The 56871-nt window shown below is 44.6% G+C and carries 58 protein-coding genes, 1 pseudogene and 1 riboswitch (1 of these 60 cut by a window edge); of the genes and pseudogenes, 35 read left to right on the top strand and 24 right to left on the bottom strand.

The genetic code is table 11. The features are described from left to right. The first annotated feature begins 117 nt into the window (after positions 1-117). Both C5Z25_RS04320 and C5Z25_RS04315 read left to right on the top strand, forming a co-directional pair. The gene (locus tag C5Z25_RS04320) at positions 118-723 is read left to right on the top strand and encodes a WxL domain-containing protein (protein ID WP_105451502.1); all 606 of its coding nucleotides are present in this window, start codon (positions 118-120) and stop codon (positions 721-723) included. A 106-nt stretch (positions 724-829) separates the two neighbouring features. After that, positions 830-2173, top strand: a complete 1344-nt coding sequence (locus C5Z25_RS04315; protein ID WP_158682896.1) for a hypothetical protein — start codon at positions 830-832, stop codon at positions 2171-2173. 75 nt (positions 2174-2248) lie between these two features. Here the strand turns inward: C5Z25_RS04315 and C5Z25_RS04310 are convergent, their stop codons facing one another. Both C5Z25_RS04310 and C5Z25_RS04305 read right to left on the bottom strand, forming a co-directional pair. After that, positions 2249-2983: a glycosyltransferase family 2 protein gene (locus C5Z25_RS04310; protein ID WP_105451500.1), complete on the bottom strand. Its 735-nt coding sequence runs from the start codon at positions 2981-2983 to the stop codon at positions 2249-2251. A gap of 93 nt (positions 2984-3076) precedes the next feature. Further along, the gene (locus tag C5Z25_RS04305) at positions 3077-3784 is read right to left on the bottom strand and encodes a GntR family transcriptional regulator (protein WP_105451499.1); all 708 of its coding nucleotides are present in this window, start codon (positions 3782-3784) and stop codon (positions 3077-3079) included. Between the two features lie 193 nt (positions 3785-3977). Here C5Z25_RS04305 and C5Z25_RS04300 point away from each other — a divergent pair, with 193 nt between their 5' ends. The 4 genes from C5Z25_RS04300 to C5Z25_RS04285 all read left to right on the top strand — a co-directional run bounded on the left by C5Z25_RS04300 (position 3978) and on the right by C5Z25_RS04285 (position 7744). Next, on the top strand, positions 3978-4292 hold the full coding sequence (locus C5Z25_RS04300; protein ID WP_105449012.1) for a PTS sugar transporter subunit IIB: 315 nt from the start codon (positions 3978-3980) through the stop codon (positions 4290-4292). A 98-nt stretch (positions 4293-4390) separates the two neighbouring features. Continuing rightward, positions 4391-4741, top strand: a complete 351-nt coding sequence (locus C5Z25_RS04295; protein ID WP_105451498.1) for a PTS lactose/cellobiose transporter subunit IIA — start codon at positions 4391-4393, stop codon at positions 4739-4741. Between the two features lie 99 nt (positions 4742-4840). Further along, positions 4841-6280: a 6-phospho-beta-glucosidase gene (locus C5Z25_RS04290; protein WP_105451497.1), complete on the top strand. Its 1440-nt coding sequence runs from the start codon at positions 4841-4843 to the stop codon at positions 6278-6280. A gap of 18 nt (positions 6281-6298) precedes the next feature. Beyond that, positions 6299-7744, top strand: coding sequence for a 6-phospho-beta-glucosidase (locus C5Z25_RS04285; RefSeq protein WP_105451496.1), 1446 nt, complete (start codon positions 6299-6301; stop codon positions 7742-7744). A gap of 79 nt (positions 7745-7823) precedes the next feature. Here C5Z25_RS04285 and C5Z25_RS04280 read toward each other — a convergent pair whose 3' ends face one another. Next, entirely contained in the window at positions 7824-9008 is a 1185-nt protein-coding gene (locus tag C5Z25_RS04280; protein WP_105451495.1) for a GNAT family N-acetyltransferase, read from the bottom strand. 12 nt (positions 9009-9020) lie between these two features. Beyond that, positions 9021-10112 carry a DUF871 domain-containing protein gene (locus C5Z25_RS04275; RefSeq protein ID WP_105451494.1) on the bottom strand — a complete coding sequence of 364 codons (1092 nt, stop codon included), beginning with the start codon at positions 10110-10112 and terminating at the stop codon, positions 9021-9023. A 167-nt stretch (positions 10113-10279) separates the two neighbouring features. Here C5Z25_RS04275 and C5Z25_RS04270 point away from each other — a divergent pair, with 167 nt between their 5' ends. Genes C5Z25_RS04270 through C5Z25_RS04260 form a run of 3 tightly spaced genes read left to right on the top strand, consistent with a single transcriptional unit; the run spans position 10280 to position 11820 of the window. After that, positions 10280-10501 carry a DUF2829 domain-containing protein gene (locus C5Z25_RS04270; protein WP_105451493.1) on the top strand — a complete coding sequence of 74 codons (222 nt, stop codon included), beginning with the start codon at positions 10280-10282 and terminating at the stop codon, positions 10499-10501. Next, the gene (locus tag C5Z25_RS04265; protein ID WP_105451492.1) at positions 10501-11247 is read left to right on the top strand and encodes a 3-oxoacyl-ACP reductase; all 747 of its coding nucleotides are present in this window, start codon (positions 10501-10503) and stop codon (positions 11245-11247) included. The genes C5Z25_RS04270 and C5Z25_RS04265 overlap by 1 nt, the downstream gene beginning before the upstream one ends. Before the next feature lie 15 nt (positions 11248-11262). Continuing rightward, on the top strand, positions 11263-11820 hold the full coding sequence (locus tag C5Z25_RS04260) for an NUDIX hydrolase (RefSeq protein WP_105451491.1): 558 nt from the start codon (positions 11263-11265) through the stop codon (positions 11818-11820). Between the two features lie 73 nt (positions 11821-11893). Here C5Z25_RS04260 and C5Z25_RS04255 read toward each other — a convergent pair whose 3' ends face one another. Both C5Z25_RS04255 and thrC read right to left on the bottom strand, forming a co-directional pair. After that, positions 11894-12691 (bottom strand): Cof-type HAD-IIB family hydrolase, encoded by a 798-nt coding sequence (locus C5Z25_RS04255; RefSeq protein ID WP_105451490.1) that lies wholly within the window; start codon positions 12689-12691, stop codon positions 11894-11896. A gap of 19 nt (positions 12692-12710) precedes the next feature. Next, positions 12711-14204, bottom strand: coding sequence for a threonine synthase (gene thrC, locus C5Z25_RS04250; protein ID WP_105451489.1), 1494 nt, complete (start codon positions 14202-14204; stop codon positions 12711-12713). 152 nt (positions 14205-14356) lie between these two features. Between thrC and C5Z25_RS04245 the strand changes: the two genes are divergently transcribed. Continuing rightward, a complete protein-coding gene (locus C5Z25_RS04245) occupies positions 14357-16087 on the top strand; it encodes a glycoside hydrolase family 13 protein (protein WP_105451488.1) in 1731 nt (576 codons plus the stop codon). A 99-nt stretch (positions 16088-16186) separates the two neighbouring features. Here the strand turns inward: C5Z25_RS04245 and C5Z25_RS04240 are convergent, their stop codons facing one another. Then, a complete protein-coding gene (locus tag C5Z25_RS04240; protein WP_105449000.1) occupies positions 16187-16501 on the bottom strand; it encodes a hypothetical protein in 315 nt (104 codons plus the stop codon). Between the two features lie 198 nt (positions 16502-16699). Here C5Z25_RS04240 and C5Z25_RS04235 point away from each other — a divergent pair, with 198 nt between their 5' ends. The 3 genes from C5Z25_RS04235 to C5Z25_RS04225 all read left to right on the top strand — a co-directional run bounded on the left by C5Z25_RS04235 (position 16700) and on the right by C5Z25_RS04225 (position 19448). Continuing rightward, positions 16700-17338, top strand: a complete 639-nt coding sequence (locus C5Z25_RS04235; RefSeq protein ID WP_105451487.1) for an LVIS_2131 family protein — start codon at positions 16700-16702, stop codon at positions 17336-17338. A gap of 255 nt (positions 17339-17593) precedes the next feature. Then, complete coding sequence (locus C5Z25_RS04230; protein ID WP_105451486.1) at positions 17594-18100, top strand: NUDIX hydrolase; 507 nt, start codon at positions 17594-17596, stop codon at positions 18098-18100. Between the two features lie 151 nt (positions 18101-18251). Beyond that, positions 18252-19448, top strand: coding sequence for a MalY/PatB family protein (locus C5Z25_RS04225; protein WP_105451485.1), 1197 nt, complete (start codon positions 18252-18254; stop codon positions 19446-19448). 67 nt (positions 19449-19515) lie between these two features. On the opposite strand, the gene C5Z25_RS04220 is transcribed toward C5Z25_RS04225, so the two are convergent. The 4 genes from C5Z25_RS04220 to C5Z25_RS04205 all read right to left on the bottom strand — a co-directional run bounded on the left by C5Z25_RS04220 (position 19516) and on the right by C5Z25_RS04205 (position 20972). Beyond that, positions 19516-19698: a hypothetical protein gene (locus C5Z25_RS04220; protein ID WP_105451484.1), complete on the bottom strand. Its 183-nt coding sequence runs from the start codon at positions 19696-19698 to the stop codon at positions 19516-19518. Positions 19699-19820: 122 nt separating this feature from the next. After that, the gene (locus C5Z25_RS04215; RefSeq protein ID WP_105451483.1) at positions 19821-20144 is read right to left on the bottom strand and encodes a hypothetical protein; all 324 of its coding nucleotides are present in this window, start codon (positions 20142-20144) and stop codon (positions 19821-19823) included. Positions 20145-20237: 93 nt separating this feature from the next. Next, entirely contained in the window at positions 20238-20645 is a 408-nt protein-coding gene (locus tag C5Z25_RS04210; RefSeq protein ID WP_105450141.1) for a GtrA family protein, read from the bottom strand. Positions 20646-20732: 87 nt separating this feature from the next. Further along, complete coding sequence (locus tag C5Z25_RS04205; RefSeq protein WP_105451482.1) at positions 20733-20972, bottom strand: hypothetical protein; 240 nt, start codon at positions 20970-20972, stop codon at positions 20733-20735. Positions 20973-21140: 168 nt separating this feature from the next. Between C5Z25_RS04205 and C5Z25_RS04200 the strand changes: the two genes are divergently transcribed. Beyond that, positions 21141-21611 carry a universal stress protein gene (locus C5Z25_RS04200; protein WP_105448991.1) on the top strand — a complete coding sequence of 157 codons (471 nt, stop codon included), beginning with the start codon at positions 21141-21143 and terminating at the stop codon, positions 21609-21611. Between the two features lie 72 nt (positions 21612-21683). Here C5Z25_RS04200 and C5Z25_RS04195 read toward each other — a convergent pair whose 3' ends face one another. Beyond that, positions 21684-22250 carry a TetR/AcrR family transcriptional regulator gene (locus C5Z25_RS04195; protein ID WP_105451481.1) on the bottom strand — a complete coding sequence of 189 codons (567 nt, stop codon included), beginning with the start codon at positions 22248-22250 and terminating at the stop codon, positions 21684-21686. Positions 22251-22388: 138 nt separating this feature from the next. On the opposite strand from C5Z25_RS04195, the gene C5Z25_RS04190 reads away from it, so the two are divergent. Next, on the top strand, positions 22389-23792 hold the full coding sequence (locus tag C5Z25_RS04190; RefSeq protein WP_105451480.1) for an MDR family MFS transporter: 1404 nt from the start codon (positions 22389-22391) through the stop codon (positions 23790-23792). Between the two features lie 46 nt (positions 23793-23838). On the opposite strand, the gene C5Z25_RS04185 is transcribed toward C5Z25_RS04190, so the two are convergent. Genes C5Z25_RS04185 through C5Z25_RS04160 form a run of 6 tightly spaced genes read right to left on the bottom strand, consistent with a single transcriptional unit; the run spans position 23839 to position 28761 of the window. Continuing rightward, a complete protein-coding gene (locus C5Z25_RS04185) occupies positions 23839-24639 on the bottom strand; it encodes an ABC transporter permease (RefSeq protein ID WP_105451479.1) in 801 nt (266 codons plus the stop codon). Next, the gene (locus C5Z25_RS04180) at positions 24629-25501 is read right to left on the bottom strand and encodes an ATP-binding cassette domain-containing protein (protein ID WP_105451478.1); all 873 of its coding nucleotides are present in this window, start codon (positions 25499-25501) and stop codon (positions 24629-24631) included. Before C5Z25_RS04180 ends, C5Z25_RS04185 begins: the two co-directional genes overlap by 11 nt. Next, a complete protein-coding gene (locus C5Z25_RS04175; RefSeq protein WP_105451477.1) occupies positions 25501-25869 on the bottom strand; it encodes a GntR family transcriptional regulator in 369 nt (122 codons plus the stop codon). Before C5Z25_RS04175 ends, C5Z25_RS04180 begins: the two co-directional genes overlap by 1 nt. A 30-nt stretch (positions 25870-25899) precedes the next feature. Further along, complete coding sequence (locus C5Z25_RS04170) at positions 25900-26175, bottom strand: hypothetical protein (protein ID WP_105451476.1); 276 nt, start codon at positions 26173-26175, stop codon at positions 25900-25902. Positions 26176-26198: 23 nt separating this feature from the next. Beyond that, on the bottom strand, positions 26199-27989 hold the full coding sequence (locus C5Z25_RS04165; RefSeq protein ID WP_105451475.1) for an ABC transporter permease: 1791 nt from the start codon (positions 27987-27989) through the stop codon (positions 26199-26201). Positions 27990-28002: 13 nt separating this feature from the next. After that, positions 28003-28761 (bottom strand): ABC transporter ATP-binding protein, encoded by a 759-nt coding sequence (locus C5Z25_RS04160; protein WP_105451474.1) that lies wholly within the window; start codon positions 28759-28761, stop codon positions 28003-28005. A gap of 238 nt (positions 28762-28999) precedes the next feature. Here C5Z25_RS04160 and C5Z25_RS04155 point away from each other — a divergent pair, with 238 nt between their 5' ends. Further along, positions 29000-29974, top strand: a complete 975-nt coding sequence (locus C5Z25_RS04155) for an asparaginase (protein WP_105451473.1) — start codon at positions 29000-29002, stop codon at positions 29972-29974. Positions 29975-30130: 156 nt separating this feature from the next. Here the strand turns inward: C5Z25_RS04155 and C5Z25_RS04150 are convergent, their stop codons facing one another. Together C5Z25_RS04150 and C5Z25_RS04145 are read right to left on the bottom strand one after the other, a co-directional pair. After that, the gene (locus C5Z25_RS04150; protein WP_105451472.1) at positions 30131-30940 is read right to left on the bottom strand and encodes an alpha/beta hydrolase; all 810 of its coding nucleotides are present in this window, start codon (positions 30938-30940) and stop codon (positions 30131-30133) included. A gap of 17 nt (positions 30941-30957) precedes the next feature. Next, positions 30958-31590: a carbonic anhydrase family protein gene (locus C5Z25_RS04145; RefSeq protein ID WP_105451471.1), complete on the bottom strand. Its 633-nt coding sequence runs from the start codon at positions 31588-31590 to the stop codon at positions 30958-30960. Between the two features lie 146 nt (positions 31591-31736). On the opposite strand from C5Z25_RS04145, the gene C5Z25_RS04140 reads away from it, so the two are divergent. The 15 genes from C5Z25_RS04140 to C5Z25_RS04070 all read left to right on the top strand — a co-directional run bounded on the left by C5Z25_RS04140 (position 31737) and on the right by C5Z25_RS04070 (position 47792). Continuing rightward, positions 31737-32528, top strand: coding sequence for a tyrosine-protein phosphatase (locus tag C5Z25_RS04140; protein WP_105451470.1), 792 nt, complete (start codon positions 31737-31739; stop codon positions 32526-32528). Between the two features lie 219 nt (positions 32529-32747). Continuing rightward, positions 32748-33356 carry an NADPH-dependent FMN reductase gene (locus tag C5Z25_RS04135; RefSeq protein WP_105451469.1) on the top strand — a complete coding sequence of 203 codons (609 nt, stop codon included), beginning with the start codon at positions 32748-32750 and terminating at the stop codon, positions 33354-33356. Between the two features lie 15 nt (positions 33357-33371). Further along, entirely contained in the window at positions 33372-34643 is a 1272-nt protein-coding gene (locus C5Z25_RS04130) for an NADPH-dependent oxidoreductase (protein WP_105451468.1), read from the top strand. A 317-nt stretch (positions 34644-34960) separates the two neighbouring features. After that, positions 34961-35443 carry a 5-(carboxyamino)imidazole ribonucleotide mutase gene (purE, locus tag C5Z25_RS04125; protein ID WP_105451467.1) on the top strand — a complete coding sequence of 161 codons (483 nt, stop codon included), beginning with the start codon at positions 34961-34963 and terminating at the stop codon, positions 35441-35443. Continuing rightward, positions 35427-36557, top strand: coding sequence for a 5-(carboxyamino)imidazole ribonucleotide synthase (gene purK / locus C5Z25_RS04120; protein ID WP_105451466.1), 1131 nt, complete (start codon positions 35427-35429; stop codon positions 36555-36557). The genes purE and purK overlap by 17 nt, the downstream gene beginning before the upstream one ends. A 3-nt stretch (positions 36558-36560) precedes the next feature. Further along, positions 36561-37295: a phosphoribosylaminoimidazolesuccinocarboxamide synthase gene (gene purC / locus C5Z25_RS04115; protein WP_370447214.1), complete on the top strand. Its 735-nt coding sequence runs from the start codon at positions 36561-36563 to the stop codon at positions 37293-37295. Beyond that, positions 37295-37549 carry a phosphoribosylformylglycinamidine synthase subunit PurS gene (gene purS, locus C5Z25_RS04110; RefSeq protein ID WP_105448973.1) on the top strand — a complete coding sequence of 85 codons (255 nt, stop codon included), beginning with the start codon at positions 37295-37297 and terminating at the stop codon, positions 37547-37549. The genes purC and purS overlap by 1 nt, the downstream gene beginning before the upstream one ends. A 2-nt stretch (positions 37550-37551) precedes the next feature. Then, positions 37552-38226: a phosphoribosylformylglycinamidine synthase subunit PurQ gene (gene purQ / locus C5Z25_RS04105; RefSeq protein ID WP_105451464.1), complete on the top strand. Its 675-nt coding sequence runs from the start codon at positions 37552-37554 to the stop codon at positions 38224-38226. Next, on the top strand, positions 38219-40438 hold the full coding sequence (gene purL, locus C5Z25_RS04100) for a phosphoribosylformylglycinamidine synthase subunit PurL (RefSeq protein WP_105451463.1): 2220 nt from the start codon (positions 38219-38221) through the stop codon (positions 40436-40438). Before purQ ends, purL begins: the two co-directional genes overlap by 8 nt. Then, positions 40423-41874 (top strand): amidophosphoribosyltransferase, encoded by a 1452-nt coding sequence (purF, locus tag C5Z25_RS04095; protein WP_105451462.1) that lies wholly within the window; start codon positions 40423-40425, stop codon positions 41872-41874. Before purL ends, purF begins: the two co-directional genes overlap by 16 nt. After that, positions 41875-42900 carry a phosphoribosylformylglycinamidine cyclo-ligase gene (gene purM / locus C5Z25_RS04090; protein WP_105451461.1) on the top strand — a complete coding sequence of 342 codons (1026 nt, stop codon included), beginning with the start codon at positions 41875-41877 and terminating at the stop codon, positions 42898-42900. Further along, a complete protein-coding gene (purN, locus tag C5Z25_RS04085; RefSeq protein ID WP_105451460.1) occupies positions 42893-43471 on the top strand; it encodes a phosphoribosylglycinamide formyltransferase in 579 nt (192 codons plus the stop codon). The genes purM and purN overlap by 8 nt, the downstream gene beginning before the upstream one ends. Continuing rightward, on the top strand, positions 43471-45003 hold the full coding sequence (gene purH / locus C5Z25_RS04080; protein WP_105451459.1) for a bifunctional phosphoribosylaminoimidazolecarboxamide formyltransferase/IMP cyclohydrolase: 1533 nt from the start codon (positions 43471-43473) through the stop codon (positions 45001-45003). The genes purN and purH overlap by 1 nt, the downstream gene beginning before the upstream one ends. A gap of 15 nt (positions 45004-45018) precedes the next feature. Next, positions 45019-46254, top strand: a complete 1236-nt coding sequence (gene purD / locus C5Z25_RS04075) for a phosphoribosylamine--glycine ligase (protein ID WP_105451458.1) — start codon at positions 45019-45021, stop codon at positions 46252-46254. Between the two features lie 383 nt (positions 46255-46637). Then, positions 46638-47792: a 5-methyltetrahydropteroyltriglutamate--homocysteine S-methyltransferase gene (locus C5Z25_RS04070; RefSeq protein WP_105451457.1), complete on the top strand. Its 1155-nt coding sequence runs from the start codon at positions 46638-46640 to the stop codon at positions 47790-47792. 106 nt (positions 47793-47898) lie between these two features. Here C5Z25_RS04070 and C5Z25_RS04065 read toward each other — a convergent pair whose 3' ends face one another. From C5Z25_RS04065 to C5Z25_RS04050, 4 genes and pseudogenes are all read right to left on the bottom strand, one after another. After that, a complete protein-coding gene (locus tag C5Z25_RS04065; RefSeq protein WP_490334653.1) occupies positions 47899-49206 on the bottom strand; it encodes an NCS2 family permease in 1308 nt (435 codons plus the stop codon). 192 nt (positions 49207-49398) lie between these two features. Beyond that, positions 49399-50723: pseudogene (locus C5Z25_RS04060) on the bottom strand (nucleobase:cation symporter-2 family protein). A gap of 68 nt (positions 50724-50791) precedes the next feature. Beyond that, positions 50792-50890: riboswitch (purine riboswitch) on the bottom strand. 99 nt (positions 50891-50989) lie between these two features. Then, positions 50990-52579 carry a PucR family transcriptional regulator gene (locus C5Z25_RS04055; protein WP_105451455.1) on the bottom strand — a complete coding sequence of 530 codons (1590 nt, stop codon included), beginning with the start codon at positions 52577-52579 and terminating at the stop codon, positions 50990-50992. Between the two features lie 234 nt (positions 52580-52813). Continuing rightward, positions 52814-53494, bottom strand: coding sequence for a YoaK family protein (locus C5Z25_RS04050; RefSeq protein WP_105451454.1), 681 nt, complete (start codon positions 53492-53494; stop codon positions 52814-52816). Between the two features lie 403 nt (positions 53495-53897). On the opposite strand from C5Z25_RS04050, the gene pyrR reads away from it, so the two are divergent. The 4 genes from pyrR to C5Z25_RS04030 form a co-directional block, all read left to right on the top strand. After that, on the top strand, positions 53898-54437 hold the full coding sequence (gene pyrR / locus C5Z25_RS04045) for a bifunctional pyr operon transcriptional regulator/uracil phosphoribosyltransferase PyrR (protein ID WP_105448960.1): 540 nt from the start codon (positions 53898-53900) through the stop codon (positions 54435-54437). A gap of 159 nt (positions 54438-54596) precedes the next feature. Then, entirely contained in the window at positions 54597-55556 is a 960-nt protein-coding gene (locus tag C5Z25_RS04040) for an aspartate carbamoyltransferase catalytic subunit (RefSeq protein WP_105451453.1), read from the top strand. Then, complete coding sequence (gene pyrC / locus C5Z25_RS04035) at positions 55540-56832, top strand: dihydroorotase (RefSeq protein WP_105451452.1); 1293 nt, start codon at positions 55540-55542, stop codon at positions 56830-56832. The genes C5Z25_RS04040 and pyrC overlap by 17 nt, the downstream gene beginning before the upstream one ends. Further along, positions 56829-56871: the 5' portion of a carbamoyl phosphate synthase small subunit gene (locus C5Z25_RS04030; protein ID WP_105451451.1), read on the top strand. Its footprint extends 1052 nt past the window's final position; 43 of the gene's 1095 nt are visible here — the first part of the coding sequence; the start codon lies at positions 56829-56831; the stop codon falls past the right edge of the window. The genes pyrC and C5Z25_RS04030 overlap by 4 nt, the downstream gene beginning before the upstream one ends.

The raw sequence follows: 56871 nt of genomic DNA, 5'->3' as shown, positions 1-56871 counted from the left end.
GTCATCATGTATGATTATCATAAGAAAAAGGTTTGACAGCTGACCCGAAACTTGCTAGGATATTACTTGGATAAATTGCGCGCAGTAAATAACTATCCATCAGTTAGGAGTAACATTATGAAAAAAGTCACACAACAGCTTGCGTTGATGAGCACAATTTTAAGTTTAGGTAGTTTATTAAGTACAATACCGGCAACAGCGGAAAGTGCTGAAACAACGGCAGATGTTGATTTAAAACAATCGGCCACGGATAACAGTATTGCGTTGGATCAGGCGCCAACATACCAGTTTAAAGATTTAGAATTATCGGCTAGTCGGCGTGACTATACGGCTACAGCGGTTAACGACCACTTAATTGTTCGCAATCCCGGGGTTGAGAGTGGTTGGCAAGTCACGGCTAAGATTTCAGATTTCAAACGACTTGGTAATCGGCAGTCAGATGGTGCCAATCAGTTAGTTGGTGCCCAGTTAACCTTAATGAGCGGGATAGTTGCACCAACTGAGGATGATAATCCATCAGTTCGGCCGGTGACGACCAATAATATTGTCTTAAGTGATCAAGATCAAGCTATCATGACTGCTGCCAAAGGAGCGGGGTTAGGAACTTATCAATTGGAACATATTAACTCACAAGTTAAGTTAAGTGTGCCCAGTGGTAATCGCACCGGGACCTACCAAGCAAAGATTACTTGGACGCTAGGCAATGCGCCAACGGGTGCTTAATTGGAATCATTGAAACAGCAGGTTGTGGGGCGGTCCAACTGATCGCACCACGTACATAGCGGGTAAATAAGAAAGGATTGAAATAATGCGGGGATGGCAATTGATAATGATAGCGGCACTATGGGGTAGTTTAGGGATGGGGAGTCCCCGTGTTCAAGCGGTGCCGGTGACGGCTGAAGTGGACGCTAATCAGCCAGTGACACCGGAGACAGCTGATGCCAGCAGTGCGGTTACTGAACCGCCAAGCGAGCAACAGCCTCCAGCGACGGTGGCACCAGTAATTGAGCCGGTAATCCCCACAGCACCTAAGCCCCCAGCAGTTAGTCAAGTGGATCATAGCCTCACGGTGACAGATGCCCATGGTGACCCTGTTGATAAAAACACCCAGGTGGCGAGTGGTGATCAAGTCACTTACCAATTTCGGTTGCAATATCGACCGGGAACGCCCAGTAATGAGCAACTGCATTTTGCCTTTAACCGGCCGAAAAACATAACCTTCAAGTCGGCAACCGTGACGACCGCTACTGGTAAAACGACGGCGGCCCATGCAAGTAGCAGTAAGGTGCGCACAACGATTATGACCCCGCTCAATGCTGATAATCCGTGGATTGAAATCACAGTGGTGGCTGCGGCTAATTGGGTCAAACGCTTATCCTCAGTTGAGGGTGGGAGTGCATTTACGACCATTGATACTGCTAGAACGACGTTTGAACTACCAAACTATCAGATTTTACCGGTACCACCATTATTTTTGAGCTTAGATGAGAGCCAGTTTGACGTTGCCAAAAGTGGCAAGGTGCAGCTTAGTGGCCAACTTGATCGTCAAGGTGGCTTTAAGAATGAAGACATCACGATTTATATTCAAAAGGGTGACCAAACCTTAGCACAATTCAAATTGGATTCAGCGGCAGAGCCTGGTGCTTTTGTCTATGAGTTGGCGGCGACTGAATTGACAACGGGGACCAATGACCTGGAAATCTATGCGGTTGATGAACATGAGTTACGTTCGGATTCAGTGCTGCTGACGGTGAATGTGCGCGGTGATTTGAGTTTTAAAGAAGTTCCTGAGCAGGCGACATTTACGGCTGTGACCTTAACCGGACGGTCACAAGTTATCGGTCGCGCTGATAATTGGCACTTGCAAATTAGTGATGAACGACCGGCTGGCGCACATTGGCGTTTAATCGCAGCCGCAACCACTTTTAAAACGGCTCAAGGCCGCGACTTAGCGGGGTGGGTCGTGTATCAAGCAGCGGGTCAAGATCGCGTGATGCTGACAACGACTGGCACAGTGGTCGCTCAAGGGACGACGACGCCAACGACAACCTTATTTGACACGGCGACGACTTGGTCGGCTCAAACGGGGGTCTTGATGGAAGTACGGGGCGATGCCTTGCCTGGTAAGTATACTGGGACTATTACGTGGACTTTAGAAGATGCGCCCGGTTAAGCTAAACGATAAAAAAATGGCTTCAACTACCCCTAATTGGGCGGTTGAAGCCATTTTTTTGATTAGTTTGAGTATTTATTGGTTATTCCAATCTTCACTCAAAGCTTGCTTACTTTCTTGCTTTAAAATCTTAATCATCTTACGTCGCGCCGCGAAGAAAGGTAGACCTAAATGGGCTAGATTACTCCGGAAGCGCCAACGATAATGATAAGTTTTGGCTGGAAGATATTCGGCTGATTGCACATAGTCCGCATAACGGAATGCAAACAGCTGATCTTCGAGAAAATTGATCTCTTCGTTGAACTTTAAGTGATGGGTCGTAATGATTGATCGTAGGAAACATTTATTCCATGAAAAACCACCCACTGTGCCAAAGTTGATATTAGCAACTAGTTCTTTTTTAGCATAGGTCTTGGCCGGACTAGGCACTGCTAAATAGCCGAAATGCCCACAAACGACTAACTGACTTTGGGGCGCAGCTTGATAGGCGGCCAAAAAGGTGGCTAAAAAGTTTGGTTCTACCCAGTCGTCCCCATCGACGAAACACAAGTATTGACCTTGAGCAACGGCCATCCCAGAATTACGCGCGGCAGAAACCCCACGGTTCTGAGCATGGGTAACGACCTTAAAGCGGTCATCCGTTTCGATCAATGCTTGAATCTGTTGGGCCGTATCATCGGTTGAACAATCATTCACCACAATGACTTCAAAGTCCATCATTGTCTGATGCTGGAGACTGGTCAAGCAACTATTGATAAATTTATGTTGATTGTACGCTGGTACAACCACTGAAAAAAGGGGTGCAGACACGCTAATTCCTCCATCATAATTTCGTATACTATTCTCTATTATAGCCGTTAATTGTGATGAAAATGTAGCGATTTGCCTTAAATTGTCGATAATTTAAGGATTTGATAAGTTAGTCGTATGAAAATACAAGGCTAAGTCGGGATATGCGAAGACAGTATGCGAAAAATCCAATAAACTATTATTTTTATAATAGTTGCAAGAATCTAAGGCTAAATAAGTATCACCGTGGCCTAATTGCATTAATTTGGCCTCTTCTTCGGTTAGATTAGTGAGCGATAAGTAATCATCACTATTAGCAATCCCAATCCCGTAGGCCTCGTAAATGAAGTCCCAAATTGACTGATTAATCGCTTCAGTTGAGAGATAGGGCACGACTGACCGTAGATAATAAGCCTTTTCCAGACAATAGAGGTGGTCATGCCAATACCGGAGCCGAATAACCCGATAAAGTTCCTGATCAATTGGAATCCCCATTTGCTTGGCAAGTTCCGGATCGCTATGAATCGTGTCAAAGGTTAGAATTTTAGAAACTAATTCACGGGGGTGTAAATTACTGCTAGGCATCGCGCGGGCCGATAGGTTGACCACCGTTTTGTGTTGTAATTGAATATTAGTAATGAAGTAACCGCTACCTTGAACCCGCCGTAATAGTCCTTGTTGGTAAACGAGGTCGATGGCCTTGCGGATGGTATTACGGCTGGCATGATAATGGGCCATTAACTGCGCTTCAGTCGGCAATTTGACTTCAAATTGCCCGTCTTGAATGGCATTGACGAGTTTAGTCGCAATATCACGATACATTGGAACCACTTCTTTCAATTTTTAGATTAAGTGATAATTTGTAGGTACCAATTTAATAAATTCCCGGTTTTTAATGATTAGGACTTGTTAAATTTGTACCCATGACTTATAATTCTAATTGTAATGAAAGCGGTTTACTAAAGCAACCGCTGAAGAAAATTAATTTATAAACTATACTAGGAGCGTGTTTATTATGGCTGAAAAAACAATTATGTTGGTGTGTGCTGCAGGAATGTCAACGTCACTATTAGTTTCAAAGATGCAAAAGGCTGCTGAAGCTGATGGGATTGACGCAGAAATTTTTGCAACCGCTGCCAGTGATGCGGATGCTAAGTTAAGCGAAAAGAATCCAGATATTTTAATGCTTGGACCACAAGTTCGTTATATGTTAAGCGACTTTCAAAAACGGGTTGATATTCCGGTTGAAGTAATCAATATGCAAGACTACGGCATGATGAATGGTGAAAAAGTATTACGCGAAGCCGAATCATCAATGGCTAAAAAATAGGTTAAACGAGTTGAGATACTGCCTAACAACGTGCGTCGGTAGGCAGTATTTTAGTGGCATGAAGACGATGAAAAATAAGCTAAAAAGGATGAGGGTCAATGGCAGAAGAAAAGCAAGCAACACCTGAAACAGAAGCAAGTCTAGAAACAATTATGGGGTTAATTGTGAATGGTGGTAACGCCAAGAGTTCCGCTTTCGAAGCAATTAGAGCCGCTAAAGAGAACGATTTTACAACGGCGGATGCTAAGTTAAAAGAAGCCGATAACTTCTTAACTGAAGCCCACAATTCACAAACTTCAATGTTAACTGATGAAGCTAATGGGGAACATACTCACGTTTCATTGTTGTTGGTTCATTCACAAGATCATATTATGAATGCCATTACCTTCCGCGATTTAGCAGGGGAAATTGTTGATTTATATCGGCGGTTAGCTACTGAAGCAAAATAGGTCATAGTGGGGACCCAGACGAATACCTTAAGGGTATTGGTCGGGTCCCTTATTTATCAAAATACGTTAAAAATATAGAAATAAGCTGGAGGATTAGATATGGCAACTGGATATAAAATGCCGAAAGATTTCTTATGGGGTGGTGCTGTGGCAGCCCATCAATTAGAAGGCGCTTGGCAAGCTGATGGTAAGGGCGTTAGTATTGCGGACGTCATGACAGCTGGTCAAAATGGGGTCCCCCGGGAAGTTACTGATGGCGTGGAAGCTGGTAAAAGTTATCCGAATCATTGGGGTGATGATTTTTATCACCGATACCATGAAGATGTGCAATTATTTGAAGAAATGGGTTTTAAATGTTTCCGAACGTCAATTGCTTGGACGCGGATTTTCCCCAACGGCGATGAAGTTGAACCCAATGAAGCGGGGTTAAAATTCTATGATGATTTATTTGATGATTTATTAGCACATGGGATTCAGCCCGTAATTACGTTATCACATTTTGAGATGCCTTATCATCTGGTCAAGGCCTACGGTGGTTTTGGCAATCGGAAGATGATCGACTTCTTCTTACACTTTGCAAAGACGGTCTTCAAACGTTATAAAAATAAGGTTAAGTATTGGATGACCTTTAATGAAATCAATAATCAAACGGCTTGGCAAGATCCCCATCCGTTATTACAAAATTCTGGGCTCCAATTAGGCAAGCATGATAACTGGGAACAAGCGATGTATCAAGCGGCACATTATGAGCTCGTTGCCAGCGCTTTAGCCGTTCAGGCTGGACATGCCATTAATCCTGATTTCCAGATTGGGTGCATGATTGCCATGTGTCCAATCTATCCTTTAACCGCCAAGCCTGAAGATGTGATGATGGCTGAACGAGCGATGCAAAAGCGGTATTGGTTTGGCGATGTGCATTGTCGTGGCGAGTATCCTAAGTGGTTACCAAAATACTTTGAACGTAAGGGCTTTGATATTGACATTACCGCCGCTGATTTGGCTGCTTTAAAGGCCGGCACGGTCGATTATGTTGGATTTAGCTATTACATGTCCTTTGTAACCAAGGGTCGCAAAAATGATAGCGATTACGACTTTAAAGAACCCGATGATTTTGTTGAAAATCCATACGTTGAAAAATCCGATTGGGGCTGGCAAATTGATCCTACCGGGTTACGATATGCCATGAATTGGATGCAGGACCGGTGGCATTTGCCACAATTCATCGTTGAAAATGGTTTTGGCGCTTATGATAAAAAAGCAGCTGATGGCAGTGTCCATGATGATTATCGGATTAGTTATTTCCGGGACCATATTAAAGCGATGGAAGCTGCAGTCGCTTTAGATGGGGTTGACTTGATTGGTTATACCCCTTGGGGTTGTATTGACTTGGTCTCTGCTAGTACTGGTGAAATGGCAAAACGATACGGCTTTATTTATGTGGACGCCGACGACAACGGGCAAGGGAGCTTTGATCGTTCGAAGAAGGACTCGTTTGACTGGTATCAAAAGGTGATTGCGAGTGACGGCGAAAGTTTATAGTGAAAGGACGAAGGCTTAATGACAACAACTAAAAGTGGCTTACGGTCAGATTTTCTATGGGGTGGCGCCGTTGCGGCCCATCAATTAGAAGGTGGCTGGCAGGCCGGTGGTAAAGGTGTTAGCATGGCGGATGTGATGACTGCTGGTGCTAATGGCGTGCCCCGTGAGATTACTGATGGAGTTTTACCAGGTAAGAATTATCCGAATCATGATGGCATTGATTTTTACGGCCATTATCAAGCCGATATTAAGTTATTTGCCGAGATGGGTTTTAAATGTTTCCGGACATCGATTGCCTGGACGCGAATTTTTCCCAATGGCGATGAAGCCGAACCGAATGAAGCCGGCTTAAAGTTTTATGATGAGATGTTTGATACTTGTTTAAAGTATGGCATCGAACCAGTGATTACGTTGGCGCACTTTGAAATGCCGTACCATTTAGTTGAAAAGTATGGTGGCTGGCGTAATCGGAAAGTGATTGACTATTTTGTCCATTATGCAGAAGTTGTCTTCAAACGATATCGCAATAAGGTTAAGTATTGGATGACTTTCAACGAAATCAATAACCAAACGACTTATACGAATCAATTTTTAATGGCAACTGATTCAGGATTGGTGTTAAAACCAGATGATCCAAACGCCGAGGCATTGATGTATCAAGCAGCGCATTATGAAGTCGTCGCAAGCACTTTAGCAGTTAAGTTGGGGCATCAGATCAATCCTGACTTTAAGATTGGGAATATGATTAACATGACGCCAATCTACCCATTAACCGCCAAGCCAGGCGATATTATGCAAGCTGAAAAGGCCATGCAACGGCGATATTGGTTCGCAGATGTGCAATCGTGGGGGTACTACCCACGCAACATGGAAGCTTTCTTCAAACAGACGGGGTTCCGGCCAGACATTACTGCTGAAGATCGGGCCGTTTTAGCGGATGGGACCGTGGATTATATTGGATTTAGTTATTACAATTCCAATACGGTTGAAGCGCAAGCTGATAATCCAAGTTATCACTTTGTAGGGACCGAAGCCGTTGACAATCCTTATTTGCAGACGAGTGAATGGGATTGGCCAATTGACCCAGTGGGCTTACGGTATGCCTTGAACTGGTTACAAGACCGGTATAACAAGCCGATGATGATTGTTGAAAATGGGTTAGGTGCGCGTGACAAGGTGGAAGCCGATGGGTCTATTCATGATCCATATCGGATTGACTACTTGCGGGCACATATCAATGAAATGATCAAAGCAGTCAATGAAGATGGTGTCGACTTGATTGGTTATACGCCATGGGGCTGTATTGATTTGGTTTCTGCTGGGACCGGTCAAATGTCAAAACGTTATGGTTTTATCTATGTGGATAAAGATGACGAGGGGCAAGGGACGTTAGATCGTGCAAAGAAGGATTCCTTCTACTGGTATCAGAAAGTGATTAAAACTAACGGTGCTGATTTAAAATAACTGAGCTAAATTAGTGCAAAACTAAAAAGTTGTTTAGCTGAACCGGATTATCCGGTATCAGGCTAAGCAACTTTTTTTGTTAGAAATAATCAATTAAGGCAGGTTTCGTGGTGACAAAACTGGCATCTAAGCGTTTAATCGCCGCTATTTCGCCGGTAACTTGTCCGTGCTGCCAAGCTTGAGTTAAGGTGCGGGTGCCAAAGAGTGCTTGGGTTAACCGTTGAATGGATAAGTGCACGTCAGCGGCACCGTTAAGGGCTGGTGTGACACGATTCAAGGTGACCGTCCCGGCAGTGATACTTAGTGTCCAGATGCCTTGATTTTGGGTTAAGACCGGATCAGTTATCGCCAAGCGAATCGGCGCTAAGTCGGTTGTCATAAAGGGATACCGTTTTAAAAAGGCCGGTAAATCGACAATTCTTGCCATCATATAGGGCGTTGTTTGGATGCTTAAGGCTTCTGGCGCTGCTAAGTCGGCCAAGTTATTGTCATCACTAGGTGCCATATAACTAAAAGTATCAAACGTCGTTCCATGCTTGGTGATGAAAGCAGCTAATCGCTCAAAGGCGACTGGTGTACTGGTTGTCCATTCTTGAATGGCAAAGTTGGTTGCTTGACGCTCGTAAATGAGGTAACCTTCGATTTGACTGGCGGCATTCCGATAAATTGCAACGGACCAGTCGTGCTTTAAGGTGAGATAATGACACCACCAGGTTGACCGAATCAAGCCACCGCGTTGATTAATCGGCTGGGCCGCATAAAAGTCGTTAATGAGCGTAATGCCAGCGTTGCCATATCGGGTAATTGTCCCTGAAAGATCCGTGGGCTTAAGCCGCGGCAAGGCGGCTGCAGGTAACACCTGTTCAGTATGGGTAAAAGTCTGCTCATAACCAAATTGACGATAGTACCCATACGAGAACGGTGCCAGATAGGACAACGGCACTTGTTGAGCGGCCATGTCATGTAACGCCGCCGTTAATAATTTGCCAGCGCCACCGCGGCCAGAATACTCGGGGGCACTCATCACGTCGCCAATGCCATGCATCGGATAGGTGACGCCGTGAAAGTTGACTTGCATAGGCAGACTATATAAGCCACTCACTAATTGTTGTTGATCATGAAGTCCGTAAATCCAGCCGTGTTGATAACGCTCCATGAAAAATTGGCGTCGTTGTGGACTATCATGGTTGTTAAAAGCGTATTGATATAACTGATAAAAGGCTTCGCGGTCCGCATCAGTTGTTAACCGTAAATTTTCAGTCATCGTTTAGCTCCTTTATTTTGCAGCGACTAACCTAAAGTCCATCCATGGCACCAATAAGGCAAGAATTTGTTGATCGGTGGCAACGAGTTTACCGACGACGTTAATGCGCCCGGTATTCTTGAAATCACGTAATGCAATTTGAAGTTCACCTTTGTATTGACCATATTGATCGTTATCAATTAAGACGTCACCAACGTGGATATCAACCGTATGCTTGGCTGGAAAAGCGGCGTCTTTATAGATGACCCGGGTTTGTGAGGACCGTAAAACATAGTCGGAACAGTCACCACGATAAGTTTGGGCTTGATCAAAAATTACAGCTTTTTCAGCGGCGGACAAGTCAGCCGGCGTTGTGAGGTGTAGTAAAGGATATGGGCTGAAGAAGATGTCAGCGGTCGCTTTTAATTCCGCTTCGCTGGCATAGGCATTTCCGATTAAGACATCATCAATTAAGCCAGTCATCTTAAGATGTTGGACTTGGGTTGCGATGGGGAGCCCGCGGTGCTGTTCCAACGTGCAAAGTCCATCTTGCATTGGCCAAGGACCATAAGTTGCGTCATTAGATGAGACGAAGGCGGCGGTATTAATGCCATATTGCCGGTATTGTTTCGAAGTGGCCACAAAATAGTCGTAGCCTAAACCGGTGTATTCTTGTGGGTAGAAGTTATGCGAGCCCAGTAGGTTATCTTTTTCAGGATAATAATCCATGATGGTGTCAACGTAATGAGTCCCTTTAGACATGTTGACCTCAATTTTAATGCCATATTCATTATGGGTCATGCGTGCTTCTTCTTGTCCGGTAAAGCCGAGGTCTAGTCGGACGCCCCAAGCGCCTAACTCGTGGAAGAATGAGAGGTCATCGTAGGAAACACCGAGTTGTTTGAATAACCCGGGATTCACATCGACCATCACTTGTAAGCCAAGCTGATTGGCGTAGGTGATAACTTTTTTGAAGTTAGCGATGACTTCATCTTGGTTACCTTTAATTTCAAGTAGGGACGTGAAGACCCGTTGATAGCCATATTTTGTTGCCAAATCTAAATAAGCCGCATCTTTTTCAAACGTTGACCGTTCTGGATAGACGGACACACCAAGTTTACTCATTATAATTAATTCCTCCATAATTGGTAGTTGTATTCGCTTTCATTGTAGCATGATTAATTGGTCCATACCAGCAAAAGTCTAAATTTGTTGGTACAAATTTAGGCGCTGTTTTTATCGGGTCGATTATGCTACGATTTGAGTAAGACCTAATTAATGGAGGATTTATGATGACATTTGAAGCAATTTTACCAGCCTTAAAGGCTGGCAAGCGCGCCGTTCGGACTGGTTGGGAAGGGACCGAACTTTTTGTAATGTTACAACCCACGTCAACTTTTCAGGGCGATGTGTTGAACCCTTACTTTTTGATTAAAACCGCTGATGAAGCCTATAGTTTATGGTCACCAACGGATTGTGATATTTTGGCTGAAGACTGGCAACTGGTCGCCTAATGCAATTCAGTGAATTTGCTGGGCAGACGGTATTAGTTACGGGAGCGGCTTCTGGCATTGGACAGGCCCAAACACAGGCCTTTTTAGCGCAACACGCCCAAGTAATTGCAATTGACCAGCAACCGCAACCAGCTAGTTTATCGTCGCAACCCCAATTAAGTTATCAGCAGGCCGATGTTTGTGACGCCACGGCATTAACGCAAGCCATTAAGGCTGGTAGTGCAGTACTGGGCCAACCTCAAATCGTGTGCAATACGGCTGGCAAGCTTGATGGCTATCAGCCGACTTTGGCACTCGATTTAGACCAATGGCAACAAATCTTAGCGACCGATTTAACTAGTCAATTCATCGTAACGAATGCTGTTTTACCGGCTATGCTAGCACAGCAGCATGGCGTTTTCGTCAACATGGCATCAATTGCTGGTTTGGTCGCTGGTGGTGGTGGTGCAGCTTACACGGCGGCCAAACATGCTGTAATCGGTTATACCAAGCAAGTCGACTTAGATTATGCGAGCCAGGGTATTCGGGCTAATTGTCTGGCCCCAGGTGCGATTGACACGCCGATGAATGCGGCTGATTTTGCTGGGACTGGTAAGCTGGCCCAATGGGTTGCCCAAGAGACCCCGGCTAAACGCTGGGCCCAACCACAAGAGGTTGCTGATCTAACGTTGTTTTTGGCGAGTCGCCATGCTGACTATATTCATGGCACGGTGGTTCCGATTGATGGCGGTTGGTTAGAGAAGTAAAAGGGGGACAACTTAATGGCAGCAATGGATAATGTCGGGCGTCCCGGCCAAGTGCTACGTAAGCAACAGGTCTATTCGGGTCCGATTTTTAACTTGTTAAAAGAAACGATTCAAACTCCCGATGGGTTAACTGTTGAACGTGATTTGATTGATCATGGCGATGCTGTGACGATTTTAGCGTTGACAGCGGATGACCAAGTCGTATTAGGTTCAGAATACCGGGTGGGCCGTAATGCGGAGACCATTAGTTTGCCAGCTGGGCTGATTAACCCTGGTGAGGCACCTTTAACGGCGGCTGTTCGTGAATTGCAAGAAGAAGCTGGTTACGTTGCCCATGATAGTCAAGTGATGACGACGATTAGCTCTTCAGAGGGATTCACGAATGAAACGGTGAGTTTGATTTTGACACATATTGATCCTAGCGAACGAGTCGAACGGCATTTTGATGCGGACGAATATGTGAATACACAGTTAGTCCCGTTAGACAAAGTAATCGACTTGTTACGAACTGGTCAATTGCATTCAGCGCAAGCGGTTTGTGCGTTGACGTGGTATTTGACTTTTATACGCTAAGTTGGGTGCTTTTTTACGCCTGATTATACACAAAAAGCCAACGCATGATAAAATGTGCGTTGGCTTTTTGAGGTTAACTGAAATAATTTTCTAAGAAAACGGCAACGCCATCATCATCATTACTGAGCGTTGTTGCCGTTGCCACGGCTTTAACTGCAGGAATGGCATTGTCCATGGCGACGCCCACCTTAGCAAGTTTGAGCATGCCTAAATCATTTTCTTCATCACCGAAGGCCATTAAATTAGCGGCCTGTTCATTGAAGTGGGTAAGTAGCTGTGTGAGTCCACTCGCTTTATCAGTGTGGTTGGGTAAAAATTCTAATAGGTTTCGCCGCGAGGGCACTACGTGGAAATTAGCAGCAACGTCTGCGGGTAAGTTGGCCTGGATAGCGGGTACTTGGTCGGAAGCACTGACGACTTTACCAAATAGATCATCGGCTGGTAAGGTCGCAAAAGTTAAATCCGTAAACGGCATGAGCCCTTGTAGAAAGTCTTCATAGGGTGATTTGCCAAGCTCGATGAGGGAATAGACCTGAGTGAGGTCAATCACGTCTAATGGAAAGCCAAACGTTTTCGCAAAAGCGTATAGCGGTGCTAAATCAGCTTTAGTTAAGCTGGTCCGTGCCAAAATTGCGGCCGTCGTATTTTGTTGCACTAACCCGCCATTAAAAGTAATCGAGTAGTCGGTTGGTTGAGTTAGTGCCAGTTGTTTGAGTAATGGCTGAATGGCTTTAATGGGGCGGCCAGTACAGAGCACAATGCGTTTACCGGCAGTGTGCAGTTGTTTTAGGACCCGTTCCGTCCGGGGTGAAATCGTCTTTTCAGAAGTTAACAAGGTATTATCCAAATCGAGTGCAATTGTTGTAATCATGTGATAAGTCCTTTCCAAATTACGTTAAATGCAAAATTTGACGAATCGTTGCGGCCATTTGTTCAGGGTCGCTGACGCGGTCATGTTTGACAGTGGCAGTCCGTAGCTGAGTCACCGTCGCTGGGATTGGTGTTTTGATACAATCATGGAGTTGATCGACCGCAGTCAAGCCATCAACCGTTACAGGCGCACCTGTAATTGCAGCCAAGACTGCTTGTGGGAACTTATACGGACTGGCAGTGGCGACGATCACCATGGGCCGTTGATCCTTAGTAGCGGCACAATATTGTTTTGCGACAGCGGAAGCGACGGCAGTATGCGGATCAATTGTATAGTGATGATGAGCATACAAATGATTAATTTCGTGTTGATCCTGGTCCTCAGTCACAAATCCAGCCCAAAAATCGGTAATAGCTTGGCGCATAGTTGGGGTCAACTGGTAAGCACCCTTAGTTTGTAAGTCCTGCATTAAGCTGGCTGTTTGCACGGGATCGGCGCCAGTCAGATAAAAGACCAAGCGTTCGAGATTACTAGAGACTAAAATATCCATTGATGGCGAGCTCGTTAAGAAAAAGTCCCGTTGTTTGTTATAAACGCCGGTATTAAAAAAATCAGTTAAGACGTTGTTACGATTCGACGCACAAATTAATTTATGGATGGGTGTGCCCAATTGCTTGGCATAGTAACCCGCTAAAATATCACCGAAGTTACCTGTCGGCACGCTAAAGTTAATTTCATCGCCATTTTTGATGCGGCCTTGTTTAATCAATTGCGCATAAGTATAGACATAATAGGCGACCTGAGGAAAGAGCCGGCCAATATTAATTGAGTTGGCACTCGAAAATTGTAAGTTGTTTTGGGCCAGTTCGGCGTGTAATTGAGGGTCATTGAGCAGGGCCTTGACCTTAGTCTGAGCATCATCAAAGTTCCCATTAAGGGCGACTACGTAGGTGTTAGCCCCGGTTTGAGTCACCATCTGTTGTTTTTGAATGGCGCTAACGCCGTCCTTAGGGTAGAATACAATGATTTTAGTTTGGTCGACATCGGCGAAGCCAGCCATGGCTGCTTTACCAGTATCACCAGAGGTGGCGGTTAGAATGACTACCTCGGATTCTAAGTGATTTTTTTTAGCCGCCGTCAGCATTAGATGGGGCAATAGCTGGAGGGCGAGATCCTTGAAGGCAATCGTTGGTCCATGAAAGAGTTCCAAGTAGTATTGTTGCCCATGCTTAGTGACGGGGGCGATTGCTGGATCATCAAACTGGTCACCATAAGCTGCTTTTAAACAGGCTTTGAGTTCGGCTTCAGTGTAATCGGTAAAGAAGAGTTTCAAAACCTCATAAGCGACTGCTTGATAAGATAAAGTTGCCAAGTAATCAAAGTCAAAGTTGGCGGTCGGGAGTTGAACAGGGACGAATAAGCCGCCATCGGGGGTCAGCCCTTGTAAAACGGCTTGTGAGCTGGTCATTGTCTGACTTGCAGTTTCGCGGGTACTGCGATAAAGTGTTTCCATGGATGCACGTCCTTTCAGTTGATTTGGTATAAATGATACACTAAATTACGTTTGAGCGGGGGGATTTACACAAAAATCAGCGGTTAATACTGCTGACAAAAAATTAAGGCTGGTTAAAATGTAACCGGTTACTAAAAAGAGGATGACGACGCATGCAATTAGCAGGGATTTTGCACCGACCGGAGAGTGAAGACACGGCGATTCTAGCTGATCATCACTTGTTATTACGGTTAAAGACAGCACGACAGGATATTCAAAAAGTTGAAGTCGTGTTTGCTGATATGTATTTATGGCAAACGGGGGCGCCTTTACAGCAGACGGCTTTACAGCCAGGGCTTGTCACCGCAGCCCAGCAAGTCTGGACGTGCCCATTAACGTTGCCGACGAATCGATTGATTTATGCATTTAAATTGACGGATTTAACTGGGCAAACGTTAGGTTATGGTGATGATGGTTTTTTTGCGGATACGGCGACTAACTGGCAAACGACGGGCCACTATTTTCATTTGCCTTATTTACACGTTAGTGACGCCCAATTACCGCCAACTTGGGTTAAAAAGACCGTCTGGTATCAGATCTTTCCGGAACGGTTTGCCAATGGCGATGCCACTAATGATCCGCAAAACGTAGCACCTTGGGGCGTTGGACCAGTCAAAAGAACGTCTTTTTATGGCGGTGATTTGCAAGGAATTATTGATCATTTAGATGATTTGGCCGATTTAGGCATTAATGGGTTATATCTATGTCCGCTCTTTACAGCACCCTCAAATCATAAATATGATACGATTGATCATTTCGAAATTGACCCCCACTTTGGGACTAAAAAAGATTTTCAAGCCTTAGTGGACGCCGCTCATGCGCGTGGCATGAAGGTCATGTTAGACGCTGTCTTTAATCATTTTGGCAATCAATCACCGCAATGGCTAGATGTGGTTAAAAATGGACCGGCCTCACGGTTTGCCGATTGGTTCCACATTCACGGCTGGCCGGTTGGGCGTGATGCACATACGGGCACTTTAAACTATGAAACTTTCGCAACCGGGGCCGCGATGCCTAAATTAAATACCCAGAATCCAGTTGTACAGGATTACTTGATTGCTATCACCAAATATTGGGTCGAACAATTTAATATTGATGCGTGGCGGTTCGATGTGGCGGATGAAGTTGACCATGGGTTTTGGCGTCGCTTATGTGCGGCGCTACGTCAAGTTAAGCCAGATGTTTATTTGTTGGGTGAGGCGTGGCACAGTAGTCAAGCGTTAGTGAATCAGGGGCAATTTGATGCAGTGATGAATTATCCATTAACGCAACCGATTTTAGCCTTGTTTAAGCATGAGTTAAGCCTAAAAGACTATATTCACAAGACTAACTTGCAGTTACTACAATATCCACAACCGAATCAGCAGGTGATGTTTAATGCGCTTGATACTCATGATACGCCACGTTTATTGACGGTCTTACAGGGAAATCAGCAACGTGTGCAAGCCGCTTTAACCTTACTCATGTTATTACCTGGCACGCCCTGTCTTTATTATGGGACGGAAGTCGGCGTGGCCGGTGGCGCTGATCCGGATAATCGGCGTTGTATGAATTGGCAACCAACGGTAGCTGAACAACAAGGGCGAACCTTTGTTAAGCAGCTGATTCGGTGGCGTTTAGCCCAGGCTGAATTTTTAGCCAAGAGTCAGCTGAGCTGGCACGTTGAGGGCGACTGTCTCAAGTTAATCCGCCAGTCGGCCACGCAAACGGTCACGGGAATATTCAACCTTGGCTCGACGACCGTGTCGTTACCAACGACGGTTACGGTCATTATGGCGACAGGCTTGACTGCCGGTCAAATTGCGAGTGATGGTTTTGCTTTAACTGTGTCTAAGGCGCACTAAGAAAGGACGGTTAGCCTGATTTGATAAGCCCGGCCTCAGATAGACTACTGAATAATTATGACGAAAAAGACATTTGGGTTAGGCCCAAATGTCTTTTTATTAAGCTTTTTCAGGTTTAATGCCGCGACCTTGAATGAATTCAATCACGATTAGAACCACGTAACAAATCAGGATAAGACCTAATAGGTTTGACGTGTTGACGGTACTAGATAACCAGTAGTATTGCCAGTTTTGATGATTGAAGACCCACCAGACTAATAGTCCGGCTAGTAAGCCTAATGTATTCATAATTGCAATAAAGAATAAATTGCCGTTTTGTTGATGACGGGCCCAATAGGCCGATAAAATTGCCATCCAAACACCCCAGACAATTAATCCTACGACAACAACCCAGTAAATAAGTGATGCGATCATCGGTACGCCTTCTTTCTACAAGTTGATAGTATTATTTTACCATGAATTCGATTACATTGGGAGGTTTCAGTGATATTTTTCACAATCTGGGTTTCTTAGAACTTGGGTTAATTTAGTGAGCATCACTTGTTATTTGGCGGTGAATTATTTACAATTAGAACATAATAATAAGGAAATCGGGAAAGGGTTGGCCTATCAATGACTTCTGCATGGAATTGGATTGGAATCATTGCTTGGATTATTGTTTTGGCGTTAATCGTGTGGGTATTTCATAATATCCGCGTTCGTCGCATTAAAATGATTGTGGCGCGTCAGCATACGTTTGAGTGGAATAATTTATTGATTACGATTGGTGAATTGATTGTCAGTTTTGGCTTACTAATCGGGATGGGCTATGCATCTTTTAATAATCATGTTAGTTTAAATGATCAAAAGACCGTTAAAGTAACTTATAGTTATGAGCCATTGGTTTTACGTGTCGGGACTAAGGGCTCATATTACGTAGCCGTTGACCGGGGCACAACGAAAAAACCCGTGCATATTTATAATTACTGGGTTAAAAATGCGAAATATACCGTTTCTAGTAATAAAGCAACGGTGATTAGTAGTTTGAAACAAGTTAAAATTGCGGATGCTGGCATTCCGTGGTCTCACCAAGCCTTGGTTAAGCAAGATCAGCGACATGAAAAGGCGTACGTGGTGAAGATGACGGCCATGTATCAACCCACTTTTTGGAATGGGTTGGGCGTCCGGGTTGGACATCAAGCGATGAGTCGTTGGTTAATTCGGGTGCCAGCGCAGTCCTTTATTAATACGACCGATATTCAAGCTGAATAAGCAGTTGTTCGACGTTAGACTTTTTAGGTCTAGCGTCTTTTTTTGTCGATTATAAGCGTAGCCGGTTTAAAAATTGGTTGTTTTGATAATGAAATAATAAAAGTTATTAAATATTTGGATTTAAGCCAGTTTTTAGTTTGAGTTAACCCAAGAAAGCGTTAAAATGAAAATGTCACAATTTTTTGGACATTTAAAGAGTAATTAATAGTATCAGATAATAAAATTAATAGGTTAACCTGTAAAGGAAGCGAACCGATGATAGTCGAACAAATTAATCCGTTAGTCGTTTGTGGCGTCATTGGTGATGAGACCACTTTAGTCGTAACCAAATGTCTAACGGGACCATTTACCAATCGTTATGATTTACCGACGGCGGCCATTACGACCCATGCCACTTTGAATGAAACTGTTAATCAAATTACCTTGACGGAAACGGGATTACGCACCACGATTGAGCGCCAATTAGGGACGGTTCAGTTTACGTTACCAGATTTAGATTCCACTACTGACCAACGTCATATTATTAGTACCTTTTACTTGTTGGAAACTGTTGGGGGCACGTTAATGACGAAGCGGCCAGCTTTTACGGCCGCTTTATCGGCCGGAGCCGCGCGAATCCCCTTAACGCAATTAAATTGGGCGAATAGTTCACCGATGGTGATGCAAGCGAAGCGTTTTTTGGTAGCGGGCGCATTTCCAGTTGCCGACCAGCAAATTGCCAAATATGACATTCCAGCCACGCCGCAGTTTGTCGTGGAGTGAGGATTGACAATTAGTTAAGTCCGTTGTAAATTAGATTTAACTTAAAAGATGATATGTTGATGAGGAAGTTAACACGACAAAGGTTAGACGTCGTTCTTGTAATGAGGACGAGGTCTTTTCTTTTAGGCATCGATTGGAAGGAGTTTTTGACATGGATCAGGCAGCGTTTATTGAACAATATGCGACGAATCGTTTGAATACCAATTCGTTAAAATGGGACGCATTAGCGGAACGTTACGGGGATAAGGATTTAATTGCAATGTGGGTGGCAGATATGGAGTTTAAGGTGCCAACAGCAGTCACGGATGCGTTAACTGCGCGGGTGGCGCACGGTATCTATGGCTATTCGTATACGCCAGATAGTTATTACGAGGCATTTTTCAAGTGGGAACAAGATCGGCATGGCTTGACGTTGCAAAAGGATTGGCTACGGTTTGGGACCGGCGTTGTGAACTCGTTGTATGCATTGGTGAACACATATACCCAACCGGGTGATGGCGTCTTAATATTAACGCCGGTATATTATCCGTTCTTTAATGCGATCCAAGATAACCATCGTCAGTTAGTGACTTCAGAGTTAACGAATACAGCGGGACATTACACGATTGATTTTGATGACGTGGAACGTAAAATTAAAGCAAACGAAGTGCGGTTATTTATTCAATGTTCGCCGCATAATCCAGTTGGCCGTATTTGGACAGCAGCGGAAGAGACGCGATTATTGGCGTTATGTGAGCAATATCATGTCTTAGTTATTTCAGATGAAATTCACCAAGATATTGAAATTGATCCAATCAATCATCCGTTTGTGTCTGCTTTAACAGTTGCGAATGGTCGCTTTGCCGACCGCGTGATTGTTGTGAACTCGCCGTCAAAAACTTTTAATGTGGCTTGTCTACTCAATTCACACGTGATTATCCCTAACGATGCTTTGCGGCAACGATATGATGCCTTTAATACCCGTAACAATCAAACCGAAGTTAATGTTCTAGGCCAAACGGCGGGGGAAGCGGCCTATCGGTCTGGTGCGGCGTGGTTGGATCAAATTTTAGCCATTGTGCGCGATAACTATCACTACTTACGAACCGAATTAGCGGCGCATGCGCCTAAGATTATCGTCGCCGAGTTGCAGGGGACTTATCTTACCTGGTTGGATATTCGGGGCTACATTGCGCCGGAATATACCCGCGAATTTATTCAAGCCAAGTGCGGCCTTGCGGTTGATTTTGGTGAGTGGTTCAGCGCCAATGATCAAGGCTTTGTCCGGTTAAATTTGGCGACTGACCCGAAATATGTTCAGCGGGCGGTCCAAAATATCATTACCTGTTTAGATCAATTAACGAAATAAGTAGCTCTTAATTAAAATGACGTTCAAGCCGATTTAGCTTGAACGTCATTTTTTAGGAATCGTTGCCTCAGCCACGACTTTTATTAGTAGGATGTTGTTTTAAGAACCGGCGATGTTCGATTTGGCGTCGAATGAAGGAGTAGCCAATTAAAGCCAGTGTTAAAAGACCGATGATGGTGGCGACTGTCGTGAAGCCAAACATCCAGAAGAAGACTGCGATCGCTAATGCACAATAGACTATTAGAAACATGTTGACCCTCCCGCTTTCTCGTCGAAGTTCTGCAAGCTTATAAAGTCATTGTACCGGGTAAAAATAGCTATCTCGTGATTGAAATTTGAATTTTTTGTTAAGAGTTTAAGCAAAATTAAAAATTAGTGTCGATGTCGATTGAGTCGCCGTTCATTAGCTTGGCTTAATTGAGCCAGTGTCAGTTGGTAAGTCGTTGCCTGATTGAGCTTTTGGAGACCAAGTTGCAAAGCTTTGAATTGTGCTTGGTCACCGCTAGTCGGTGCTAATTTTTGGGACAGTTGTTGGAGCATGACCAAGTTGGGTTGTAAGGTCTCACCAACTTGGTTGTCGTATTGTTGTTGTGAGAGGCTATGCGTTTGCCAGCGGGTCACACGAGTTAAGAGTGTGAATAGTTGGGTCGTTAATAAGTCAATTAAATAATCAGTTTCAGTGGTTGTAAAGGTCATGGTCACAGCTCCTTGAGGTTGTTAGCTGATGGGCAAGTCAAATTGTAGTAGTAAAAAAGACGTTTGAGTGTTAGCCCAAACGCCAAATTGTCGTTACTTACCACGGTCTTTAAAGATGAAGAGCTTGCTAAAGAACCAATTCATGACAACAATGATGACCTGGTCAAGTAATTTGACGATTAGCGGATTACCATGTAACAAGGTAATGCCCACAAACATAATGCCTTGGTCAACGAAGTAACTCAAAAGGCGAAAGCCAAAAAATGACGTTGCTTCTTTAAGCACTGCTTGTAAGGTAGGCGTTTTAGAATCAAAAACCCAGATTTTATTAGTGACATAGGCAAAAAGGACGGAAAGAATCCAAGCCATAGTATTGCTGACGAGGACGGGCCAATGAACAAAATCATTGAAAACCCAAAAAACGACAAAGTTAACGACCGTCGTTAGACCGCCAAAAATTAAATACGACAACACACTCCGATAGCGTTGCCAAAGTTGCATAATAGATTTCAAATTTTCCCCGCTCCAACTAGTTAATTAATAGCTATTATCCTAGCATAAAAAAGCTAATCGTGCGCGAGTTATTGATTATTTATGAGTTAAATTAGTAAAATAATGTTGAAAAACAAGTTTTGCGGTACTTAGTTCAGTGAATGATTGGTGGCTAATGATGGCTCGTCCCAGTAAGGTGAAGGCAGTGACGCTAACGTTGTATGGCGATGGTCGCCGAGCGTCACAGGTCAATTTGATTTGATAAGTCAGCGCACCAGCCCCATTGATGGTGCGCTTAACGATGAGTTCTTTTTTAGCTTTTAAAGTGGTTAACATGACAACAACCCCCAATGTTTCAACTTAAGTATAGACGGTGGATGTAAAGTAACCATTTTGTTTATGTAAAAATTATGTAAAAGTCACGGCCAAAAGCGGCAAATGGGAACGCATTCATTAATGATAAATGGTAAAATAAGCTTAGGTGATGGAAAGGGTGTGGCGCAAATGTTACAAGAATATAAAAATATTTTAGTTCCTTTAGATGGTTCCAAGCAAGCGGAAGTTGCTTTAGATAAAGCGGTTGCGGTTGCGAAGCGTAATGAAGCGCATGTTGATGTTTTAGCAGTGATTGATCCCGGTCAGTTTGGGTATAACTTGGCAGGCTTAGCGGATGGTGATATCACGTATCAACTGGTTCAAGATTCAGAAACTTATTTAAAAGCGGCCGTTGACAAGATTAAAAAGGCTGGTTTTACAGATATTGAATTCCATATTCGAATGGGCAGTCCCAAACCGATCATCTCGCAAGATTTCGTACGGGATCACCATAATGATCTCATCATGATGGGAGCGACCGGGTTGAATGCAGTTGAACGGGTCTTAGAAGGTTCCGTAACGACTTTCGTGCAACGCAATGCTTTAACCGACGTGATTGTTGTCAAAACGGATTTGAATAATACCCAAGTTAAAAAATAAAATCGGATAAAAAGGGCAGTACCGGCTGAGTTAACCTCAGCCGGTACTGCCCTTTACTTGTGTCTGAAAATACTAATCAGTCGATGTGGCAATGATTAGGTTAGCGATATCAACGTGTGCTGCTAATAAAGTTTCAAAGGGTATCTCAGTCGCAAATAGTTGGCGTAAGATGTTAATCATGGTCATTGCTAATGCCTGAGCGGGGGCTGCAGCATAGCCAAGCGATTCGAAATAACCAGTCAATTGTTGTTCGTCTTGGTCCCACATCTTGAGTAAGCGGCCCGTTAAGACGTCGCTAGCCTGAATGATTTGTGGAAGTTGCAGTGCTTCTGGGATGAGGGCCTGCTGTTGAGGGGCAGGCGTCATGATTGCTTGCCGAACAAAATCGACAAAGGCGTTCCAGACATTACTTTCAGCGGTCAATGCAACAATTAAGGCGTCAATGAGATCAGTTTCATGATCAAAAATAATATTTTCTTTCGACGAAAAATATTGAAATAACGTTTTTTTAGCAATGTGTGCCTGGGCGGCGATTTCAGCCGTCGTGACGTTGTCATAACCAAATTTAATAAAGAGTTTCGTGGCAACATTAAATATTTCAAGCCGTTTAGCGGCCTTTTTAGCTTCTCGTTTTCCCATGAGTTAAGTATAGCATAATTTCGTTAAAAAGTAACCGAGTAACCTTTTTGTTGACAAGTTCGATTAGACTTTATATAATAGCTCCTGTTTTATAAAATGAAAAAGTAACCCGGTTACTTAATTGGAGATGGATACGAGATGCAATCAGAAAAACAGCTAACTAGTCGGCGTTATTGGCTCTTCTTATCTTTGGGATTAGTTTTATTTATGGCAACTTTGGATCAAACGATTACCACTACGGCCCTGAATGGGATTGTTCAGGAGTTAGGTCATTTGGATCAGTCGGTGTGGGTGATTACGAGTTTTCTCTTAACGAGTGCTGTGATGACGCTTATTTTTGGGAAATTGGGCGATATCTTTGGGCGTAAACGGATCATACAGCTGGCCCTAGGGCTATTTATGATTGGCTCGTTACTGAGCGGGTTGTCGACTTCGATGCTCACGTTAATTTTGGCACGTGGTTTTCAAGGCATCGGGGCCGGGGGCTTGAATTCACTGGTTCAGGCCGTATTGGCGGATCTAGTGCCTGCCCGTCAACGTGGGAAGTATCAGGCCTTATTTGGCTTAATTAGTATGGTGGCGTTAATTGCTGGGCCTGTATTAGGCGGTTATTTTGTACAGTACTTGACGTGGCGATGGATTTTCTTTATCAATTTGCCAATTGGTGTTGTCGCCATGGTTATTTTAGGGTTCAAGTTGACGTTGCCGCAATCACAGTCAGAGACGATGACGATTGACTATTTAGGCGGCGGTTTGGCGACTGGTATGACGACCCTAACGTTAATGATGGTCACGTTAGGGGGGACGACAATTGCTTGGCTGTCGCTAACCATGTTGGGCATGTTACTAGGTGATTTGGCCTTAATTGTCGGGTATTTGGTAGTTGAGCAGCGAGCGAAGGCCAGTGCGTTAACGCCATTAACCTTGTTCCATAATGGGACGTTTAACTTAGCCAGTTTGATGTTTGCGTTATCAACGGCCGCCTTGTTTGTCGCAATGGTCTATGTTCCAATGGTGGCTCAGCAAGTTTTCCAGGTGACGACTAGTCGAGCAGGTTTTGAGATTATCCCAACTTTAGTGGCGTTAATTATTGGGACGATGGTTGCAGGCATGGTGATTGAGCGCACGGGCAAGTATAAGGCATTGCCAATCATTGGGGCGTTACTGATGTTAGGCGGCTTTTACGGGTTATCAAAATTAGCCAACAGTTGGTCGCTGATGCTTTGGCAAATTCCGGTTGGCTTGGGGATTGGTATTTTTACGCAGATTTCGCTATTAGTCGGGCAAAATACAGTAGCGGTGAAGGATTTAGGTACGGCGACGGGCGTCTTGAACTTCTTTAAAACGTTAGGTGGTGCGTTTGGTTCGGCTATTTTCGGCGTCATTTTGACAGCGCAATTGGCTAGACCAGCGCTTAGTCACTTGCAGGCGTTTCAAGCGGTCTTTGGCTGGGGACTGCCATTAGCTGGATTATTATTAGTGCTTAGTTTGTTTCTCAAGGCGGAACCTTTATCTGATGAAGTTTTAACGTATGATGCATAGCGGCATAAAAAAAGGTTTGGGTCGCCTGACCCAAACCTTTTTTGCGTTAGTTTTTAATTTTTAACTTCTGATTGAAACAGTAAGCAATGGCAGCCGTAATGACACTCCCAATGATCATCGTGGCCATGGGCATCCAAGGATTGAAGTAGCCGTTTTTGGCATGATAACCAACGAGAAATTTAACAAAATTAGCAAAGCCATCGAAAGCATAGCGGTCATTTAGGTGTGTCACCGTGACTGATGAGATGAACCCAAGCAAGAAGACCCCAAGGATTGGAATGACGACGAAACAAAGTCGACGAACGAACTTTGTCAGTAAGGCAAAGATGCTCCCAATTGCCATGCCAAAAGTTCCTAAGGCGATGAAGAAAATCCAAGTAAACAGCGTGTTACCGAGAAGATTCCAAAGCAGTTGTGTCCCGAAAAAATGACTGTAGGGTTGATAATAAGTGCTATTTAATTCACTCTGTAAAGTGGTATTCAATAATGGGGCAGCGATGCCATAGTTGTAAATAAAAGCAATTAGCGTGCCCAATAAACTGAAGATAATTAGGCTACTGAGGCGTGCTTGCCAATATGTTTTGCGCGAAATCCCATTTTGAATGAGTAATTTGAAATTATCATAGGTCAGCGCATAGAGAATGAAGACCACGAAGCCAAAAATCAGCCCGATATTTAAATTAGCAAAACTACTAGCAAAATTGTAGCTGCTAATTTTGCCAGTCAATAATGAAAATAGGACCGGTAAGGCTACGAGGACAATTAAGACGATGGCGTATGACCAGCCCAAGGTTTGCACATATTCTTTTAGTAAGTGACGAGTCACGGCCCGGGTTTTAGTTGGCATGTGCTTCCTCCTTAGTATTCGTCAAGTTAACGAACAATTTCTGTAGGTCAGCATGTTCCAGCTGAACGGTATCTGGGAGTGGTCGATCATCTTCCAACGGGCCATAAACATAATGGGCGGTAATACCCCCGAGGTGGTCTTCACCGATGATATTCAACCCTTGTGTATATTGTTGAACATCTTTTTGTGGTCCAGTGATGGTATAAGCACGGTCCAAAATATCGGAAACGTCGCCATTAACGGTAATTTGGTGGTCGTTTAAAATGAAAACATGCTCGATTAAATTAGTGATTTCTTCAATTAAGTGGGTTGAAATCACAAATGTCCGTGGTCGATCAGCATAGGTTTCAAGCAGTTCCTGGTAGAACAATTCGCGGTGATTAGCATCTAACCCGAGTACTGGTTCATCTAAGAAAATGTAATCGACGGGGACACACAAGGCAATAATTAATTTAAAAATTGAGCGATAACCGGTTGATAATTTACCGAACCGAGAAGTCAAATCTAAGCCAAATTTATCGGCCAGTTCTGTCGCGTAAGCCAAATCAAAGCTCCCGTAGAAAAGGGCGGTCGTTTTGAAGAGCTTATTGAGCCGGGTCCGTTCATTGTATAGATTAACTTCACTCATTAAATAGATATTATTTAACACGTGATCATTATCGGGTAGCGGTTCCTCATCTAAAATGAGGGTGCCACTGTCGGCAAAAATCCGATTGCTAATAATGTTGAGTAAAGTGCTTTTGCCGGCGCCGTTACGGCCCAAGAGCCCATAAATCTTGTTAGGCTCGATAGTCAAATTAATATTGTCTAGAATTTGTTGATGATGGAAACGCTTGTTGAGCGCTTGAATTTGAATCCCCATTATGCTGAAAACCCCCGTTCGATTAGTTGTGCCAGTTCTTGTTTAGTGATGTGAAGCTTACGGGCCTCACTCACGAGATTTTTAATGTAGTCATCGTAAAATTGATCACGGCGCTTTGCGACAATCCGACTTTGAGCGCCGGCAATAACGAACATGCCGACCCCACGCCGCTTTTCGATGAGGCTGGCATCGACTAAGATGTTCATACCCTTTAAAACAGTGGCCGGATTAATATGAAACTCTTTTGAAATTTCAGTGGTTGAAGGAATCTGTTCCCCCTCAGCAAAGGTTTGCGCGAAGATGGCTTCTTCGATTTGATCAGCGACTTGCAAGTAAATTGGTTCAGTACTATTAAAGTTGAACTGCATATTTTTCACCTCATTGCAGTGGGTTAAGCGTTATTTGGCCGCAATCTTGTGGTGAGTTAAGGTTAATTGCTGTTCCGTTCGGTCAATCCGAGCGGCAATCCAGCTTGAGCCGAGCAATAGGGTGCCAAGCACTGCCAGGAGCATATCTTGGTGTGCATATAATGTGATATTGGCGATTATCCCATTTGCAACGAGCCACAGGATTGGCATGAGTCCACCCAACCAAAAGGTCTGGCGATTGGCCAGACCGAAACGGTGGACGGGGGTAATAACGATTAACAAAGCGACTAATCCAAAGTATACCATGATTTATTTTCTCCTCCAAAAGCTTAATGCAAAACAATGCGCCGATAAATGTGGACCGTAATCAAGTAATAGCTCAGATATAAGACGGCAAAAATAACGAATGGTAACCAGATGCCAACATAAGGTGAGCCAACCATCAAAAACTTGAACATCTGCAGGCCGAATAAGACATGCACGACCCCGACAATACCAGGTAAGGCAAAGAGAATCCCAATTTCTTTAGCTAACGCCTGATTCTGTTGGGCTGAGCGGGTGCCAATCTTGTTTAACATCTGATAACGTTGTCGGTCAGCTGCAGCCCCGGATAAGATTTTGAACATCAGACAACTGGCTAGCATAGCTAAGAAAGCGACCCCTAAGAAAAAGCCCATGAATTCTAAGCCAGAGTACATCCCGTTAAGCAGCTGATAATAGCCATAACGGCCACCTAAGTTTTCGGCTTTTAGGCCAGCATCACGTTGCTGTTGTTGCCGAGCTAACTGCTTTAAAGTCGGTAACTGGGCCGTTACGTCCTTGGTTGCAAAGACTAATAATTGTTTTGAAGCTTGCGGTAATTGGGCAAAAGTCTTAGCCGAAACTAAGATTGCTGGTAATTGTTGATTAGCGCTACCTTGAAGTTGAGCAAGCTGATAGCTGGCAGTCGATTTTCTAAACTGCTGGGCATTATTCGATTGTGACTTGAAAGTTAATTGATCTTTACCATGGCTTTCAACTGTCGTGAACGGCTGTTGATTAAAGTCAGTGGCTTGATAATAGATCGCTTTTTTACCAACTTTAAAGTGATAAGTTGCTTGACGTGTTGGGTGTAGCTTAGCAACTTGTTGCTTTTCAGCAGTAGTGGCATTAACGAGCCCCATATCGTAGCCGTTGCTAGCAGCGGCCATTAACGGTGCCTGGCGATGGAAGCCCATCCCAGTTGTGATTGCGCCTAACGCCAAAGCAAACAACATCGCAACAATCGACAATATCTTAGTGTAATTACGAATTCGGAAACCGAGTTGTGATAACGTAAAGCCGTTTAAACCGCGTTGCGCGAATGGTAGCCGCTTTAATAAAATTACTAGCCAAACGAAAACGGCATTGAACAGCAAGTAAGTGCCGACAACAATCGTGACTAGCGCAATGCCAATACCAGCTAGTTGTAGGTCGCCTAAATGGGCCATTGACCAGTAGCCGACGCCAATTGAGATGAGACCAATGATGACTTCAATTAGTTGCCGAATTGGTTTTAGTTGTGGACGATTGGGTTGGTCATTACTGTGTAACAGTTTCAAAGCCGGGGTCTTGGTTAAGGTAATTAAGTTGAACAGACCGGCTAATAAGAATAACCCTAAATAGAGGAGTAAGGTTGTGACAGCCGCTGGAAAATACCAAGCGGACAAATGGTGTAAGGTCAGCCCTAAGCTGGCGATTAATAATTGACTGATTCCAGCCGTTAATAATAGTCCGACCAGGATACCGATGATGGTCGCGGTGATGCCGACTAGTAAGGTTTCTAGCCAAATCAATTGGCCAATTTTACCTTTGCGAGCGCCGACTAACATGAAGAGGCCATAGTCACGTTTGCGCATACTCAGCAAAAATGAATTGGCGTAACCGATATAGACCAAGGTAATGATGGTCAGGAGGACAGAACCAAATTGGAAAATAATGCCGACCATACTAATACTGGTATTTTGTTTGAGAAAAGTTTGATTAGTTGCCAAGGCTTCGAACATATAGAAGATGGCGCTGGACATAATTAAACCGGAGAATAGGACGAGATAATCGCGCCAACGATGCTTAAAACCGGTCATAGCAAGTTTGGTTAACATGAGAAGCTCCTTTCTATTGTTCGAATGTGCCAAGAGTATCGAGTACTTGTTGATAAAAGGCTTGTCTAGTTTGGGTCCCACGGTTTAATTCTTGCCCAATTTGCCCGTCTTTGATGAATAAGATCCGTTGACAGTAACTGGCAGAAAACGGATCGTGAGTGACTAACAAGATTGAAACGGCTTGTGCGGCGTTGATGGTGGTAAATAGGTCTAATAATTCGCGCGCTGATTTTGAATCCAACGCCCCAGTGGGTTCATCACCGAATAGGATGGCAGGCTCGTTGATGAGCGCCCGTGCGGCGGCTACTCGTTGTTTTTGGCCGCCTGACAGTTCATTAGGATAGTTCGTTAAGAAGTCGTTGATACCCAAATGGGTGGCAACAGCAGCCACTGCTGGTTTGATTTTTTTGGCCGGTGTATTTTGAAGCGTTAATGGTAAGGCGATATTTTCATAAGCGGTCATCGTTTCTAACAAGTTGAAGTCTTGGAATATAAACCCAATTTCTTTCGCCCGGAAATCAGCTAATTGATTGCCCTTTAAATGGGTAATTGGTTGTTGATTAATGGTGACTTGCCCGCTAGTTGGTTGGTCTAAGGTCGCTAACATATTGAGTAACGTCGTCTTCCCAGAGCCAGAAGCGCCCATGATGCCGACGAATTCACCAGCGTTAACGTTGAAGTTGATGCCTTTTAAAGCTTCGTATTGTTTACTACCGGCTTTGCCGTAAGTTTTGTGAAGGTCGGTGACCGTCATGATTGGATTGTTTGTCATAATTGAATAACTCCTTTTTTAGTCGTTCGTTCGTTGTGTGGTTAATTACTTATGTAACTAACTATAAAGGTGACGGACCAATCTGTCAATGGCATTTTAGTGATTAATTGTGGCATTCTGCTGATGGACCAGTAACATTATTAGAAGAGACGCGGTTTTGTGATTGCAATCAATGCTAGCCTAGCCTAAAATTATGCTTACTAAGATTTGGTCGTACGGGCTAGGAGGAAATGAACAAGTGAAGAAGATATTAGTGTTACATACGGGCGGCACGATTGCGATGTCAGCCGATGCTGCAGGAAATATGGCACCAGGGGCGCAAAATCCGTTGGATAGTTATGAAAATCCATTTAGTGGTGAAATCCAATTGGAAACGGAAGATATTTTTAATTTACCGTCACCGCACATGACCCCAATCCAGATGCTGGCACTGAAACAGCGCATTGCAAAGGCGGCCCATGAGGGAATTGACGGTGTGGTGGTGACCCATGGGACCGATACTTTGGAAGAAACCGCCTACTTTTTAGATTTAACATTACCAAATGAGTTGCCAGTTGTGGTAACTGGGGCCATGCGGTCGGCCAATGAGATTGGTTCCGATGGCCTGCACAATCTCGAAACCGCAATTCAAACGGCTAGTACCCCTGATGCTGCTGATAAAGGGGTCTTGGTAGTGATGAATGATGAAATTCATTCGGCCCGGTATGTGACTAAGACACATACCACGAATGTCGCCACATTTCGGACGCCAACCTTTGGTCCGATTGGGTTAGTGGCTAAGCATGGCATTGTGTTTTTTGAATCCTTATTACGTTCGACCGTCTGTCCGATTGAAACGGTGGCGGATCATGTTTTCTTGATTAAAGCGTATGCTGGTATGGGACCGGAATTATTTGAAGCTATTGCGCAACCAACGACTAATGGCGTGGTGATTGAAGCGCTAGGCGCAGGTAATTTACCACCAGTGACCTTACCTGCCGTTCAAGCGTTAATTGATCAGGGGATTCCAGTAGTGCTAGTTTCACGTTGTTTTAATGGTATCGCACAAGATGTTTATGATTACGAAGGTGGTGGCGTCCAATTGAAAAAGATGGGCGTGATTTTCTGTCAGGGCTTAAATGGGCAAAAAGCGCGGATTAAATTATTAGTCGGAGTTAGTGCTGGTATGGCTGGCGCTAAGCTGGCGCACTTTGTCGCTACGGCTAATTCATAAATTGAAAAATTAAGCGTGAGGTCGGCAGAATTATCGGATTTTGGCCGCACGTTTTAGTCGTCTTGACGATAAAAAAATAGCCGTCTTAAGAATTCACAAAATTCTTAAGACGGCTATTTTTCTGTGTCAAACTACTTTTTTGATTGGCTGGTTGGGTTATTGATTTAAAATATTTTGGCGCACCAGCCGAGCTAAATAATGATCTTGAATCAAATTCGTGTGACTGATTTCTTTTTTTGTGACGGTCATGGCAGTGTAACGCTTAGCTTCGTTCATAAAGAGCTGTCCACCCGCTGTCACACTACTAAGTGGGACGACTTGATCGTTACCATTACCAGTGTCACCAGCAATATTAATGACTGCATGTAAAGTTTTGAAGCGCTTTTTATGGGTCAATAACGGCGTGAATAAGGTACGATCCGGTTGCCGAGCGTTGGTGCCCAAGAAGGGGGTTCCTAACAACATGAGATCGTGAAGCGGCACTGCTTGACTGGCAGTAGTGCCGGCGACATAGCGGCTGAGAATTAAGCCACCATTAGAGTAACCGAGGGCATTCGCCGTTTTGACGTGATAATGATCGGCTAAGTACCGCATGGCTTTGACCAGGCCTTGAGTTTGGACGATGATGTTTGCATTGGTATCAGTACTGTTTTCAAAATAAATGACAATTAAAGTATCATCAATTTTGGTATTTTCAACGCGCGTTGCCGTCGCTGAAATGTGCTGTTGCCGATCAACCGTCACCATAATGGTTGGGTGCGGATGTTGGGCGTTGAGGGCCATGGTTAATGACTTAAAGTCAGTCTTGGTACTGTTGCTGCCACCCACCATGATTAAGGGCCGGCGCTGATCGGTGATAACGTGACTGGTCTTATCAGTATGCAACTGTGTAGCCAGTCCAAGCCCAATAATGGATAATAGAAAAACACCACAAATAATTAAACCCCATTTAACTTTTTTGGGCATAAGCACACCTCATTTATTTAAAATCGTTCGGCAATGATTGGTCGCTCGTTCAAGGGTTGGACGGCTCGTTGGTTAGTGGCAAATTGTGCTTGGTAGGCGGCTAATTGGTCGACGCCCAACATTACGGCATCACTACAGACATACCATTCAACGGTTTCCGTGAATGGGGGCGTTGTTAATGAGCCAAGATAGTGATAAACCGTACCGGTATCAGGTAATAATTCAGTTAAATCAATCGGGGTGGCAAAGTCGTCATCGCCAGTCGTAGTGGCCTGATCTAGCAGGGCTTGAAAGCTGGCATTGGGTTTGCCAATCCGGCCAAAGATGGCGACAACGGCCAGCTGACCAGTGGCGCTTTGATGAACGAGGTGCCATTCAATTGGTGCGGCTTGACCGTCAATTAAGTGTTCGGCTGGAATATGAAAATGTAATTGTTGAAAAGCAAAATCACGATCGTTTAAATAAGCCGCACCGCTGCCAGCAACTTTCAGGGTCGTTGTATCGGCTAGCCGAGATTTGGCTTGGTACAAGCGTCGCCAACTAATTGCTGAAAGCTGTGAGCTGACCGCATTGGTCGTGACTAAATCGAGTGGTGATTGATGGTTACCAGCGACTGGTTGCCAGCCAGTTGGTTGTATATTTGATGTCATGTGAAAAACCTCCGTATTTTAGTTGCTTAGTCTTATTTTCCCACCGTCGGCAACTTTGTCAATTAATGATGAACATTATCTCGGCGAAAGCGCTTAGCAATGTTAAACTAGAAGCGTGATAACTTATAGAATAGGTGGATTGTGCAATGGAAAAACAGCGGGTATTACCAATACAGCAAGGATTTAATTTCCGAGAATTAGGGGGGTATCAGACTAAAGATGGGCATACCGTGAAGTGGCAAAAATTACTGCGAAGCGGTGGCCTAGATAGCTTGACTCAAACTGACTTAGCTTACTTAGATCAATATGGTGTCCGTTATGATATTGATTTTCGGTCACCAAAAGAAGTTTTGGATAGTCCCGACCGGGTCCCTGGTCAGGCCAAGTATCAGTATGCGCCAGTTTTTAATGTAGATGAAACTAAAAATTCGGATGGGACGGATAAAATGACTGCTAATTTGGAAACTCATCCGGATAGTGGCTATCGGCACATGCTGAAAGTCTATCGGATGATTGCCAATGAAGCGCATGCGAAATATGAATATCGGCGTTTCTTTGATAGTTTATTAGCCAATGACCAGCCCGACGATGTTTTATTATTCCATTGTACAGCTGGTAAGGATCGTACTGGGATGGGGGCAGTTTATTTGTTAAGCGCCCTGGGTGTGGACCAAGCAACGATTCGGCAGGATTATTTATTAACTAATACTGCTTCGGCGGATCGCATTACGAGTGCTGTGCAAGCGGCCACTAATCAAGGCGCCTCGGCAGCAACGATTGCCAGCATTAAAGCGCTCTGGTCTGTGAATGAAGATTATTTAGATACGGCATTAGCTGAAATTAAACGGCAATCGGGTAATGTCGAACATTATTTACGGACTGAATTGAACTTAACTAAACAAGAAATGTCAGATTTAAGGAAAATCTATTTAAATTAAGTGGGCAGTGCACGACGGCGTTATTTAACTAGTCCAAGGCATGTTAGTTGGCCGATTGTTGATCAACCAGCACCAGCAACTGAATATTGACTGACTAGGTGGGGCTACCGTGGGGAAGTCCTACTTTTTAAAATTTGTCAAAATAGCACTTTGATTTAAATTGTGAAATCGCTTACAATATCAATAACGATTCCTAAATTATATAAGGAGCTGAATTAAATGCAAAAATTTATCGCAATCGCTGGGACGAATTCGGATCAGTCAACTAATCGCCAGCTATTACAGTTTATGCAGACTCATTTTGCCGACCAGGCGCAGTTAGACTTGGTTGAGATTAAGGCGTTACCGATATTCAACAAACCAGCGGATAAACAAGTTCCGGCAGCAGTTAAAGCCATTGCTGCCCAAATTGATCAAGCCGATGGCGTTATCATTAGTACGCCCGAATATGATCACGCGGCACCGGCCGTTTTAATGAATGCTTTGGAATGGTTATCGTATCATATCCATCCGTTTGTCGATAAACCAGTCATGATTATTGGGGCGTCCTACGGGTCATTAGGGACTTCCAGAGCCCAAGCTCACTTGCGACAGATTCTGGATTCACCCGAACTACGAGCGCGCATTATGCCCAGTTCAGAATTCTTATTAGGCCATTCGTTACAGGCATTTGATGACCAGGGACAATTAATCGATCAGCAAAAGTTAGCTAAGTTAACGGGATTATTAGCTGATTTTCAAACGTTTGTGACCATCACGACCCAATTAAAGCATGCCAATGCGGCAAACCAGCAAGAAGTTCGTGATCTTGACTGGGATAATTTATAGATAGGAGTCTTTCAAATGAAGTTAGTTGGAATTGCGGGTTCAGTAGCCGACCAGTCTTATAACCGGACGCTTTTAAAATTTATGGCGAATCATTTTAGTGACATGGTTGACTTAGAGTTGTTAGATATTCAAGACATTCCGATGTTTAATCAGAGTGATGATCAAACCAATAGTGAAGCAATTCAATATCTAAGTCGTAAAATCAAACAAGCTGATGGGGTGATTATCGCCACACCAGAACATAATCATACGATTACGGCGAGCTTAAAAAGTGTGATTGAATGGCTTTCGTTTAAGATTCATCCTTTATCTGGCAAGCCAGTGATGATTGTTGGCGCGTCATACTATGATCAAGGGTCATCGCGGGCGCAGCTCAATTTACGACAAATCTTAGAAGCACCGGGGGTTGACGCAACGGTTATGCCCGGCAATGAATTTTTATTAGGTGAAGTTAAGACGGCGTTTGATGATCAAAATAACTTAAAAGATCCTAAAACGGTCGGGTTCTTAAAAACAACCCTAACTAAATTCGTGACGTTTGTCGGTGTGATTAATCAAATGAATGCCAAAGTTGACGCTGACGACTGGCAGTCAGAAGACTTGAACGCGACCGGGCATGTGGCAACCACGATTGATGGGGTGGATATGCACGCCGCTGATTGGGTTGAACAAGCTGCTAAAAAGACGGGCGCGGCTGAAGGTCAGGATTATGTGAAGTTGGATCGTGGTGTTCTAACCGTTGATCAATTGAATTATTTCTTGAATTCAATGCCAATGGAATTGACGTTTGCGGATGCAAATAACCAATTTATTTATTATAATCACAATGCGGACGCGGCTGATATGTTGGCTGCCCGAACGCCAGCCCAGGCGGGAAACCCGATGGCCGATTGTCATCCTAAACGGGCTATTCCCCATGTTCAACAAGTCATTCATATGTTACGGACTGGGCAGACTAAGTTATTCAAGTTGCCAGTGCCTGGCAATGGTCCCGAAAAATACATCATGCATTATTATCAGGCGATGCATGATCAGCAAGGTGACTATCAAGGGATTAATGAGTTTGTGCTTGATTTAATGCCAATTGTTAAGTATTATCTCGAACATACTGGGCAAGTCTTAGCCAAGGATCTAACGGCGAAGGCCGATGCCGTCACCGGCGCTTCAGCGAAAACGGCAACACCTAAACCAGATAGTGTGACGGGGGCTTCCGCTGATTCAGAACCAAATCCAGTACCAACGACACCAGTAGTGGACAGTATTTCAGGTGCTTCAGCGAACGAATAATTGGAACATCACGTCTTATTGCAATCAAAATTAAAAGGTTAAAAAACGAGCTTGGGAGCATTCCAGGCTCGTTTTTTTATTGTTCGGCCTTTTAATATAAATATTATGATGACTGAGGCTACTTAATGGGATAGTGAAGTCGCTCTAATCAAGCGGTTAAAGGCCGAACATTTTAGAAATATATTAATATTTCTAAAATATTAACCTCTTAAACACGAACGTTAAAACAGATGCTTGTTGATAAAGTTAAGAAATTCGTTGACAGTTGTCCGTGGAGTTGCTAAACTAATGGTGAAAACAAAGAAAGAGGGATTGAAATGGCGAAGGTTGGTTTAGTAATGGGATCGATTTCGGATTGGCCGGTCATGCAGTTGACGGCTAACCAGTTAACAGCGTTGGGAATTTCCTACGAGCGACATGTTATTTCAGCTCATCGGATGCCGGCAACCCTGCAAACTTACGGTGAACAGGCTGCTGATCGCGGGCTACAGGTCATTATTGCGGGCGCAGGTGGTGCCGCTCACTTACCGGGCATGCTCGCGGCTAATACCGTTTTGCCAGTGATTGGGGTGCCGATTAAGACGCGGGCTTTGAATGGCGTAGACTCGTTACTGTCAATTGTGCAAATGCCGGCGGGGATTCCGGTCGCCACGATGGCGATTGGCGAAGCCGGTGCGAAAAATGCTGCACTAATGGCAGCCCAGATTCTAGGCTTAACGACCCCAACAGTGCAACAAGCAGTTATCGCCTTTCGCCAGCGACAACGTCAGGAGGCAGAAGCTAGTGAACAGCAATTCTAAACAACCAATTTTACCGCCAGCAACAATCGGCATCATTGGCGGTGGCCAGCTTGGTCAGATGATGGCGTTAAGTGCTAAAGCAATGGGCTATCATGTCGGCGTACTGGATCCTACGCCGCAAGCGCCAGCTGCCCAAGTGGCTGATTTTCAAATCACGGCCGCCTATGATGATCAGACTGCTTTGTTAGCTTTAGCTAAACGTAGTGCTGTTTTAACTTATGAATTTGAAAATGTTGATGAAACGGCTTTAAAAGCTGCCCAACAGTATGCTGCCTTACCACAAGGTACACAACTCCTACACATTACTGGGAATCGGTTAAATGAAAAACAATTCTTACATGATCACGGTATTCCAGTGACTCCTTTTGCACCCGTAACGGACCAAAAAACATTGACTTATGCGTGTCAACGGGTCGGGATGCCCGCTATTTTGAAGACTGTCACGGGTGGTTATGATGGTCATGGGCAAGCCGATTTAAATCAAGCTGATTTAACGCCCGCCGGCTTAGCGTTATTAAAACAGCCTTGTATTCTAGAAGCCCGGCAAGTCTTTCGATTAGAGGTTTCGATGATGGTCACGCGCAGTGCGGCTGGTGTCGTAACGACCTTTCCTTTAGTTGAAAACCGCCACCAACATCATATTTTGCATACGACGATTGCTCCCGCTAATGTGGACGAAAAGGTGCATGCTGGTGCCCGCAAAATTGCGGTTTCAATTGCACAAGCCTTGAAGTTACGGGGGGTTTTAGGTATCGAATTCTTCGTTTTACCAGATGATACATTACTAGTGAATGAATTAGCGCCACGCCCGCATAATTCTGGGCATTACACGATTGAGGCCTGTAATATTTCACAATTTGAAGCCCATATTCGTAGTATTTGTGGGTTGCCCATTCCGGCAATCCAGCAAACTCAGGCGGCCGTGATGCGCAATTTACTAGGAGCGGATTTAACGATTGCGCGTAACAATTTAATAACCCATCCGGAATGGCACTTTCACGACTATGGTAAAGCAGATATTCGACCTCAACGAAAGCTGGGCCACATTACCGTCTTAAATAATGATATTGATCAAGCGTTAGCGTCATTGCAACTACTGAAGGGAGCACAATAAATCATGGCAGAACTTGTAAAAGGTGCGTTGTTATATACCGGTAAGGCAAAGGAGATGTATGCGACCAATGATCCAGACATTTTATGGGTGGAATATTTAGATCAGGCGACCGCTTTAAATGGTAAGCGGAAAGTGGCCGTGACTGAAAAGGGGCTGCTGAACAATCGGATTGCTAGCTTGATTTTTACGGATTTGAAGCAGCATGGTATTGAAAATCATTTTATTGAACAGTTGTCAGAGCGAGTTCAATTAGTGCGGCGCGTCCAAATGATTCCCTTGGAAACGGTTGTTCGCAATGCGGCATCTGGTAGTTTTGAACGTAAATTTGCAGTGCCGCATCTAACCGAATTTGCGACCCCTGTTTTAGAGTTCTTCTATAAAAGTGATCGGTTAGATGATCCCTTTATTAATGAGTCACAAGTTGCGGCTTTAGATGTCGCTAGTGTGGCAGTTGTCGCTGAAATGAAGCGGCAAGCGTTGTTGGTTAATACGCGCTTGCAGACGATTTTTAAGGCAATGGGGATTCAACTCGTTGATTTTAAACTTGAATTTGGCCTTACTGATCAAGGCAAAGTCTTGTTGGCGGATGAAATCTCACCAGACAGTTGTCGATTAGTCGATCAGCAGACACAGGCTTCCTTAGATAAAGATGTTTTTCGCAATAATACCGGTGATTTAACCACGGTGTATCAAGAAGTGTTACAACGTCTAACCGCTGTTGAAGGGAGCCAAGCTTAATGTACTTAGTTAAAGTCTATGTGACCTATAAAGCGTCAATTCTTGATCCTAAGGGTGAAGCAATTAACGATGCGCTCCATCGTCTTGGTTATACTAATGTGACTGAAGTGGCCTTAGGTAAATATTTTGAAATTAAGTTACAGGCGGGGCACCGACCAGTTGAAACCGAAGTGGATGCGATGTGTGATCAGTTATTAGCGAACGTTAATATGGAGACCTATCGTTATGAAATTACCGAGATGGAGGCTGAGTAGTTATGAAATTTGCCGTACCAGTTTTTCCAGGTTCTAATTGTGATCAGGATATGGTTAATGCTTTACGGGATAGTTTATCGGCGGAAGCGGAGCTGGTATCAGCTGCAACGACTGATTTAGCCGCTTATGATGCGGTCGTCTTACCCGGTGGCTTTTCTTATGGCGATTACCTACGTGGGGGCGCAATTGCGCGCTTTGCGCCAGTGATGCAGGCTGTAAAAAAGCTCGCGGCGGCCGGCAAACCGGTTTTAGGTGTTTGCAATGGGTTTCAGATTTTAACGGAAGCGGGTCTATTGCCCGGCGTCTTGCAGGCGAATCGGTCGGCTAAGTTTATTTGTCGGACGAGTGAGCTCATTATCCGCAATCCTGATACGCAGTTTACAACGGCTTATGACACCACCACGATTCAATTGCCGATTGCACACGGTGAGGGCAATTATTATTGTGACTCGACGACATTAGCGTCGTTACGCGCGCATCATCAGATTGTCTTTGAGTATGCGGATAACCCGAATGGGAGTGTGGCTAACATTGCGGGCATTATGAATCGGCAGGGCAATGTTTTGGGTTTGATGCCACATCCTGAACGGGCAGTGGAAGCCTTACTCGGTTCGACGGATGGGTTAGGACTTTTCAAGTCATTACTTGAACATTATCAGGAGGCACAACATGCTTAAAACGACTGAATTGACGCCGGAAGCCTTGCGTGATACGCAAGCTTATCGGGATTGGGGCCTTACCGATGCGGAATATCAGCTCATTAGTAAAGAGGTGTTGGGCCGGTTACCTAATTATACTGAGGCTGGCTTATTCTCTGGAATGTGGAGTGAACACTGTTCCTATAAGAACTCCAAACCAGTCTTAAAAAAGTTTTGGACCCAAGGTGAGCAAGTGTTAGAAGGGCCCGGCGAAGGTGCTGGCATTATTGATATTGGCGATGGTCAGGCGGTCGTTTTTAAAGCCGAAAGTCATAATCATCCGTCCGCTGTTGAACCTTATGAGGGCGCGGCGACCGGAGTTGGTGGCATTATTCGCGACATCTTCTCGATGGGTGCCAAACCAATTGCTTTACTGGATAGTTTACGGTTCGGTGAACCAACTGATGCCCATACTAAATATTTGATTTCACAAGTTGTTGCCGGAATTGGTGGCTATGGTAATTGTATTGGCATTCCCACAATTGGTGGTGATACTGCTTTTGACGCGTGTTACCAAAAGAATCCCTTAGTGAATGCAATGTGTGTCGGTATTTTGAATCAAGCGGATATTCAAAAGGGGCAGGCTACTGGTATTGGCAATAGCGTGATTTACGTGGGAGCTAAAACGGGTCGTGATGGTATTAACGGGGCATCTTTTGCCTCCGCTGAATTTAACGATGCGCAAACAACACAACGGTCGGCCGTTCAAGTTGGCGATCCATTTATGGAAAAACTGTTAATGGATGCCTGCTTAGAAGTTATCCATGACCATGCTGCAGTCCTAATCGGGATTCAAGATATGGGCGCCGCAGGTCTGGTTTCGTCATCGGCCGAAATGGCGTCCAAGGCTGGTAGTGGTTTGGAATTAAACCTGGACTTAGTGCCACAACGTGAAAGTGACATGACACCATATGAGTTAATGTTGTCCGAATCGCAAGAACGGATGTTACTGTGTGTCAAAGCCGGCGCCGAAGCCGAAATTTATCATGTTTTTGAAAAATATGGCTTGTCAGCCGTTACGATTGGTCATGTGACTCCAGGCCATCAGTATCAACTATTCCAGCATGGTCAATTGGTGGCGGATGTTCCAGTAGATGCCTTGGCGACGCAAGCACCAGTTTATCAACGGGAGAAAAAAAGGCCGAGTCGTCTCAGTCAGGCCAGTCATCATCAATTTATGCCACGGATTGTCGATGCGACGGGGGCTTTAAAGAAACTGCTACAGCAACCCACGATTGCCTCAAAAAAAGCCATTTATGAAACATATGACTCACAGGTTCAAACGAATACGGTTGTTAAACCGGGGTCAGATGCTGGGGTTATTCGCATTCGACATACGGATAAAGCTTTAGCCGTCACGACTGATGTGAATGGGCGCTACCTGTATTTGAATCCACGTATTGGGGGCGAAATTGCCGTTGCTGAAGCTGCCCGCAACATTGTGGCTTCTGGTGGTCAGCCGCTTGGAATTACGGATTGCTTAAATTATGGTGATCCGACAAAGCCTGAACAATTTTATGATTTAGATGAATCGGTGCTGGGCATTGCTCGGGCTTGTCAGTTGTTTAATACCCCAGTGATTTCTGGCAATGTCTCATTAAATAATGAATCAAATGGCGCTGCCATCTATCCAACACCCATGATTGGAATGGTCGGGTTGATTAAACATCAACGTGATATTACGACGCAGGCCTTTAAACAAGCTGGTGACGCAGTTTATGTTTTAGGTCAGACTGGGGCTGATTTTAATGGGAGCGAGTTACAAAAAATGTTAACCGGTGAGATTGCGGGTGACCTCTTTGATTTTGACTTGGTTACGGAACATCAAAATCAACGCTTGATGTTACGAGCCATTCAAAAAGGATTGGTTGCTAGTGCGCATGATGTTTCCGAAGGGGGACTGATTACTGCAATTGCGGAGGCTTGCTTCGATAATGCGTTAGGGGTGCAATTGACGAGTACTATGCCGGCCGCTCACTTCTTTGCAGAAACGCAATCACGGTTTGTGATTTCGGTATCAGCTGATCAACAGGCTGAATTCGACAATTTAATGGGAAATTATGCCACTTATTTAGGACAGACTACGACGGCAGATCGATTATTAGTAGCCACCGCTGATCAGACGTTTGATTTACCCGTTAGTTTTGCTAAACGGCTATGGGAAGGAGCCTTACCGTGCCTACTGAAGTAAAAGGATTAAATGAAGAATGTGGTTTATTTGGCGTCTGGGGGTCACCAGATGCCGCCCAACTCACGTATTTTGGATTACATGCGTTGCAACATCGTGGTCAAGAAGGTGCCGGTATTACGGCCAATGACCACGGGGTACTTCAATCAGAACGCGGCTTGGGGTTGTTAGCGGATGTCTTTCGCAATCCAGCGAAATTGGCACGTTTGACCGGTACTGCGGCAGTTGGTCATGTGCGTTATGCGACTGCTGGTAATCACGGGTTAGAAAATATCCAACCACTAGAATTTAATTTTAGCGATGCCCAGTTTGCATTAGCGCATAACGGTAATTTAACGAATGCGGTGACATTGCGCCGAGACTTAGAGGCGGATGGGGCAATTTTTCATGCCAGTTCTGATAGTGAGATTTTAATGCACTTGATTCGACGCAGTTCAGCGCCAACGTTGACTGGTCAATTAAAGGCTGGCTTGCGACAAGTGCATGGTGGATTTGCTTACTTATTGTTGACTAATGATCGCTTATTCGCTGCCCTTGACCCGAATGGTTTTCGGCCATTAGTTGTCGGGCAGTTACCTACTGGTGGCTATGTCGTTTGTAGTGAAACCTGTGCGCTAGATGCAGTTGGCGCAACTTTCATCCAAGATGTGCATCCGGGGGAGCTTTTAACGATTGATCAAAATGGCATCAAGATTGACCATTATACGACGCAGACCCAACTCGCTATTTGTTCGATGGAATTTATTTATTTTGCGCGCCCGGATTCAGATATTTATGGGGTGAATGTGCATTCAGCTCGGAAACGGATGGGCGCAAGGTTGGCTCAGGAAAAACCAGTGGATGCTGATATTGTTGTCGGCGTTCCTAATTCGTCGTTGTCAGCAGCGACCGGGTATGCGGAAGCCAGTGGATTGCCATACGAAATGGGGCTGATTAAGAACCAGTATTCATCCCGGACATTTATTCAACCAACCCAAGCGTTAAGAGAGCAAGGGGTCCGCATGAAGCTATCCGCTGTCAAAGGGGTCGTCGCGGGTAAACGGGTGGTCTTGATTGATGATTCGATTGTGCGCGGTACCACGAGTCGGCGAATCGTTGCGTTATTAAAGGCCGCTGGCGCGAAAGAAGTTCATTTACGGATTGCGTCACCGCCTTTACGTTATCCTTGCTTTTACGGCATTGATATTCAAACGACGAAGGAGTTAATTGCAGCCCAACAAACAATTCCCGAGATGTGTCACACATTTGGAGCGGATTCCTTGGGATTCTTGAGTGAGGCCGGTGTGATTGAGTCGGTAGGCTTACCAGTTACGGCGCCATATGGTGGGCTCTGTATGGCGTACTTTAATGGTGACTACCCAACCCCCTTATATGATTATCAAGCCGAATATGATGAAGAAATTCGCCAGTTGCAAAAAAGCCAATCAAGGAGTGATTAGTTGAGTGATGCGTATAAAGCCGCGGGGGTCGATTTGAACGCGGGTTATGAAGTCTTAAAAACCGTACAACAACTTAGCGGTAATGCCCAGATTGGTGGTTTTGGCGGGGCTTTTCCGTTATCGGATGCGGCAGTTGCCAATGAACCGGTTTTGGTAGCGGGAACTGATGGCGTTGGGACTAAGCTCTTAATTGCCATTGAAGCTAATCAACACACCACCATTGGCATTGATTTAGTCGCAATGTGTGTCAATGATATTTTAGCGCAAGGGGCGCGGCCACAATTTTTCTTGGATTATCTTGGCTTGGGTCATACGAATCCGCAGCAAGTTAAAGCAATTCTGCAAGGGGTTGTGCAGGGCTGTGAGCAGGCTGGGGTACAATTAATCGGTGGTGAGACAGCTGAAATGCCGGATATGTATGGGGCTAAGCATTATGATTTAGCTGGGTTTGCGGTCGGAATTGCCAACCGGGCTGATTTATTGATGCCAACGGCAGTTCAAGCCGGTGATGTTTTGATTGGCTTACCGTCGAACGGTCTCCATGCGAATGGCTTTAGTTTAGTCCGCGACATCTTGTTCAAGCAGCACGCTTTTAAATTAGATCAAGTTTTTGAGGTCTTAGGACATGACCTGCAAACGGAATTACTCCGGCCAACTCAAATCTATGTCAATAGTGTGTTACCACTACTACAACAAAACTTGGTTGTCAGTATGGCCCATATTACTGGTGGGGGATTAATCGAAAATGTCGCGCGTGCATTGCCACCGAAATTAAGCGCAGTCTTTGAAATGGGGAGCTGGCCGGTACCACCGATTATGCCTTTATTGGCTGAACTAGGACAGTTGACTCCCATGGATGTGCGCTCAACTTTCAACCTGGGGTTAGGGCTAGTGCTCATTGTTCATCCGGACCAATTAGCGGCGGTACAAGCTACCTTAACGCGCCAAGATCAGCCTTATTATCAAGTCGGACAAGTGACCGTTGCTGACCAAGCGGTCCAATTTCAGGAGGCAACCCATGCTTAAACGATTGGCGATATTTGCCTCTGGGGAAGGGACTAACTTTGTCGCTTTGCAACAAGCCATTCAAACGCGAGCTATTCCAGCGACGATTGGCTTGTTGGTCTGTGACCAGGCAACAGCGCCCGTGATTAAAAAAGCGCAAGCTGCCGAGATTCCCGTCTATGTGATTGATTTTAAAGCCTATCCCAGTAAAAGTGCGGCCGAAGCTGAAATTTTGACGGCGTTACAAATACATCACATTGAAGCCATTTTACTGGCAGGGTATATGCGAATTATTGGCAATACCTTGCTCACGGCTTATCCCCATAAGATTATTAATTTACATCCGGCATTGCTACCACATTTTCCGGGTCGACATGGCATTGAAGATGCATTGGCTGCAGGGGTTGCGACGACTGGGGTCACGATTCATTTTATTGATGCTGGGATTGATACCGGCCAAATTATTGCGCAGCGGCCAGTCCCCATTAAACCAGAGGATACCGTGACCACTTTAGCGACACGAATTCATGCGACGGAACATCAATTTTATCCAGACGTCTTACAAGCACTCATCAAAAAAGGAGCAATCTAATGACAAAACGGGCATTATTAAGTGTATCTGATAAACAAGGATTAACAGAATTTGCTAGCGGGTTAGTGGCTTTAGACTATGAGTTAGTTTCAACCGGTGGCACCAAAAAAGCTTTGGAAGCGGCTGGAATTCCAGTTATTGGGATTGAAACCGTGACTGGCTTTCCTGAGATGTTAGATGGTCGCGTGAAAACTTTGCATCCTAAAGTACATGCTGGCTTGTTAGCTCGTCGTGATTTGCCGGACCATATGGCGCAACTAAAGGCGGCTGGAATTACGCCGATTGATATGGTGGTCGTTAATCTGTATCCCTTCAAAGCAACCATTCAACAGCCAGATGTCACGCAAGCAGCTGCGATTGAACAAATTGATATTGGCGGTCCTTCAATGTTACGTTCGGCAGCTAAGAATTTTGCTGCTGTTTTACCAATCGTTGATCCAGCTGATTATCAACCAATTTTAACCGCCCTCCAAACCGACGCGGTGACACCAACTTTACGGCAACGTTTAGCAGCAAAAGTTTTCCAACATACCGCTGCTTATGACGCACTAATTGCCCAATACTTAACAACTGATGAATTTCCAGCGAAATTAACGTTGACTTACGATAAAAAGCAAGCATTACGTTACGGTGAAAATAGTCATCAACAGGCGGCTTTTTATGAGAATGCGTTACCAACGCCGTTCTCTATTACCGCTGCCCATCAACTACATGGTAAAGAATTGTCCTACAACAATATCAAAGATGCGGATGCCGCATTGCGGATGGTCAGTGAATATCAACGGCCAGCCGTCGTTGCCATGAAACATATGAATCCTTGTGGAGTTGGGTTAGGCGATACCTTAGAATCAGCTTGGGATAAGGCTTATGCAGCTGATAGCATTTCAATTTTTGGTGGCATTATTGCATTAAATCGGCCCGTCGACGTAGCCACTGCTGAAAAAATGCATCAATTATTCTTAGAAATTATCATTGCGCCAAGTTTTGATGATGCGGCCTATGCTGTTTTAGCTGAGAAGAAGAATTTACGGTTATTGACGGTTGATTTTGATCAAGCACATACGGCGGATCAATTTGAAACGATTTCAGTCGGTGGCGGTCTCTTACGTCAAGAAGTTGATCAAGCCTTTGAACAACCGGCTGATTTTACGGTAGTGACGAAACAACAACCGACGCCAGCCCAATTAGCTGCCCTCGCATTTGGTCAACAAGTGGTTAAACATATCAAGAGTAACGCCATGGTAGTGACAACAGCAGACCGGACTCTAGGGGTTGGTTCTGGTCAAATGAACCGTATTGATTCGACGAAGATTGCGATTGAAAAAGCCATGTCGAAGTCAGGCTATGAAAATGCCATTTTGGCTTCGGATGCCTTCTTCCCGATGGATGATTGTGTCGCCTATGCTGCGCAACACGGCATTCGAGCGATTATTCAACCGGGTGGTAGTATTAAAGACCAAGCGTCGATTGCAATGGCCGATCGTTATGGAATTGCAATGGTGACAACTGGTGTTCGGCACTTCCGGCACTAAAAAGGGGGACTAAGCATGGCTAAAGTTCTAGTTGTTGGTGGCGGTGGCCGCGAGCATGCCATTGCCAAAGCAATGCTCGCAAGTCCACAAGTGACGACGGTCTATTGTGCACCTGGAAATCCAGGGATGCAGTTGGATCTGATTCAGACCGTCGCAATTGAGGCGCTGGATTTTGTGGCTTTAGTGGCCTTTGCCCACGAAAAAGCGATTGACTTAACGTTCATTGGGCCAGAAGTTCCATTAGCTGCTGGGATTGTCGATGCTTTTCAAGCAGCTGGCTTAACGGTTTTTGGTCCGCAACAAGCAGCGGCTCGCTTAGAGAGCTCGAAAGTTTTTGCCAAACAGTTTATGCAACGACATCAGATTCCGACTGCAGATTATCAGCTATTTCATGATTTAGCGACGGCCTTAACGGCCAGTCGCCAAGGATCATTACCCCAAGTGATTAAAGTTGATGGCTTAGCGGCAGGCAAAGGCGTCACCGTGGCAGCGACGTATGATCAAGCTGCGGCGGCCTTAACCCAAGCGTTTGCAACGACTGATACGGTCTTAATCGAAGCTTATGTCGCTGGTTTTGAATTTTCACAAATGGTCTTGGTTGGTGGCGAACACTATGTGATGTTACCAACGGCGCAGGATCATAAGCGATTACGGGATAATGATCAGGGGCCTAATACTGGTGGGATGGGCGCTTATTCCCCAGTGCCACAAGTGACACCGGCAATCACTCAAGCCACCATTGATCAGATTGTGGTACCGACGTTGGCTGGGTTAAAAGCGGAGCACTTAAGTTTTGAAGGCGTTATTTATGTCGGTGGGGTGATTACCCCGACTGGGCCGCAAGTGATTGAATATAATTTACGGTTGGGTGATCCGGAAACGCAAATTTTATTACCACAGTTGCAAAGTGATTTTTATCAAGTGATTTTAGCTTTGATCCATCATCAGCAACCTGCAGTGCATTGGCAAACCACGGCGACTTATTTGGGGGTAGTCTTGGCGGCACCCGGCTATCCTGGACCGACTAAGAAGGGGGTTGCGGTACCAACCTTAGCCGGAGCGGATTACGCTAGCGTCACCGGGACGCCGCAACAGTTAGTTAGTGCAGGTGGTCGGGTGATGATGGTGACGGCCCACGCGGCTAATTTAAAGGCTGCCCAAACAGCAGCTTATGCGCAACTTGATCAGTTGAACGTCGGGCCCTTAATCTATCGGACCGATATTGGTCAGCAGGGATTAGCCGAAAAATAAAAGGCGGCAGCTACCTTGACAAGTCGGTCAAAACGACTTATAGTTTAATCAACATTTAATCGTAATCTAATATTTGCGTTGAAGAGAAGAGTAAATTTCAAACTTAAGTCGCAGTGACCCCGACTAGTGCAAACGGGGCTTATAGTTGAAATTGAAGATGAGCTCTGAGCATGTCAGATGGTTCACGCTGTCTGGCCGGTTACAACCGTTAACTTGTCAGGTATCCACTATTTTGGGTACTGATGAGGCTAGTTGTGTCAGCAACTGGCGAAGTTAGGGTGGTAACACGCAAAGGATCGTCCCTTTTAATCACAATTGTGGTTAGAAGGGGCGATTTTTTTGATTATTGGCATTAAATTTAATTTTAAACGGAGGTTTTTTTTATGACAACAACAGCAGTTTTTACTAAGCAAACGACATCCCCATTTCGGTACGACACAGTTGGGAGCTTTTTACGCCCACAAGCCTTAAAGACGGCCCGGGCACAATTTGCCCAAGGCACCATTACCGCTAAACAATTGACGGCGGTGGAAGATCAAGCCATTGTGACCCTGATCAAACAACAAGAGGCGGCAGGTTTAAAGGCGGTGACTGATGGTGAATTCCGGCGCAGTTGGTGGCATTTAGATTTTTTCTGGGGTTTACAAGGAATCACTAAGAAGACCCTTGATCAAGGGTACGTTTTCCATGATGAAGAAACGCGGGCCGAATCAGCAACCGTTACTGGCAAGCTGAGTGGTGCTAATCATCCGTTTGTTGATCATTTTAAATTTGTTCAAGCACATGTCAGTGCGGGTATTCAAGTCAAGCAGACCTTACCTGCACCGGCGCAATGTTTAGCTGAATTACAACGGCCTGAAAATATAGCGGCTTTACGGCGGGTCTATGCGACTGATGAAGCGGTGGTGGCTGATTTAGCAGCGGCGTATCATCAAGTTCTGTTAGCCTTGTATGCAGCTGGTGCACGCACAATTCAACTGGATGATTGTACTTGGGGAATGTTAGCGGGAAACCATGCCAAAGGTGCGGAAACTGGTGCAGTTTCGAAGCGTAACGATGCGGTGCTGACTGAAAATAAACAACTCTACTTAACGGTTAATAATGCGGCTATTCAAGATTTACCAGCTGACTTAACGATTAATACGCATATTTGTCGCGGTAATTATCATTCGACTTGGGCCTCAGCTGGGGGTTACGATACGGTAGCTGATCCGCTGTTCAATCATGAGAATGTTCACGCATATTACTTGGAATATGACAGTGATCGGGCCGGTGGTTTTGAGCCATTACAGTTAGTGAGTGCGGATAAATTGGTGGTGCTCGGTTTAATTACCTCAAAGTCTGGTGAGTTAGAAGCACGTCAAACGATTATTGATCGCATCCACGAAGCGGCCAAGTATGTCCCCTTGGAACGGTTATGTTTGAGCACGCAATGTGGTTTTGCTTCAACCGAAGAAGGCAACGTCCTGACGGAAGCGCAACAATGGGCTAAAATCGCCCTCGTTAAGTCAATTGCAACCGAAGTTTGGGGCGCTTAGTTAAGCAAAGTAAGTTAAAAAAAGTTGCTGCCAGAAGTTTTGAATTCCGGCAGCAACTTTTTCGTATTCGTTCGCAAAAATCAGTTTGGCCTGTGAGCTTAATTAGTTAAGCAACAAAAGCAAAATATAAGATGAAGACAACCATCATGGTCCACATTAAGGCATTAACTTCACGCCAACGGCCTTTAACCGTCATGGTAATCGGGTAGAAAATAAAGCCGACCGCGAGACCTTCTGAAATACTGTAAGTCAATAACATCATGATCATCGTGAAAAAGGCCGGGACGGCAATTTCAAATTTAGTCCAATCAATATATTGGACGTTTGATAGCATTAAAATCCCGACGATAATCAAAGCAGAGGCAGTTACGGCTGAGGTAATTACCGTTAAAACTGGTGAGAAGAAGGCGGCAACAACGAATAAGGCCGCCGCAACGACTGAAGATAGCCCGGTACGAGCACCGACCGCCACGCCGGAGGTTGATTCAACGTAAGCGGTAGTAGGAGAAGTTCCGAAGATAGCGCCGATTGTCGTGGCTAAAGCCCCACTAAACAAGGCTTTACCAACACCCTTAACTTCACCGGTGTCATGGTTGACCATGCCGGCTTCAGTGGCGACCCCAACTAAAGTCCCAGAAGTATCGAAGAGTCCGATAATGAAGAACGTGAGAATAACGATAATCATTTGAAACGAGTTAATATCAGTTAAATGGGTCAGTGCTTGACCGAAAATTGGCTGTATACTGGGAACACCACTAACAATACCAGTTGGTAACGGAATGATCTGGAAAATCATACCCACTGCGGCAGTAATGAACATGCCCCAGAAAATGCCACCAGTCACGTTAGCCGTGACTAACATCACCCCAACGACAATCCCAAAGATTGCCAATAAAACAGTCGGATTATGCAAGTTACCTAAAGCGACTGCATTGGACTTGTTGGCGACAATAATGCCGGAAGTTTGTAATCCAGAAAAGGCGATAAATAAGCCGATTCCGGCAGAAACAGCGTATTTCAGCGCACTTGGAATCAAGTTGATTAGTTGGTCGCGTAATTTAGAAAGGGTTAATAAAATAAATAAAATCCCAGCGACAAATACGCCCGCTAAGGCCGTTTGCCATGGAATATGCCATTCTTGGACGACAGTATAAGTAAAAAAGGCATTTAAGCCCATCCCAGGCGCTAATGCAACGGGAAAGTTCGCGACTAGTCCCATCAATAAGCAACCGACAATTGCAGCTAAAACGGTAGCTGTGAAGACGGCAGATTTGTTCATGCCGGCACTCCCTAATAGTTCGGGGTTGACGGCAAGAATGTAAGACATGGCTAAGAAGGTCGTCAATCCGCCAATCAATTCGGCCCGGACGGTTGTGCGACGTTGCTTCAAATGAAATAATTGCTCTAAAATAATGGTCCACTCCTAACGTAGTAAAAACTTAACAATTCAACAATTATCCAGTATAACATAGTGGTTTCGGGTTAAGCGGCACGAACTGATTTTTGGCGCCTCTTTCGACAACCTTGAGGACAAAAAAAGTGCTACAAGAAGTCACGAAATTCTTGCAGCACTTTTCTTCTGTTGTCTCAGTCTCGTTAGACTATATTATTGATCAGTTTCATTTAGCCCAACCGCTTCATCATCAATCTTTTTTTCAGCGGCATGCCGATTAAAGAGGAGATTAAGTAAGACGGCTGCTAAACTACCAACGACGACTCCGTTGCTTAACATGATTTGCAGTGCATTGGGTAAAAATTGGAAAATGTTTGTTTGGACAGTAACGCCTAATCCTAAGCCAATTGAAACGGCGGCAACCAATAAGTTATTGTTGTTTTGAAAATCAACTTGAGCCAACATCCGAATACCTTGAATGCCGACAATCCCGAACATGACAACCATGGCACCGCCTAAAACTGGCGCCGGAATGACCGTTGCTAAGGCACCGACCTTTGGTAATAAGCCCAGTAAAACTAGAAAGGCGGCCGAAAAATAAATTGGTTTACGTGTTTTGACGCCAGATAATTGAACGACGCCGACGTTTTCGGAAAAAGTGGAGTAAGGGAAGGTGTTGAACAAACCGCCCAAAATAACGGCTAAACCTTCTGCACGATATCCACGTTTTAAGTCTTCACCCTCAATTTTACGCCCGGTGATATCACCTAATGCGAAGAAGACACCAGTTGATTCAACCATAGTGGTTAAGGAAACTAAAATCATGGTCAAAATTGACGACCATTCAAAGTGGGGCGTGCCGAAGTAGAACAAAGTCGGCAAGTGGAACCAACTGGCGGCGGCAACAGGTTTTAGTGAAACCATCCCAAAGGCTCCGGCCAATAAAGTTCCGGCCAGAATGCCGATTAGAATGGCTACGGACTTCATAAATCCTTTAGCAAAGACACTGATGAGTAAAATAATAGCAATGGTTAAGAAGCCAATTCCTAAGGCAGGTAAGCTACCAAAGTTTTTAGCACTAGCATCACCGCCACCTAAGTTTTCAAAAGCGACAGGAATTAAAGTGAACCCAATAATTGTAATTAATGATCCTGTGACAACGGGGGGAATAAGCTTTTAATTTTAGAGAATAAGCCGGCAATTAAGAAGATGAAGATCCCGGCACCAATAATTGAGCCGTACATTGTTCCTAAACCGTAAGTTTTACCGATTTGGATTAATGGATTGACCGCTTGGACGGCACAGCCTAAAACAACTGGCAGCCCAATCCCGGTTAATGGCGTACGCTTTAATTGTAAGAAAGTCGCAATGCCACACATGAAAATATCTATTGAAACTAAATAAGTCATTTGTTGCGCACTAAAATGCAAGGCGGCACCAATCAATAAAGGCACTAACACGTCGCCAGAATACATCGCTAATAAATGTTGAAAACCTAAAATCGCCGCTTTGACATTGGAGATTTTAGGGGTTGCAATGGTCTCTTTCAAAAAATCTTCCTCCTCAATTCTGCGAATATGCCAAAAAAAAGGACACCCCGGCAAACGGGATGTCCTCGTTTGCTTATAGTCCAGTGTTTACGGCACTGGGTAGAAACTCGTCATCCATATCATGACATTATATAGGCAATTACTCGTATTAGAATGGGATAAGTTTAGCATAGATGAAAACCGAATACAAATGGAATCGAACAAATTAATGTTCGTGAAATCGTCACAAGCGCTCATGGCAATAATGAAAACGTTCACTTTTTTACTTGTTGATGATGCCAAAGTAAAACGGCCATTTCAAGCGTCTGCGTTTGTTCCGGATCATCCAAGGTCAGCATGAGCATTTTTTCAATTTTCTTTAAGCGGTAAATGACGGTGTTACGGTGAATTGACAGATGACCAGCAACTTCGGCAATATTTTGATGGTAGTAAAAGAAGCCATATAACGTATTTAACAGGTTTAGCTGTTCACTGTCACTCACGCTCCCAACTAAGCCACCTAAAACGCGCTCGACAAAAGATTTAGCCTCATTATGTGGAATCAATGAAATCAGTTCTTTGACGTATTTCGGGCGATAAATCGTGACGGCTTGTTGACTATGTCGACTCAAAGCCAACGCTTCAGCGGCTTCGTTATAAATGGTGGCTAGTTCAGTTAACGGTAATGTGGAGTAACTATAACCGGCGATTAGGCGCGCTGGTTTTGCCAGCCGCGGTTGAATGAAGTTGACCAGTGCTAATAAAAAATGTTGGGCATTTTGGCGCTCATTAATCAGTAGCACCAATTGTTGTTTGAGCGAGAAGGCAATGACTGGTGTTTGATATTCCTTAATAAACCATAACGTTAACTGTTGAACTTGTTCCAACAAGGCATTGCTCAAGAGCGTTTGGTGCGGCGTCGTGACCAGAATGGTCGCACAGTGGAATTTAGTGCTTGGTTCAATTTCGCGACTCTTCAAGATTTTATGAATTAAGTCATTGGAAATGCCGCCGTCCATGACGTTCAAATAAAAACCACTTTGGTTACGAAATGCAGATTCGTTTAACATATCAGTGCGGCTATTCACGAAGCTTAACGTGTTTAAGACGATTTGGGCCAACATCTGATCGGTGGAGTTAGTGGCATCGAAATTTAAAATACCGATAAACGCTTTATTTTCTTTGTAAGTGGAAAATAAAGGGTGAATCGTAATGGATTGACCATGATAGTCTAAGGTCAGCTGGGTATGTAAATTTAAATAATCGATATTGGTCTCGGTGCGTAAATAATGTGTCAACGTGTGACGTGTCAGAGGTAAGTCTTCTGAAGCACTGACGACGCGAAAATGGCTGTCCATTAAAAATAACGGATGCGTAATTAAGTCACTACATTTATTCAAGACGGTGGCATGCGACGGATCTTTCAATAACAAGTCCGCTAAGGTTTGGTTGACTTGAACGATTCGACTCAACTCATCCGTTTGTGAGCTGAGAATAATGGTGAGCATTTTACGCATGGTCGTCGAGATCAATTCTGCAGCGGGCGTCACAATAATAGGAAAATCAAGTTCGTTAGCCAATGCAATCACAGCGGCTGGTAGGTGGTCCAAAAAGCGCTGGTCTTTTACGCCTAGTCCGGCGCAATGAGCTTGATGCATGGCTTGAATTAAAGCTGCTGGGTCAGTCGTGGCATTAGTAAAGGGATAGCCATTAGTAATGAGAAATTGATGGGCTTTTAAATAGTTAGCAATGTCAGGTGATTCAATCATCCCAATAGTGTTAATTTCCCGGTTGAGGCCCTGAGTGCCCGCAATGACCCGCATCTGATGCATTGATGGGGTTTGTAATAAAGTTTTTAAATGCATGCAATCCCCCCTAAAATTGGTTATCTTTCACAAGTAGTATACCGATAATTTGGCAGTTTGACTATATTTAAATGAAAATAAGATTAAAAAATGATGAATTGATTTAGCCGAAAGTTAGTTGGGTTAATGATGTGTCCAGCAAACAGCCGCCGTTAATGAAAAAGAAACTAATCGCTACAAGAATTCACAAAATCCCTGTAATGATTAGTTTCTTTTGTCCGAGCGTGCCAGTAGTTAGTGTTTCCATTGCCGTTGTTGTTGGCGCTGGTGGCGCCATGTAATTAGGCCCAATAGGCCGACTACGGGGCCAAGCAAAGCATAAGTTTTAAGTAGTGGCGCTAATAGGCCAATCAGGACAGCTCCGAGACCGAAGCTTCCCATAATAATGAGTATATCCAAAGCTTGGACGCGCGCTGCTTGGTCATGATGCCGGATACCAGCGTTTAATGCAGCCGCTAGCATGCGGAAATAGTCAGTCAAAGGACTACTTGTTAAAGTTGTCGTTTTTAAGGTATGAAAAATTTGAACTTGAACGGCCGCTGCCAAAGCTAGCAAGCCAATCAAGATGACTTCTGGTAACCACGTCATTAAGAGTGTTGTTAGTAATAAAATAAGTAGTTCTGACCAGAGTAGGCCAGAAGTTGGTTGATGGTGCTTACGAATTAAATAGGCGTGTAAGCCCTGAACTAGTAGGGTTCCAAGCATGAAAGCGAGCATCGCCACGATATAATTGCCTAACCGGGTGAAGTTTAGTTGGCCGAGCTGTAAACCGAATAAAATTAAGTTTCCCATTTGGAAGCCAGCAAAGACGGTGCCGTGCTCCAAGTACGTGTAAGCTTCTAAAGCTCCCGCTACGAGCATTAAGCCACTACTGAACAACAGCTGCTCGCGGGCTGGATTAGTGCGCTGTTTCAATTTAGTCACCTCAGTAAAATTTTGTCTATTCAGTATAGCGTAAGTTCAGCAATTTAAGTTGACATAGCCCAGATAACACGTGTACAACTAGGATGAAAGCCTATATTGACGGGGATTATGTCGCTAATTAAAAGTCTTTAAAGAAATGAGCAATCGGGAATTTTGGCCGGACTGTTAGGCGTGATAATAATAGCAGGACTTGGCCCTGCCAACTTGGAATCTTTCCTTGACAGTCTGCTGACATTTAGTTACACTTAGTGAAATTAAAGAGCACCTTTAAATTAGTCCTGTGAGGCTAACAAGGGGAACGTAACTAGGAGTCTCCCACGCTTTTCGCAGGAAAAACGGGGGGACTTTTTTCTTTTCCCCATACCACCCAATAAAATGAATGGAGCTGACTATTATGGCACGAGAAGTCGTTGATGCAATGACGATGCGCCGCGCGTTAACGCGGATTACGTACGAAATTATTGAACAAAATAAAGGCGTTGGTAATTTGGTCTTTATCGGGATTAAAACCCGGGGGATTTTTTTGGCGCAACGGTTGGCGCAACGTCTAAAGCAATTAGAAGGCGTCGACGTGCCAGTTGGTTCACTAGATATTACCTTATATCGTGATGATCATCATGCGATTGATGTTCAGGGACAAGCACGCTTAAATGGTGCTGAAATTCCAGTCGATATTAATGGGAAGCATATTATTTTAGTCGATGATGTGTTATTTACCGGGCGGACGGTGCGAGCAGCGTTAGATGCCTTAATGGATCAAGGCCGGCCAGCTAAGATTTCGCTAGCTGTCTTAGTTGATCGTGGCCATCGAGAATTGCCGATTCGGCCAGACTTTATTGGTAAGAACATTCCAACGGCCCTAGATGAACAGGTAAGTGTCGCTTTAGAAGAACATGATGGTCATGACGGCATTGCCATCGAAAAATTAGAATAATGAATTGAATAATTAACCATTTAATTGTTTCCAGAGAGGAACGAAACGGTTGACCATGCGTGGTCATTTTAATCGGAGTCTAACCTCTTTGCAAACAAATTTGCAACGGGGTTAGACTTTTTTCTTAGGCTAAAAATAATGAGGAGACGGCAAAAGAGCATGCAAACAACGAATAATCTAGTGAGTGTTGATCAGTTTAGTAACACCGATGTGATGACCTACATTCATTTGGCACAAGCATTTAAACGGGGGTTAACGGTGTCGTTAAAGCAACCGGTCTACGCCATGAACTTGTTTTTTGAGAACAGTACCCGGACGCATACTAGTTTTGAGATGGCCGAACGACGCTTAGGGGTGCAAGTTATTCCGTTTGACCCGCAAGCGAGTTCCGTCACTAAGGGTGAGAGTTTATTAGATACGCTTAAAACGGTGGCCGCAATCGGGGTTAATTTAGTCGCAATTCGTCATCCTAAAGACCACTATTACGATGCTATCGTGGCGGCCAAGTTATCGTTGAGCTTAATTAATGCTGGTGATGGCAGTGGGCAACATCCATCGCAATCTTTATTAGATATGTTAACGATTTATGAAGAATTCGGTCATTTTAAAGGCCTGAAGATTGCAATTGTGGGTGATTTACAGCACTCGCGCGTGGCTCGCTCAAACATGATGTTATTAACTCAGCTCGGGGCAGAAGTGTACTTTAGTGGACCTGAAGCTTGGTATAACAGTGACTTTTCCGCCTATGGCACGTATCAGCCGCTTGATGACTTAGTCGGTCAGATGGATGTCATGATGTTATTGCGGGTGCAACACGAACGGTTAACTCAGGTGAACAATGCCGCTTTTGATGCGACGACTTATCATCAACAATATGGCCTTACAATGGCTCGGGCGGCTAACATGCCGGCACAGGCAATTATTATGCATCCAGCACCGGTTAATCGGGGCGTCGAGTTAGCTAGTGAGTTAGTTGAAGCGCCACAATCCCGCATTTTTCAACAAATGACTAATGGGGTTTATGTTCGGATGGCAATGGTTGCCAAGTTGTTAGGTCAGCAGGGGTTGCTCGATGCGACCCAATTAGAAAAGGAGCCCATTGATGACAACCTTAATTAAAAATGCACAAATTTTAGTAGCTGGTCAACTAACGACCCAAGATATTTTAATTCAAGCCGGTCGGATAAAAGCCATCGGCCAACAGCTGAATCAACAATATGGCGCCGCCGACCAATTGATTGATGCCACCGGTCAGCTCGTTATTCCCGGATTGGTGGATGTCCATGTGCACTTACGCGATCCTGGTTTGACGGCGAAAGAGACCATTGCCACGGGCACGATGGCAGCGGCCCATGGTGGGTTTACAACGATTGGCGCCATGCCCAATGTGGCACCGGTTCCAGATACACCGGCAAAAGTAGCCGCAATGGTGACTGCCAATGCTGAAAAAGGGCACGTCCATGTGGCCCAATATGCAAGCATTACCACTGAGCGGACCGGCGATAAATTAGTTGACTTTGCTGGCGTTAAACAAGCTGGTGCGTTTGCAGTAAGTAACGATGGGGCCGGCGTCCAAACCGCGGGAACCATGTATCAAGCCATGTGTGGTGCTGCTAAAGCGGGCTTAACGTTAGCGGCCCATGTGGAAGATGATTCCTTAACTTATGGTGGTGTGATGAACGCTGGTCCAGTTGCTGATCGGTTAGGGTTACCGGGAATTATGGGGATTTCAGAATCTGCCCAAATTGCACGCGACGTCTTGTTAGCAGAAGCCAGTGGGGTGCATTATCATGTATGTCATGTTTCTACAGCCGCCAGCGTGCGTGTGATTCGCGACGCCAAACGGGCTGGCATTAACGTCACGTGTGAAGTTTCGCCGCACCACTTATTATTAACTGATACGGATATTACGTCCGATAATCCGATGTTGAAGATGAATCCGCCATTACGGTCACCGCAGGATCGTGCCGCCTTAATTGCGGGGTTACTCGATGGGACCATTGATATGATTGCGACGGATCATGCGCCGCATACGGATGCGCAAAAAGCGGGTTCAATGCGAACCGCGGCTTTTGGAATTACGGGACTAGAAACGGCTTTTGCTACGTTATATACCGCCCTAGTTAAGTCCCGTTTGTTAACGCTGGGTCAATTAGTGGCCTTGATGAGCACGCACCCCGCTCAATTATTTGGGTTAAAAAAAGCTGGTCGACTAGCTCCCGGGGTTCCTGCGGATATTGCCATTATTAATTTGGATCAAGCTTATGAGATTAAAGCCGATCAAATGCAATCAAAAGGTCATAATTCGCCCTTCATTGGTTGGCAAGTTTATGGTCAAGTATTAATGACCTTGGTGGACGGTCAGGTGGTTTATGGAAAGGAACGGCAAGCATGAAACGATATTTAGTCTTAGCGGATGGGACAATTTATCCCG

The organism is Lactobacillus sp. CBA3605, from assembly GCF_002970915.1.
Lineage (GTDB): Bacteria > Bacillota > Bacilli > Lactobacillales > Lactobacillaceae > Lactiplantibacillus.
The sequence above is the reverse complement of the archived record's forward strand: the minus strand, read 5'-3'. Positions and strand labels throughout refer to the sequence as shown.

Bases quoted from the DNA above. Each gene is read 5' to 3' on its own strand.
- C5Z25_RS04320 (WP_105451502.1), top strand. From the start codon at position 118: ATGAAAAAAGTCACACAACAGCTTGCGTTGATGAGCACAATTTTAAGT.
- C5Z25_RS04315 (WP_158682896.1), top strand. From the start codon at position 830: ATGATAGCGGCACTATGGGGTAGTTTAGGGATGGGGAGTCCCCGTGTT.
- C5Z25_RS04305 (WP_105451499.1), bottom strand. From the start codon at position 3,784: ATGTATCGTGATATTGCGACTAAACTCGTCAATGCCATTCAAGACGGG.
- C5Z25_RS04300 (WP_105449012.1), top strand. From the start codon at position 3,978: ATGGCTGAAAAAACAATTATGTTGGTGTGTGCTGCAGGAATGTCAACG.
- C5Z25_RS04295 (WP_105451498.1), top strand. From the start codon at position 4,391: ATGGCAGAAGAAAAGCAAGCAACACCTGAAACAGAAGCAAGTCTAGAA.
- C5Z25_RS04290 (WP_105451497.1), top strand. From the start codon at position 4,841: ATGGCAACTGGATATAAAATGCCGAAAGATTTCTTATGGGGTGGTGCT.
- C5Z25_RS04285 (WP_105451496.1), top strand. From the start codon at position 6,299: ATGACAACAACTAAAAGTGGCTTACGGTCAGATTTTCTATGGGGTGGC.
- C5Z25_RS04280 (WP_105451495.1), bottom strand. From the start codon at position 9,008: ATGACTGAAAATTTACGGTTAACAACTGATGCGGACCGCGAAGCCTTT.
- C5Z25_RS04275 (WP_105451494.1), bottom strand. From the start codon at position 10,112: ATGAGTAAACTTGGTGTGTCCGTCTATCCAGAACGGTCAACGTTTGAA.
- C5Z25_RS04270 (WP_105451493.1), top strand. From the start codon at position 10,280: ATGACATTTGAAGCAATTTTACCAGCCTTAAAGGCTGGCAAGCGCGCC.
- C5Z25_RS04265 (WP_105451492.1), top strand. From the start codon at position 10,501: ATGCAATTCAGTGAATTTGCTGGGCAGACGGTATTAGTTACGGGAGCG.
- C5Z25_RS04260 (WP_105451491.1), top strand. From the start codon at position 11,263: ATGGCAGCAATGGATAATGTCGGGCGTCCCGGCCAAGTGCTACGTAAG.
- C5Z25_RS04255 (WP_105451490.1), bottom strand. From the start codon at position 12,691: ATGATTACAACAATTGCACTCGATTTGGATAATACCTTGTTAACTTCT.
- thrC (WP_105451489.1), bottom strand. From the start codon at position 14,204: ATGGAAACACTTTATCGCAGTACCCGCGAAACTGCAAGTCAGACAATG.
- C5Z25_RS04245 (WP_105451488.1), top strand. From the start codon at position 14,357: ATGCAATTAGCAGGGATTTTGCACCGACCGGAGAGTGAAGACACGGCG.
- C5Z25_RS04240 (WP_105449000.1), bottom strand. From the start codon at position 16,501: ATGATCGCATCACTTATTTACTGGGTTGTTGTCGTAGGATTAATTGTC.
- C5Z25_RS04235 (WP_105451487.1), top strand. From the start codon at position 16,700: ATGACTTCTGCATGGAATTGGATTGGAATCATTGCTTGGATTATTGTT.
- C5Z25_RS04230 (WP_105451486.1), top strand. From the start codon at position 17,594: ATGATAGTCGAACAAATTAATCCGTTAGTCGTTTGTGGCGTCATTGGT.
- C5Z25_RS04225 (WP_105451485.1), top strand. From the start codon at position 18,252: ATGGATCAGGCAGCGTTTATTGAACAATATGCGACGAATCGTTTGAAT.
- C5Z25_RS04220 (WP_105451484.1), bottom strand. From the start codon at position 19,698: ATGTTTCTAATAGTCTATTGTGCATTAGCGATCGCAGTCTTCTTCTGG.
- C5Z25_RS04215 (WP_105451483.1), bottom strand. From the start codon at position 20,144: ATGACCTTTACAACCACTGAAACTGATTATTTAATTGACTTATTAACG.
- C5Z25_RS04210 (WP_105450141.1), bottom strand. From the start codon at position 20,645: ATGCAACTTTGGCAACGCTATCGGAGTGTGTTGTCGTATTTAATTTTT.
- C5Z25_RS04205 (WP_105451482.1), bottom strand. From the start codon at position 20,972: ATGTTAACCACTTTAAAAGCTAAAAAAGAACTCATCGTTAAGCGCACC.
- C5Z25_RS04200 (WP_105448991.1), top strand. From the start codon at position 21,141: ATGTTACAAGAATATAAAAATATTTTAGTTCCTTTAGATGGTTCCAAG.
- C5Z25_RS04195 (WP_105451481.1), bottom strand. From the start codon at position 22,250: ATGGGAAAACGAGAAGCTAAAAAGGCCGCTAAACGGCTTGAAATATTT.
- C5Z25_RS04190 (WP_105451480.1), top strand. From the start codon at position 22,389: ATGCAATCAGAAAAACAGCTAACTAGTCGGCGTTATTGGCTCTTCTTA.
- C5Z25_RS04185 (WP_105451479.1), bottom strand. From the start codon at position 24,639: ATGCCAACTAAAACCCGGGCCGTGACTCGTCACTTACTAAAAGAATAT.
- C5Z25_RS04180 (WP_105451478.1), bottom strand. From the start codon at position 25,501: ATGGGGATTCAAATTCAAGCGCTCAACAAGCGTTTCCATCATCAACAA.
- C5Z25_RS04175 (WP_105451477.1), bottom strand. From the start codon at position 25,869: ATGCAGTTCAACTTTAATAGTACTGAACCAATTTACTTGCAAGTCGCT.
- C5Z25_RS04170 (WP_105451476.1), bottom strand. From the start codon at position 26,175: ATGGTATACTTTGGATTAGTCGCTTTGTTAATCGTTATTACCCCCGTC.
- C5Z25_RS04165 (WP_105451475.1), bottom strand. From the start codon at position 27,989: ATGTTAACCAAACTTGCTATGACCGGTTTTAAGCATCGTTGGCGCGAT.
- C5Z25_RS04160 (WP_105451474.1), bottom strand. From the start codon at position 28,761: ATGACAAACAATCCAATCATGACGGTCACCGACCTTCACAAAACTTAC.
- C5Z25_RS04150 (WP_105451472.1), bottom strand. From the start codon at position 30,940: ATGCCCAAAAAAGTTAAATGGGGTTTAATTATTTGTGGTGTTTTTCTA.
- C5Z25_RS04145 (WP_105451471.1), bottom strand. From the start codon at position 31,590: ATGACATCAAATATACAACCAACTGGCTGGCAACCAGTCGCTGGTAAC.
- C5Z25_RS04140 (WP_105451470.1), top strand. From the start codon at position 31,737: ATGGAAAAACAGCGGGTATTACCAATACAGCAAGGATTTAATTTCCGA.
- C5Z25_RS04135 (WP_105451469.1), top strand. From the start codon at position 32,748: ATGCAAAAATTTATCGCAATCGCTGGGACGAATTCGGATCAGTCAACT.
- C5Z25_RS04130 (WP_105451468.1), top strand. From the start codon at position 33,372: ATGAAGTTAGTTGGAATTGCGGGTTCAGTAGCCGACCAGTCTTATAAC.
- purE (WP_105451467.1), top strand. From the start codon at position 34,961: ATGGCGAAGGTTGGTTTAGTAATGGGATCGATTTCGGATTGGCCGGTC.
- purC (WP_370447214.1), top strand. From the start codon at position 36,561: ATGGCAGAACTTGTAAAAGGTGCGTTGTTATATACCGGTAAGGCAAAG.
- purS (WP_105448973.1), top strand. From the start codon at position 37,295: ATGTACTTAGTTAAAGTCTATGTGACCTATAAAGCGTCAATTCTTGAT.
- purQ (WP_105451464.1), top strand. From the start codon at position 37,552: ATGAAATTTGCCGTACCAGTTTTTCCAGGTTCTAATTGTGATCAGGAT.
- purL (WP_105451463.1), top strand. From the start codon at position 38,219: ATGCTTAAAACGACTGAATTGACGCCGGAAGCCTTGCGTGATACGCAA.
- purN (WP_105451460.1), top strand. From the start codon at position 42,893: ATGCTTAAACGATTGGCGATATTTGCCTCTGGGGAAGGGACTAACTTT.
- purH (WP_105451459.1), top strand. From the start codon at position 43,471: ATGACAAAACGGGCATTATTAAGTGTATCTGATAAACAAGGATTAACA.
- purD (WP_105451458.1), top strand. From the start codon at position 45,019: ATGGCTAAAGTTCTAGTTGTTGGTGGCGGTGGCCGCGAGCATGCCATT.
- C5Z25_RS04070 (WP_105451457.1), top strand. From the start codon at position 46,638: ATGACAACAACAGCAGTTTTTACTAAGCAAACGACATCCCCATTTCGG.
- C5Z25_RS04055 (WP_105451455.1), bottom strand. From the start codon at position 52,579: ATGCATTTAAAAACTTTATTACAAACCCCATCAATGCATCAGATGCGG.
- pyrR (WP_105448960.1), top strand. From the start codon at position 53,898: ATGGCACGAGAAGTCGTTGATGCAATGACGATGCGCCGCGCGTTAACG.
- C5Z25_RS04040 (WP_105451453.1), top strand. From the start codon at position 54,597: ATGCAAACAACGAATAATCTAGTGAGTGTTGATCAGTTTAGTAACACC.
- pyrC (WP_105451452.1), top strand. From the start codon at position 55,540: ATGACAACCTTAATTAAAAATGCACAAATTTTAGTAGCTGGTCAACTA.